Origin of the sequence: Mumia spirodelae (genome assembly GCF_050632745.1) — a bacterium.
In the GTDB taxonomy this organism is placed as follows: domain Bacteria; phylum Actinomycetota; class Actinomycetes; order Propionibacteriales; family Nocardioidaceae; genus Mumia.
The window spans coordinates 111,616-168,917 of the sequence record NZ_JBODSD010000004.1; the positions used below are offsets into that span (position 1 = coordinate 111,616).

At 71.9% G+C, this 57,302-nt stretch carries 48 protein-coding genes and 2 pseudogenes (2 of these 50 only partly in view); 17 read left to right on the forward strand and 33 right to left on the reverse strand.

Translation table 11 applies throughout. The annotated features are described in order from the left end of the window. Positions 1-98, forward strand: partial view of an ABC transporter substrate-binding protein gene (locus ACQSSQ_RS18485; RefSeq protein ID WP_431328594.1) — the end only. It extends 1,225 nt beyond the left edge of the window; the window shows 98 of its 1,323 coding nt (coding positions 1,226-1,323); its start codon lies off the left edge, out of view; it ends in the stop codon at positions 96-98. Between the two features lie 70 nt (positions 99-168). On the opposite strand, the gene hflX is transcribed toward ACQSSQ_RS18485, so the two are convergent. Together hflX and dapF are read right to left on the reverse strand one after the other, a co-directional pair. Next, the gene (gene hflX, locus ACQSSQ_RS18490; protein WP_431328595.1) at positions 169-1,596 is read right to left on the reverse strand and encodes a GTPase HflX; all 1,428 of its coding nucleotides are present in this window, start codon (positions 1,594-1,596) and stop codon (positions 169-171) included. A 31-nt stretch (positions 1,597-1,627) separates the two neighbouring features. Then, on the reverse strand, positions 1,628-2,500 hold the full coding sequence (gene dapF, locus ACQSSQ_RS18495; RefSeq protein ID WP_431328596.1) for a diaminopimelate epimerase: 873 nt from the start codon (positions 2,498-2,500) through the stop codon (positions 1,628-1,630). 191 nt (positions 2,501-2,691) lie between these two features. Here dapF and ACQSSQ_RS18500 point away from each other — a divergent pair, with 191 nt between their 5' ends. Both ACQSSQ_RS18500 and ACQSSQ_RS18505 read left to right on the forward strand, forming a co-directional pair. Then, positions 2,692-3,336: a TetR family transcriptional regulator gene (locus tag ACQSSQ_RS18500; protein WP_431328597.1), complete on the forward strand. Its 645-nt coding sequence runs from the start codon at positions 2,692-2,694 to the stop codon at positions 3,334-3,336. 5 nt (positions 3,337-3,341) lie between these two features. Continuing rightward, positions 3,342-3,803, forward strand: a complete 462-nt coding sequence (locus ACQSSQ_RS18505; protein WP_431328598.1) for an SRPBCC family protein — start codon at positions 3,342-3,344, stop codon at positions 3,801-3,803. On the opposite strand, the gene miaA is transcribed toward ACQSSQ_RS18505, so the two are convergent. Next, positions 3,786-4,724, reverse strand: a complete 939-nt coding sequence (miaA, locus tag ACQSSQ_RS18510; RefSeq protein ID WP_431328599.1) for a tRNA (adenosine(37)-N6)-dimethylallyltransferase MiaA — start codon at positions 4,722-4,724, stop codon at positions 3,786-3,788. The genes ACQSSQ_RS18505 and miaA overlap by 18 nt on opposite strands. Positions 4,725-4,788: 64 nt before the next feature. Here miaA and ACQSSQ_RS18515 point away from each other — a divergent pair, with 64 nt between their 5' ends. Further along, the gene (locus ACQSSQ_RS18515; RefSeq protein ID WP_431328600.1) at positions 4,789-5,067 is read left to right on the forward strand and encodes an antitoxin; all 279 of its coding nucleotides are present in this window, start codon (positions 4,789-4,791) and stop codon (positions 5,065-5,067) included. A gap of 3 nt (positions 5,068-5,070) precedes the next feature. Next, positions 5,071-6,144 (forward strand): class I SAM-dependent methyltransferase, encoded by a 1,074-nt coding sequence (locus tag ACQSSQ_RS18520; protein WP_431328601.1) that lies wholly within the window; start codon positions 5,071-5,073, stop codon positions 6,142-6,144. Here ACQSSQ_RS18520 and ACQSSQ_RS18525 read toward each other — a convergent pair. Continuing rightward, on the reverse strand, positions 6,117-7,619 hold the full coding sequence (locus tag ACQSSQ_RS18525; RefSeq protein WP_431328602.1) for a glycoside hydrolase family 5 protein: 1,503 nt from the start codon (positions 7,617-7,619) through the stop codon (positions 6,117-6,119). The genes ACQSSQ_RS18520 and ACQSSQ_RS18525 overlap by 28 nt on opposite strands. A 69-nt stretch (positions 7,620-7,688) precedes the next feature. Next, entirely contained in the window at positions 7,689-8,384 is a 696-nt protein-coding gene (locus ACQSSQ_RS18530) for a class III extradiol ring-cleavage dioxygenase family protein (protein WP_431328603.1), read from the reverse strand. Positions 8,385-8,433: 49 nt separating this feature from the next. Between ACQSSQ_RS18530 and ACQSSQ_RS18535 the strand changes: the two genes are divergently transcribed. Further along, on the forward strand, positions 8,434-8,898 hold the full coding sequence (locus ACQSSQ_RS18535; protein WP_431328604.1) for an NUDIX domain-containing protein: 465 nt from the start codon (positions 8,434-8,436) through the stop codon (positions 8,896-8,898). Here ACQSSQ_RS18535 and ACQSSQ_RS18540 read toward each other — a convergent pair. Then, positions 8,882-13,393, reverse strand: a complete 4,512-nt coding sequence (locus tag ACQSSQ_RS18540) for a hypothetical protein (RefSeq protein WP_431328605.1) — start codon at positions 13,391-13,393, stop codon at positions 8,882-8,884. The genes ACQSSQ_RS18535 and ACQSSQ_RS18540 overlap by 17 nt on opposite strands. A 119-nt stretch (positions 13,394-13,512) precedes the next feature. On the opposite strand from ACQSSQ_RS18540, the gene ACQSSQ_RS18545 reads away from it, so the two are divergent. Continuing rightward, complete coding sequence (locus ACQSSQ_RS18545) at positions 13,513-15,909, forward strand: LuxR C-terminal-related transcriptional regulator (RefSeq protein ID WP_431328606.1); 2,397 nt, start codon at positions 13,513-13,515, stop codon at positions 15,907-15,909. 6 nt (positions 15,910-15,915) lie between these two features. Here the strand turns inward: ACQSSQ_RS18545 and miaB are convergent, their stop codons facing one another. Beyond that, on the reverse strand, positions 15,916-17,409 hold the full coding sequence (gene miaB / locus ACQSSQ_RS18550) for a tRNA (N6-isopentenyl adenosine(37)-C2)-methylthiotransferase MiaB (RefSeq protein ID WP_431328607.1): 1,494 nt from the start codon (positions 17,407-17,409) through the stop codon (positions 15,916-15,918). Then, on the reverse strand, positions 17,406-18,110 hold the full coding sequence (locus ACQSSQ_RS18555; protein ID WP_431328608.1) for a haloacid dehalogenase type II: 705 nt from the start codon (positions 18,108-18,110) through the stop codon (positions 17,406-17,408). The genes miaB and ACQSSQ_RS18555 overlap by 4 nt, the downstream gene beginning before the upstream one ends. A gap of 151 nt (positions 18,111-18,261) precedes the next feature. Between ACQSSQ_RS18555 and ACQSSQ_RS18560 the strand changes: the two genes are divergently transcribed. From ACQSSQ_RS18560 to ACQSSQ_RS18575, 4 genes are all read left to right on the forward strand, one after another. Beyond that, the gene (locus ACQSSQ_RS18560; protein WP_431328902.1) at positions 18,262-18,990 is read left to right on the forward strand and encodes an amino acid ABC transporter ATP-binding protein; all 729 of its coding nucleotides are present in this window, start codon (positions 18,262-18,264) and stop codon (positions 18,988-18,990) included. 93 nt (positions 18,991-19,083) lie between these two features. After that, a complete protein-coding gene (locus ACQSSQ_RS18565; RefSeq protein WP_431328609.1) occupies positions 19,084-19,992 on the forward strand; it encodes a glutamate ABC transporter substrate-binding protein in 909 nt (302 codons plus the stop codon). Between the two features lie 79 nt (positions 19,993-20,071). Beyond that, positions 20,072-20,719: an amino acid ABC transporter permease gene (locus tag ACQSSQ_RS18570; protein ID WP_431328610.1), complete on the forward strand. Its 648-nt coding sequence runs from the start codon at positions 20,072-20,074 to the stop codon at positions 20,717-20,719. Continuing rightward, the gene (locus ACQSSQ_RS18575; protein ID WP_431328611.1) at positions 20,716-21,636 is read left to right on the forward strand and encodes an amino acid ABC transporter permease; all 921 of its coding nucleotides are present in this window, start codon (positions 20,716-20,718) and stop codon (positions 21,634-21,636) included. Before ACQSSQ_RS18570 ends, ACQSSQ_RS18575 begins: the two co-directional genes overlap by 4 nt. Positions 21,637-21,639: 3 nt before the next feature. On the opposite strand, the gene ACQSSQ_RS18580 is transcribed toward ACQSSQ_RS18575, so the two are convergent. The 3 genes from ACQSSQ_RS18580 to ACQSSQ_RS18590 are packed head-to-tail and all read right to left on the reverse strand — an operon-like array spanning position 21,640 to position 23,015. Beyond that, a complete protein-coding gene (locus ACQSSQ_RS18580) occupies positions 21,640-21,942 on the reverse strand; it encodes a hypothetical protein (protein ID WP_431328612.1) in 303 nt (100 codons plus the stop codon). Between the two features lie 25 nt (positions 21,943-21,967). Further along, complete coding sequence (locus ACQSSQ_RS18585; RefSeq protein WP_431328613.1) at positions 21,968-22,432, reverse strand: hotdog fold domain-containing protein; 465 nt, start codon at positions 22,430-22,432, stop codon at positions 21,968-21,970. 22 nt (positions 22,433-22,454) lie between these two features. After that, the gene (locus ACQSSQ_RS18590) at positions 22,455-23,015 is read right to left on the reverse strand and encodes a GNAT family N-acetyltransferase (RefSeq protein WP_431328614.1); all 561 of its coding nucleotides are present in this window, start codon (positions 23,013-23,015) and stop codon (positions 22,455-22,457) included. Positions 23,016-23,050: 35 nt separating this feature from the next. Here ACQSSQ_RS18590 and ACQSSQ_RS18595 point away from each other — a divergent pair, with 35 nt between their 5' ends. Next, positions 23,051-24,490: a CapA family protein gene (locus ACQSSQ_RS18595; RefSeq protein ID WP_431328615.1), complete on the forward strand. Its 1,440-nt coding sequence runs from the start codon at positions 23,051-23,053 to the stop codon at positions 24,488-24,490. A gap of 38 nt (positions 24,491-24,528) precedes the next feature. On the opposite strand, the gene ACQSSQ_RS18600 is transcribed toward ACQSSQ_RS18595, so the two are convergent. From ACQSSQ_RS18600 to ACQSSQ_RS18635, 8 genes are all read right to left on the reverse strand, one after another. Further along, positions 24,529-25,584: a M28 family metallopeptidase gene (locus ACQSSQ_RS18600; protein WP_431328616.1), complete on the reverse strand. Its 1,056-nt coding sequence runs from the start codon at positions 25,582-25,584 to the stop codon at positions 24,529-24,531. A 38-nt stretch (positions 25,585-25,622) separates the two neighbouring features. Further along, the gene (locus ACQSSQ_RS18605; protein WP_431328617.1) at positions 25,623-26,204 is read right to left on the reverse strand and encodes a regulatory protein RecX; all 582 of its coding nucleotides are present in this window, start codon (positions 26,202-26,204) and stop codon (positions 25,623-25,625) included. A 2-nt stretch (positions 26,205-26,206) separates the two neighbouring features. Next, on the reverse strand, positions 26,207-27,298 hold the full coding sequence (recA, locus tag ACQSSQ_RS18610) for a recombinase RecA (RefSeq protein WP_431328618.1): 1,092 nt from the start codon (positions 27,296-27,298) through the stop codon (positions 26,207-26,209). 151 nt (positions 27,299-27,449) lie between these two features. Continuing rightward, the gene (locus ACQSSQ_RS18615; RefSeq protein ID WP_431328619.1) at positions 27,450-29,708 is read right to left on the reverse strand and encodes a catalase; all 2,259 of its coding nucleotides are present in this window, start codon (positions 29,706-29,708) and stop codon (positions 27,450-27,452) included. A gap of 142 nt (positions 29,709-29,850) precedes the next feature. Next, a complete protein-coding gene (locus tag ACQSSQ_RS18620; protein ID WP_431328620.1) occupies positions 29,851-31,083 on the reverse strand; it encodes a fibronectin type III domain-containing protein in 1,233 nt (410 codons plus the stop codon). A 58-nt stretch (positions 31,084-31,141) separates the two neighbouring features. Further along, complete coding sequence (locus ACQSSQ_RS18625; RefSeq protein WP_431328621.1) at positions 31,142-31,954, reverse strand: S-methyl-5'-thioadenosine phosphorylase; 813 nt, start codon at positions 31,952-31,954, stop codon at positions 31,142-31,144. 50 nt (positions 31,955-32,004) lie between these two features. Further along, positions 32,005-32,199 carry a DUF3046 domain-containing protein gene (locus tag ACQSSQ_RS18630; RefSeq protein ID WP_431328622.1) on the reverse strand — a complete coding sequence of 65 codons (195 nt, stop codon included), beginning with the start codon at positions 32,197-32,199 and terminating at the stop codon, positions 32,005-32,007. Further along, positions 32,196-34,418 carry an MMPL family transporter gene (locus ACQSSQ_RS18635; protein WP_431328623.1) on the reverse strand — a complete coding sequence of 741 codons (2,223 nt, stop codon included), beginning with the start codon at positions 34,416-34,418 and terminating at the stop codon, positions 32,196-32,198. The genes ACQSSQ_RS18630 and ACQSSQ_RS18635 overlap by 4 nt, the downstream gene beginning before the upstream one ends. A gap of 142 nt (positions 34,419-34,560) precedes the next feature. Here ACQSSQ_RS18635 and ACQSSQ_RS18640 point away from each other — a divergent pair, with 142 nt between their 5' ends. Beyond that, complete coding sequence (locus tag ACQSSQ_RS18640) at positions 34,561-35,382, forward strand: TetR/AcrR family transcriptional regulator (protein ID WP_431328624.1); 822 nt, start codon at positions 34,561-34,563, stop codon at positions 35,380-35,382. A gap of 58 nt (positions 35,383-35,440) precedes the next feature. Beyond that, a complete protein-coding gene (locus tag ACQSSQ_RS18645; protein ID WP_431328625.1) occupies positions 35,441-36,217 on the forward strand; it encodes a hypothetical protein in 777 nt (258 codons plus the stop codon). 15 nt (positions 36,218-36,232) lie between these two features. Here the strand turns inward: ACQSSQ_RS18645 and ACQSSQ_RS18650 are convergent, their stop codons facing one another. The 7 genes and pseudogenes from ACQSSQ_RS18650 to ACQSSQ_RS23860 all read right to left on the reverse strand — a co-directional run. Beyond that, positions 36,233-37,051 (reverse strand): alpha/beta fold hydrolase, encoded by an 819-nt coding sequence (locus tag ACQSSQ_RS18650; RefSeq protein WP_431328626.1) that lies wholly within the window; start codon positions 37,049-37,051, stop codon positions 36,233-36,235. A 134-nt stretch (positions 37,052-37,185) separates the two neighbouring features. After that, the gene (locus tag ACQSSQ_RS18655) at positions 37,186-37,995 is read right to left on the reverse strand and encodes an ABC transporter permease (protein ID WP_431328627.1); all 810 of its coding nucleotides are present in this window, start codon (positions 37,993-37,995) and stop codon (positions 37,186-37,188) included. Further along, positions 37,995-38,846 (reverse strand): ABC transporter permease, encoded by an 852-nt coding sequence (locus ACQSSQ_RS18660; RefSeq protein WP_431328628.1) that lies wholly within the window; start codon positions 38,844-38,846, stop codon positions 37,995-37,997. Before ACQSSQ_RS18660 ends, ACQSSQ_RS18655 begins: the two co-directional genes overlap by 1 nt. Then, positions 38,843-39,769 (reverse strand): ABC transporter ATP-binding protein, encoded by a 927-nt coding sequence (locus ACQSSQ_RS18665; RefSeq protein ID WP_431328629.1) that lies wholly within the window; start codon positions 39,767-39,769, stop codon positions 38,843-38,845. Before ACQSSQ_RS18665 ends, ACQSSQ_RS18660 begins: the two co-directional genes overlap by 4 nt. A 216-nt stretch (positions 39,770-39,985) precedes the next feature. Continuing rightward, complete coding sequence (locus tag ACQSSQ_RS18670) at positions 39,986-41,977, reverse strand: alpha-L-rhamnosidase-related protein (protein WP_431328903.1); 1,992 nt, start codon at positions 41,975-41,977, stop codon at positions 39,986-39,988. Further along, positions 41,966-42,202 (reverse strand): annotated as a pseudogene (locus ACQSSQ_RS18675) (family 78 glycoside hydrolase catalytic domain); the annotation flags it as partial. The gene ACQSSQ_RS18670 and the pseudogene ACQSSQ_RS18675, both read right to left, overlap by 12 nt. Before the next feature lie 24 nt (positions 42,203-42,226). Then, positions 42,227-43,780 (reverse strand): annotated as a pseudogene (locus ACQSSQ_RS23860) (glycoside hydrolase family 78 protein); the annotation flags it as partial. 140 nt (positions 43,781-43,920) lie between these two features. Here ACQSSQ_RS23860 and ACQSSQ_RS18685 point away from each other — a divergent pair. Genes ACQSSQ_RS18685 through ACQSSQ_RS18695 form a run of 3 tightly spaced genes read left to right on the forward strand, consistent with a single transcriptional unit; the run spans position 43,921 to position 50,026 of the window. Then, positions 43,921-44,577: a hypothetical protein gene (locus ACQSSQ_RS18685; RefSeq protein ID WP_431328630.1), complete on the forward strand. Its 657-nt coding sequence runs from the start codon at positions 43,921-43,923 to the stop codon at positions 44,575-44,577. A gap of 43 nt (positions 44,578-44,620) precedes the next feature. Beyond that, a complete protein-coding gene (locus ACQSSQ_RS18690; protein ID WP_431328631.1) occupies positions 44,621-49,225 on the forward strand; it encodes an ATP-dependent helicase in 4,605 nt (1,534 codons plus the stop codon). Positions 49,226-49,228: 3 nt separating this feature from the next. Next, positions 49,229-50,026, forward strand: a complete 798-nt coding sequence (locus ACQSSQ_RS18695) for a DNA-formamidopyrimidine glycosylase family protein (RefSeq protein WP_431328632.1) — start codon at positions 49,229-49,231, stop codon at positions 50,024-50,026. Positions 50,027-50,036: 10 nt separating this feature from the next. Here ACQSSQ_RS18695 and ACQSSQ_RS18700 read toward each other — a convergent pair whose 3' ends face one another. From ACQSSQ_RS18700 to ACQSSQ_RS18730, 7 genes are all read right to left on the reverse strand, one after another. Beyond that, on the reverse strand, positions 50,037-50,657 hold the full coding sequence (locus tag ACQSSQ_RS18700) for a GNAT family N-acetyltransferase (protein ID WP_431328633.1): 621 nt from the start codon (positions 50,655-50,657) through the stop codon (positions 50,037-50,039). A 50-nt stretch (positions 50,658-50,707) separates the two neighbouring features. Then, positions 50,708-51,004, reverse strand: coding sequence for a helix-turn-helix domain-containing protein (locus ACQSSQ_RS18705; RefSeq protein WP_431328634.1), 297 nt, complete (start codon positions 51,002-51,004; stop codon positions 50,708-50,710). 121 nt (positions 51,005-51,125) lie between these two features. Further along, complete coding sequence (locus ACQSSQ_RS18710; protein ID WP_431328904.1) at positions 51,126-51,602, reverse strand: CinA family protein; 477 nt, start codon at positions 51,600-51,602, stop codon at positions 51,126-51,128. A gap of 13 nt (positions 51,603-51,615) precedes the next feature. Further along, complete coding sequence (gene pgsA, locus ACQSSQ_RS18715) at positions 51,616-52,254, reverse strand: CDP-diacylglycerol--glycerol-3-phosphate 3-phosphatidyltransferase (RefSeq protein WP_431328635.1); 639 nt, start codon at positions 52,252-52,254, stop codon at positions 51,616-51,618. Positions 52,255-52,334: 80 nt separating this feature from the next. After that, on the reverse strand, positions 52,335-54,011 hold the full coding sequence (locus tag ACQSSQ_RS18720) for a helix-turn-helix domain-containing protein (protein ID WP_431328636.1): 1,677 nt from the start codon (positions 54,009-54,011) through the stop codon (positions 52,335-52,337). A 1-nt stretch (position 54,012) separates the two neighbouring features. Next, entirely contained in the window at positions 54,013-56,544 is a 2,532-nt protein-coding gene (locus ACQSSQ_RS18725) for an FtsK/SpoIIIE family DNA translocase (protein ID WP_431328637.1), read from the reverse strand. Between the two features lie 193 nt (positions 56,545-56,737). Further along, a protein-coding gene (locus ACQSSQ_RS18730) for an arginine deiminase (protein ID WP_431328638.1) crosses the window boundary here: on the reverse strand, positions 56,738-57,302 show its 3' portion. It continues 692 nt past the right edge of the window; 565 of the gene's 1,257 nt are visible here — the last part of the coding sequence; its start codon lies off the right edge, out of view — the gene reads right to left on this strand; it ends in the stop codon at positions 56,738-56,740.

Below are 57,302 nucleotides of genomic sequence, written 5' to 3' on the forward strand. Positions count from 1 at the left end.
AGACGCCGGTCCTCCAGACCGACGTCGGCGACGCGGAGATCGAGGAGTACTCCGGCGAGGCCAACACGCCGCCGGAGTCCGGGATCCCCGGGGAGTAACGGCCCGAAAGACCGACTGTGCGCTGGGCACCGATCCTGGAGGGGACGAGGTGCTCAGCGCACAGTCATGTCAGGCGTACTGCGCGACCGCGCCGGCGAGGCCGTCGTGGACGCGTGCGACGACGTGGGTGCCGTCGGCGGTGTGCTCGAGGGCGTCGATCTCGCCGTGCAGGTGGATCTGGTTGAGCAGGTCGCCGCGCGAGTACGGCAGGACCACGTCGATCTTGACCGCGGGCTTCGGCAGGTCCGCCTCGACCGCCGACAGCAGCTCGTCGATGCCCTCGCCCGTACGGGCCGACACCACGACGGCGTGCGGCTCGCGGGTGAGCAGGCGCGACAGCACCAGCGGGTCGGCCGCGTCGGCCTTGTTGACGACGATGATCTCCGGGACGTCGAGCGCGCCGATGTCGGCGAAGACCTCGCGTACCGCGGTGATCTGTCCCTCCGGGTCGGGGTGCGACCCGTCGACGACGTGCAGCACCAGGTCCGCGTCGGACACCTCCTCCAGCGTCGAGCGGAACGCCTCGACCAGCTGGTGCGGGAGGTGACGGACGAAGCCGACGGTGTCGGAGAGCGTGTACTCGCGCCCGTCGGACGTCTCCGTACGGCGGGTGGTCGGGTCCAGCGTCGCGAACAGCGCGTCCTCGACGAGCACGCCCGCCCGCGTCAGGCGGTTGAGCAGGCTCGACTTGCCGGCGTTCGTGTAGCCGGCGATGACGACCGCGGGAACCTTGTTGCGCTGCCGGTTGGCGCGCTTGGTGTCCCGGGTCTTGCGCATCTCGCCGAGCTCGCGGCGGAGCTTGGCGATGCGGTCGTTGATGCGACGGCGGTCGGTCTCGATCTTGGTCTCACCAGGTCCACGGGACCCGATGCCGCCACCGTCGCCGCCGACACGGCCACCGGCCTGACGGGACAGGTTGCCGCCCCAGCCGCGGAGGCGCTGCTTCATGTACTGCAGCTGCGCCAGCTCGACCTGCGCGCGCCCCTCACGGGACTTCGCGTGCTGGGCGAAGATGTCGAGGATCAGGGCCGTCCGGTCGACGACCTTGACCTTGGTGCGGTCCTCCAGGTTGCGCAGCTGGCTCGGCGCGAGCTCGCCGTCGCAGATCACGGTGTCGGCGCCGGTGGCCTGGACGATCTCGGCGAGCTCCTCGACCTTGCCGCGGCCGATGTACGTCGCCGGGTCAGGACGCTGGCGCCGCTGGATCAGACCGTCGAGGACCTCGGAACCGGCCGTCTCGGCCAGCAGCTTGAGCTCGGTGAGGGAGTTCTCGGCGTCGGTGGCCGAGCCCTCGGTCCAGACGCCGACGAGCACGACGCGCTCCAGTCGGAGCTGCCGGTACTCGACCTCGCTGATGTCCTCGAGCTCGGTCGACAGGCCGGCGACGCGGCGGAGGGAGTTGCGCTCGGCGAGGTCGAGCTGGTCGCCGTCGTGGGTCTCGACGGGCTCGACCGGCCAGAGCTCGGTCTCGTACGTGGGTTCGTTCTGTGCAGTCATCTGATCCTTGCAACGTCGGCGGTGCCGTCGATCATCCCAGCCAGGTCAGGTCGCCGCGAGCAATTATCACGGCAGGGCCTGCGAGGACGGCGTGCCCGTCGGCCCTCCACGTGATGTGGAGCGTGCCTCCGGGGACGTCGACCCGGTAGGTCACGTCACCGTCCGCAGGGTCCGCGCCGTCGGCCGCCGCCGACGCGAGCGCCACCGCGACCGCGCCCGTCCCGCAGGACCGGGTCTCCCCCGCTCCACGCTCGTGGACCCGCATGCCGACGTGGCGCGGACCGCGACGCTCGACGAACTCGATGTTGACACCGTGCGGGTACACCGCGGCGTCGTACGCCGGCTCGGTCAGCAGGCTTCCCGCGTCCGCGAGGTCGTCCACGAACGCCACCGCGTGGGGGTTGCCGACGTCGACGTGCCGCGCGACCCAGGTACGTCCCTCGGCCTCGACCTTGGACTCGCCGAGGAGCGCCGGGACGCCCATGTCCGCAGCGATGGTCTCGACAGGCTCGACCCCCGAGGGGCCGCCGTACGACAGCAGCTTCACGCCGTCGCGAGTGCCGACAGGCACCGGTGCCGACGGGTCCACGAGCCCCTCGTCGGCCAGATAGCGGGCGAACACCCGGATGCCGTTGCCGCACATCTCGGCCACCGACCCGTCGGCGTTGCGGTAGTCCATGAACCACTCGGCCGCGGCCGGGTCCACACCCGCGTAGCCGTGCTCCGCCATCGCAGCGGTCCGGATCACGCGGAGAACGCCGTCCGCCCCGATCCCCCGCCGCCGGTCGCAGAGCGCGGCCACGAACGCAGGGTCGAGGTCTCCGTGGACCGTCCCGTCCGGATCGGGCAGGAGGACGAAGTCGTTCTCGGTGCCGTGGCCCTTGAGCCACGTGAAGGTCGTCACCCGTCGAGTCTAGTCGGGGATCCACAGGCGTCCCCGACACCGCCGCCGCCCTCGGGACGGGCGAGGTCGGCGTGCCGGCACTCGCGTTTGCCACGGGCGAGGACCGGTGCCGTCGGGTGAAGGTCAGCGCGATCCGGTGGCCACCGTCGCTCACGGCGAGATCGGTCGCCCCGTCGCGGTAAGGTGCGCGGGTGCACGAGTCTGACGACGCACTGTCGCGCCACGAGCAGAAGGAGCGCACCCGCCAGGCTCTCCTGGACGCGGCACTCGAGCTGACCGACGAGCACGGGTTCGCCGGGGTCAGTCTGCGGCAGGTCACCCGCAGGGCGGGCGTCGTCCCGACCGCGTTCTACCGCCACTTCGCCAGCATGGAGGAGCTCGGCCTCGCGCTCGTCGACCAGTCCTTCGCCACTCTGCGGGGGATGATGCGCCAGGCGCGGCAGGACCCGGAGACGTACGCCGACGTGATCACCGCGTCGGCCGCGATCATCGTGTCCCAGGTCCGCGCGCACCGGTCGCACTTCGCCTTCGTCGCCCGCGAGCGCTTCGGTGGGGTGCCGGCCGTACGCCGCCGCATCCGCGCCGACCTGCGGGCGTACGTCGACGAGCTCGCCGGCGACCTGCAGAGCTTCCCGCACCTCGACACCTGGAACCACGAGGACGTCCGGACCGCGTCGCAGCTCTTCGTCAACATCATGGTCTCGACCGCGGAGCAGGTCATCGAGGCGCCCGACTCGCCCGAGGTGCTGGACCAGATCGAGACCGAGGCGCGCCGGCAGATGCGGCTGATTGTCCTCGGCTACGCGGGCTGGCGCTCGGAGCAGGCAGCCCGGTAGCGACCGTGCGCCCGCGTCCCGTCGTCCGTACCCCCGAGCCGGGGGTGGTCTCCGGCGCAGTGACGATCGCCGTACCGGCCGCGAAGGTGTGGGACTACGTCACCGACTGGGAGCTCCAGCGGGAGTGGATCCCCGCCACGACCGTGCGGGTCGAGGGCGACGAGATCATCGCGCGGACGGGCCTGGGCCCGCTCGGGTTCGACGACACGATGCACGTCGTACGCTCCGAGCCGCCGCGCTTCTGCGAGGTCGCCCACACCGGTCGGGTCGTGTCCGGGACCGGGCGGTTCATCTGCGAGCCGCGGCCGGACGGCGGCACCGACTTCCTGTGGGAGGAGCGCGTCCGGGTCCCCGGCGGAGCGCTGAAGGGCGTGCTGTGGCGGGTCGCCGCGCCCGCGGTCCGGGCAGGGTACGCGATCGCGCTCAGCCGCCTCCGACACGCCCTCGAGTCACGCGCGACCGGCTGACGCCACCTCCACGGCCCGCTCCACGAGGTCCTCCGCGTCGTACGGGAGCCAGACGATCCGCGGGTCCTTCCGGAACCACGAGTCCTGCCGCCGTGCGAACTTCCGGGTCCCCCGCACCGTCGCGTCGCGCGCCTCGTCCTCGGACATCGTCCCGTCGAGGAACGCCAGGACCTGCGCGTACCCCAGCGCGCGGCTCGCCGTCCTGCTCTCGGCCAGGCCCCGCTCCACCAGCGCACGCACCTCGTCGACGAGGCCCGCCTCCCACATGCGGTCGACGCGGCGGGTGATCCGGTCGTCGAGCACGTCCCGGGGAACGTCGACGCCGATCATGCGGACGTCGTCGTAGAACGCGGTGTGGGCCGGGAGCGACGCCGCGAACGGTCGACCGGTGATCTCGACGACCTCGAGCGCGCGGACGATCCGCCGCCCGTTGGAGACCAGGATCGACTGCGCCGCATCCGGGTCGACCTCCGCGAGCCGGCGGTGCAGCGCCTCGGGCCCCTGCGTCCGCAGCTCCTCCTCGAGCCGTGCACGTACCTCGGGATCGGTGCCGGGGAACTCGAACGCGTCGACCACCGCACGGACGTACAGCGCCGATCCGCCGACCAGCACGGGGACCGCGCCCCGGCCCTGGATGTCGTCGATCGCCGCCCGCGCCCAGGTCTGGAACTCGGCGACGGTCGCCGGCTCGGTCACGTCGAGCACGTCCAGGAGGTGGTGCGGCACGCCGCCGCGCTCGTCGACGGGGAGCTTCGCCGTCCCGACGTCCATCCCGCGGTAGACCTGGTAGGCGTCGACGTTCACGATCTCGCCACCGCGACCGGTCTCGCCGAGCCGCTGCGCGAGGACGACGGCGAGGTCCGACTTGCCGGCTGCCGTGGGGCCGACGACGGCGACGACGGGAGAGCTCACGGCGCCCATTCTGACGTAGATTCGTAAGCACTCAGCACCGCACACCCCACACCGACGGCAGGAAGAGGTTGGCATGAGCAAGTCCGACTCCAGCGGGTTCAACGAGGCCTTCGAGAAGTTCAAGGACTCCAGCGAGGACCTGGCCCGCGAGATGAAGGAGCGCGCGAGCACCCTCGTCACCGAGAACGGCGACAAGATCGACGACGCCCTCGACAAGGTACGAGACAAGGCGAAGGAGCTGAGCAAGGGCAAGTACGACGACAAGATCGACAAGGCCGCCGAAGCGGCGAAGCACCAGATCCACAAGCTCGACAAGGGCACCGGCCCGGGCGAGCCTCCCGCCGCGGGATAGATCGTGAGCACCGACGCGTTCGCGGATCGCATCTTCGCGTCGGTCCTCGGCACGATGGACTGCCTCACCATCGCGCTGGGCGACCGTCTCGGTCTCTACGACGTGCTCGCCGAGCACGGTCCGCTGGTCGCGTCGGAGCTCGCCCGACGGGCGGGGATCGACGAGCGGTACGCCCGCGAGTGGCTCGAGCAGCAGGCGGTCGCGGGCCTCGTCGAGATCGCCCGGCCGTCCACCGACGCCGCCGTGCGTGAGTACGCGCTGAGCGAGGCCCAGCGTGAGGTGCTGTGCGACCGGTCCCTCGAGTCGTACCTCACTCCCCTCACGCAGGTCCTCGCCGCCGCGGGTGCTCAGCTGCCCGCGCTCGAGGAGGCGTACCGCACCGGCGGCGGCGTCGGCTGGGCCGCGTACGGCCCGCACATGCGTCTCGGCCAGGCCGACGCCAACCGCGCCCTGTTCCTCACCTCGCTCCCCCGGTCGTGGCTGCCCGCGATCCCCGCCCTCCACGAGCGCCTCACTGAGGGCACGCGCGTCGCCGACATCGGGTGCGGCGACGGCTGGTCGTCCATCGGCATCGCGTCGGGCTACCCGCGGACGACGGTGGAGGGCTTCGACCTCGACGCCGGCTCCGTCGCGGCCGCGCAGGAGAACGCGTCGGCGCAGGGCGTCGCCGACCGGGTGACGTTCCGCCACGCGGATGCCGGGACGGTGGAGGATGCCCGGGGGTACGGGCTCGTCACCGCGTTCGAGTGCGTGCACGACATGCCGGACCCGGTCTCGGTGCTCGCCACCATGCGGGCGATGGCCGACCCGGACGGCTGGGTGCTCGTGGTGGACGAGCGCGTCCCGGACGAGTTCACCGGGCCGGGTGATCCGGTCGAGCAGCTGATGTACGGCTACTCGGTCCTGGTGTGCCTGCCCGACGGCATGTCGCACCGGCCGACGCGCGCGACCGGGACGGTGATGCGCCCGGACGTGCTGCGTGGGTACGCCCGGGAGGCGGGCTTCGCCGACATCGAGGTGCTGCCGATCGAGAACGACGTCTTCCGGGTCTACCGGCTCTGCACCGTCACCTCGTAGGACACGCCGGCACGCCTCTCGAGCCCGAGGAGCGTGACCGTCCGTGCGCCCGTGCGGCTGGCCCGCGACACGTGGGCGACGACCGGCGCGAGGCGACCTCGCGCGTCGCGCACCGACACGGTCACGCGGTCGCCGAAGCCGGAGGGCACCACGAGCTGAGACCGCTGCACCCCACGCTCCGGACGGAAGCGCAGCACGTAGCGGCCCTGCTCGTACGACTCGCTGACCGGGGTCCCGTCGAGCAGCAGCGCGTACGGCGACCACGCCCCGGCCCTGCCGGGATCGAGCCGCCCCTCGTCGTCGAAGACGCAGTAGCCACCGCCGTTCGCGGAGCGGCAGCCGTACCAGATCATCCAGCCGCTGGCGAAGCGTGCGAACGAGTCCGCCTGGCGGGTGGTGAGCGCGACGTTGCCCGGGTACGACGGGCCGGCGCCGATCGGGCCCCACTCGCCGACGAGGACCGGCATCCGGTTCTCGCGCGGGTAGGCGGTAATCGCCGCCTCGTACGCTTCGACGAAGCCGCTGTCGGGATCCCAGTCGTCGCCGTCCTCGACGGAGGTGGAGTAGGCGTGCGGGGCGTAGCCGATCCGGTCCGCGCCCCGACGCGGGTCGTCGAAGGCCGGCAGCGCCGTCGGCACACCCTCGCCGACGATGACCGTCGGCTCGACCCACAGCCAGGAGCGGGAGTCGACGGTCCGGATGCCGGCGATGAGGCGCTCGTACATCGCGGCCAGGTCCCCCGCCTCGAACGCCAGCGCCTTGCCCGCCATCACCTCGGGGTCCTCGAGGTCCTCGAAGGAGATCTGGCCCATCGGCTCGTTGAACAGGTCGTAGCCGAGCAGCGCCGGGTGACCCGAGAGCTTCTTCGCGAGGTAGGTCCACGTCCTGGTCTGGGCCTGGACGAGATCGGCGTCGTTGAAGAGGTGGTGGAACGCCGCCTGCACCGCCGGGTGGAAGTAGTTGTAGAACCAGTTGCCGGGGATCGGCTCGAACGGGATCCCGTCGTCGCGGGTCGCCCACGCCGGGATGCCGTCGAAGCCGAACGCCGGGCCGAACACGTCCTGGTGCCAGTCGACCATCACCAGCAGACCGTGCTCGTGCGACCAGTCGAGGACGTTGCGGATCGCCTGCAGGTACTGCGCGTCGTAGCGCCCCTGCGCCGGCTCGAGCTTGCGCCACTGGATCGGCAGGCGGAGCACCGTGAAGCCGGCGTCGGCCATCATCGCGACGTCGGCCTCGGTGATGTCGTCGAACTTGCCGAGGTTGGTCCCGCGCAGCTGCATCGCACGCCCGTGCCGATCGGCGAGCAGCGTGTTGCCCCGGGCATCGACGACGGTGCGCTCAGGGAACGCGACGGCCGTGCGCAACGCACCCCTCGCGTCGTCCGGCGCCGCGGCCACCGGTGACCCGGAGACGAGGCCGAGCACGACGGCGAGGGAGGCGGAGAGCGCCACGAGGCGGGTGCGCAGGGTCATCGGTCCTCCACATGGGCAGGCGTCCAAGTTCGACGCGAGCCTCGCAGAAACGCGGCGATGTGTCCAGCGTCACATCCGCCAGGTCGCCACCCAGTACGCGACGCCGTAGGGCGCGCCGTCGTAGCGCAGGCGCGCCCGCAGGCCCTCGGCGCCGCGCGTGCGCACGGTCGCCGCGAGGGCCCGGAACGCCGGCACGCCGCTCGCCCACAGCTCCTCGGCGAGATCGGGCTGCAGCGACGCCAGCGCGTCGACGTCGGCACCCGCCAGGGCCGTACCGATCACCGCGTCGAACGCGAGGGCGCGGACATCGACGTAGCCGGGGGCCGACTCGTCCCGCTTCGCGGTGCCGTCGGCCAGCACGAGCAGCGCCGTACGGCCCTGGTCCTCGAGGTCGACCGCGGTGCCGGTGGTCTCGTGGAAGGTCCGCGGCAACCTCACGCCCGCAACGTCGAGGAGCCACGCCCCCAGCGGCAGCGCCGACCCCGCCCGGGGCGTCGAACTGCCGGTGGTCGAGTAGGGCGGAGCGCTAGCGGAGCCCGTATCGAGACCCCCGTACCCGAACGCCGAGAAGTCCGCCTCCACCGCGCCGTACGCCACGTCCTTCGGCCCCGGTGCCACGACGACGACCCGGTCGGCGTCCGTCGCCACCTCGCGCACCGCCTCGACCGCCGCCGTGCGCAGCGCCTCCAGCTCCCTCGCAGCACCCGACGCGATCTCCGGGACGAGCAACGGTGTCTGCGGGACCACGGCGACGGAGACGAGCACGCTCCCGAGGCTAACGCCCCCGTCCGACCGCTCGCCTAGAGTGCTCCGCATGCGACACACCCTGGTGCCTGCCTCGTACGTGATGCTGCTCCGCGGCCCGCTCGGTGAGGAGGAGGTGCTGCTGCACCTGCGCCAGAACACCGGCTTCCGTGACGGGCACTGGGCGATGATCGCGGGCCACGTGGACGCGGACGAGTCGGCGCGGACCGCCGCCGCCCGCGAGGCGTACGAGGAGGCGGGCATCACGATCGCGGAGGACGCGCTCCAGCCGCTCACGACGCTGCACCGCTGGGTCCGCGGCGGGCCGGCGCTCGAGCAGCGGGTCGACTTCTTCTGGCTCGCCCGCACGTGGGACGGCGAGCCCCGGATCGTCGAGCCGGAGAAGTCGGCCGACCAGCGGTGGTTCCGCCTGCGCGACCTCCCGCAGCCGGGGGTGCTGCACGAGGAGGTCGTGATCGAGGCCTACCTCCGCGGCGACGTGCCGCCGATCATGACGCTCACCTCTTCACTGTGACCGACCTCGTGGTGACGGTCTTCGGCAGGTAGCTCGTGCGGGCGTACGTCACCTTCACGCTGATCTTCTTCCGCCGGTCGGCTCTCGTCACCCGGTACGTCGCCTTGGTGGCTCCCTTGATCACCTTCCCGTTGCGCAACCACTGGTAGGTGGTCCGCGTCGGCGCCGGAGAGATCGTGGCCGCCTTCACCTTCAGCTTCTTGCCCACCTTGGCAGTTCCGGTGACACGCGGTGCCCTCCTGATCGTGAACGAGCCGAGCGGAACCTTCAGACCCTGGGTGATGAACGTCTTCGTGACGTACCCGCTGCGGCGGTAGATCACCCCCACGCTGAGCGTGCGACCGAAGTCCGCGACGACCGGTTGATAGGTGGACCTCGTGGCGCCCGTGATCGGCTTGCCGTCACGGAACCACTGGTAGCTCGTGGAGGACGGCAGCGGAGTGACGGTGCCCGGCCTGGCCGTGAACGGCCCCCCTGCCTTCGAGGGTCGGAGCATCGTCGGGGGCGCCGTGATCTGGAAGCCCGGCACGCGGACCCGAGCCGTGACCTCGGGGCTGTAGATCAGTCGCCCCTGGCCGTCACGGCTGCCGTTGTGGGCCCGGACGTGCACGACGTAGTCACCGATACCGAGACGCTTGGTGCGGACCGAGGACCCGCCTACGACGGTGTCGAGCAGCGTGCTGTCGGTCTTGTCGTAGACCCTCACCTCGTGAGTGAGCGTCCCGAACCCGTCGGGGTCGACGACGTCGACCTGCAGCGAGCCGTCGGAATTCACCCGCGGCGTACGCAAGGTGAGCTGAGCCCGTGCCGGGGTGGCGCGAGCACTGAACTTGGCCCACTCGGGGTTGCCGGTGGCGGCGTTGATCAGGTTGGCCTTGTTGAGGACGAACCCGTCGACGGTGACGTTCCACTGGTAGTTGTGGCCGTGGATCAGCTCTGACGCCGGGATCGCCACGCACGACGGCCGGCTCGCCGCCGCGGCCTTGGAGGCCTGCGGCGTCGCCCAGCTGAAGCCGGCGGGCATCGTGTAGGTCCGCCGCCGTCCGTTGTACGGCCCGGAAGTGATGTCCTCGACCTGGACCGCGTACTGCTTCACGGTCCCTTCGTCCTGCGACCACTTCAGCTGGATCTGATCCGCGTCGTCGCTGTCGCAGATCGCGGCCGTGCCCTGGCTCTCCTCGCTCTCCCATCCTGACGTGTCCCCGCCGGGGACCTGCGGGACGACGGCGCCGCTCTTCGGCGACACCGCGGTCACGTCGGACAGGTCGGTGATTCCGCCGGTGGCGCCGGGCGAGTAGCTGTCGGTGAGGTAGCCCATCAGCCAGACGTCGTTGCCGACCGCAGACGCGCCGAGCGGCGCTTTGCAGGCGAACATCTGGAACTGGTAGCCCTCGTTGCTGATCCACGCCCCGACTTCGGATGCCTTGTAGGGGATGTTGGTGTTGATGGCGTTGAAGGTGGTCCCCTGTGACATGGAGGTCGACGTTCCCCGGCCGGTGCTCCAGCCGAGGTCGAAGCCGGCCTTGGCCTCGAACTCGACGGTGGCGATGGCTTCGTCGCCGAACTTGAGCGCGCCTCCGGCGGTCACGCCGAACCCGAACGAGCTGGAGGTGCTCAGGGCCGAGCTCGAGCCGACCGACTGGCTCAGTCCGAGTCTCACGGCGAGGTCGTTGCCGACGCTGATGGGTTGACGGGGGCTGACCAGGACGCTCGGCCCGGTCGGCGGCGCGGGTGGGTCGGCGAGGAACGGGTTCTCCCGCCGGACCACGTCGAGCGCCATGAAGCGGTCGTCGGGTTGTCCGATGTCGTAGTAGCCGCCCTTGCAGGGCCCTCCGTTCTGCTGGAGGATGCCCGCGGGCTTCGTCGTCAGGTCGCCTGCGAAATAGGTGCTCGGGTCGCCGATGGTGTAGCCGTTGACCATCCGGTCGAGGGACTTGCGGAAGATGCCGCGCTCGCCGTAGAGCTCGGGGTACTCCTCGGCGAGGTCGCCGAGCTTCCGGTTCTGCTGGACCGCGACCTCGTTCGGTCCGAGCACCTCGTACGGAAGGGACGCGCCGAGTGCGAGGCCGGTCGGATCCTTGATGACCGTGCCGGGGAACCGATAGACGTCGTAGGCGCGCAGCACGACCGTGGTGTCGTCGAAGGCGCCGCCGAAGCCGACCGCACGGCCGACGCTCACCGACTTCCCCAGCTCCCGCTCGGCCTCGTACTCACCGTGAGTCTCCTGCTCGATGCTGAGCGTGACTCCGCCGCCGCCTCCGGACACCGAGAAGCTCTGGTGCCAGCCCTGGCTGAAGGAGGCGCTCGTCGTCTTCTCCATCTCCTGCTCGTACTCCTGCGCCATCTCGGGGGTGAAGAGCTCGTCCTGGCCCAGACCGGCGACGTGCGGCGGAGCCTGCATCACCGCGATCGGGAAGCCGGTGGGCGTGGTGTCGTGCTGCCAGTTGGCGGTGTCGAGGGTCACCTCGACCTCGTTGGACGCCGGCTGCGGGATCTGGGACAGGAAGACCGGCTGGCTCGTGTCAGCCACGTAGTCGTTGAAGGAGGCGACGTCGACGTCCTGGCCCGTGTTCAGGCGATTGAGGTCCGAGGCGTAGTAGACCGACACCGGCGCGAGCGTGCTGAGGTTGTCGACGGTGTACCCCTCGGGCACGGTGGGTGAGGTGCCGGTCGCGCGCTTCGTCCGGTCGGCCGGGACCACTGTCGCTGGAGCGGTCATCACGACCAGCTGCCTGCGCGCGCCCGTCATCGCGTAGCCGGCGATCGAGTAGCTCATCCAGTTCGTCGGTGGCGCGATCTGGGTGTTGCCCGCGAGGTCCTTCGCGCCAGGGGCGTAGCCGGTGGAGACGTCGCAGTCGTCGACCGCCTGCGTCCCGCCCAGCTTCTGGCTGAGCAGCTCGGCGCACGGGAACTGGAGCTGGATCGTGGGGTGGAACGCGACACCCCTGTTGACCGGTGCGTAATAGGCCGACTTCATGCCCCAGTCGGGTACGGGGACACCGGGTCCGGGGTCGCTGGTGTCCGGCTCGACGTTGACGAGATCCTGGTTCAGGTCCTCGGTCATCGTGCCGGAGGCCCGAGCCGTCCAGTTGGCGCCGCTCCCCTGCTGCGCCGATCCGCTGGTCGGGAAGGTGTAGTTCGCGACACTCACGCCGGTATCGCTGCTGGACTTGAAGGCGCACGCCAGGTGGGTCACGCCCGAGACGACCCGCAGGTCGAAGCTGCCTGGCGTGATGCCGAAGAGCACGCCGGGTGAGGTGCAGCCGGTTTCGGCGCGGACCTCGCCCGTGGTGTTCCAGACCCCGTTGCCGTCGGCGTCGTCGTCGTAGTCGCCAGCGGTGTAGACCCTCACGGGGCCGGGCGCGACCGACGTGTCCGCGACCGCGACCGAGATGCGACCCAACGACAGCAGGTCTACGCCCGTCCTGGCGATGCCGGGCTTGCAGCCGAGCGAGCCGGCTCCCAGAGCGTACGTCCCCGTGGGGTTGTCCGAGGCGTCCACGCTGTCGGTGGTCGTCACACAGCTCCAGTCGAAGTCGAGCAGCGCCGTGCCGGACGTCGGCGGCCCCGACACCTTCAACGTCGCATTCAACGACGACAGCGCGGGGAACTGCCTCACGCCGGTGAATCCGTTCGTGGCCTCCGCGCTTCCGACGGTGAACGGGATGAGGTCGCCGTCCGCGGCGAGGACCATCATCTGGGTGTTGGGCTTCGAGCTGTCGGCCCAGTCCTTCACCTCGTACTCCGGCGCGGCGCCCGCGCCACGTACGGAGATCGGGCTGCGCGCCGGGTTGCTGTAGGTGCGAGGAACGGCGGCGACCGCTGCCTTGCCGAGGTTCAAGGCGCCCGTCACCCGCTGCAGCGACCCCCACCTGCCCACGAACTTCACGACCGTGCCGGTGTTCGTGACCAACGCGATCGTGGGCACCGTCCCAGGACTCCACCCTGCCGGGCTGTCCGCCGTGACGACCCCGCCGACGTAGGTCACTCCACTGGCAGGACCCAGCGAGAAGTGGAGCAGCGGGGTCTGCCCGACGCTCTTCACGTCGACCGAGCCGTCGGAGTAGCGCGCGACCATCCACGAGGCTGTACGGCCACGCGCCGGGTCGGCTGCCACGACGGTCGAGTCGAGCAGCGTGCGCGTCGCCGACACGGTTCCGTTCCTCCACGTGGTGGTGAAGGGCGCCATCCGTGAGGACGTCTGCAGGCCCGACGTCGCTGCGAGGTCCTCGTGGCCATAGCCGTAGGCGACCGTCCCGAGCGCGGAGTTGGCGACGCGCCAGTGGTTGCCGCCAGCGGTCAGAAGGAATGCGGGCTGCGTGGGAACCGAGACCTTGACCTGGGTCCCAGCGATCGTGGGGTCTACGTCGGCAGGCGCCTCGACACCGGGCGGAAGCGGCGCGGCGGTCGCGGTCTGTGTTGCCACCATCGGCACCGTCAGCAGGGGGCCGACGAGGACCAGCGCGATCAACCCGGTGAAGCGTCGACGTGACATGACTGGACCTCGAATTCCCCCGACAGACTGTTCGCTGCGGCCACGCTAGGTCGGCTCACAGCGGGCGAGCATCGGGCAAATGCCCTATGCGGGGAAGTCAGCGATGGTTGGATTCGGGTGTGAAGTCGCACCGGGCGCACAACCCGCATGCGGCGACCAGCTTCGGTCGCGACGATGACGTCGACGCTGTCGTCGGACTCGTGCGTGCGGGCCACCAGCTCGTCACGCTGACCGGGCGCGCGGGCGTCGGCAAGACGCATCTCGCGTACCGCGTCGCCGACACCCTCGCCGAGGAGCCACGCGGGACCGTCGCCGTCGTCCACCTGGCCGAGGTGGTCGCGCCGGAGCGCGTGCTTCCCGAGATCGCGGTCGCCCTCGATGTGGTGGTCCTTCCCGGGACGGACCTCACCGAGGCGATCGGGGCGCGCATCGGCGACCAGGGTGGTCTCCTCGTCCTCGACAACCTCGAGCACGTGCTTCCCGCTGCGGCCGACATCGCGCGTCTGCTCGACCGTGTCCCGAGGCTGTCCGTACTGGCCACCAGCCAGACGTCGACCCGGTTGGATGCCGAGACGGTGCTGGTCGTGCGACCCCTGCCCGTCGACGCCTGCGTCGACCTGTACGCCGCACGTGCCGCCGCGATCGACAGCAGGTTCACGCTGGACGACCGCGAGGCGGTCGCGACGTTGTGCGAGGCCCTCGAAGGTCTGCCGCTCGCGATCGAGCTGGCTGCGGCCCGTAGTGCCGCGCTCCCCGCCCCGGAGCTGCTGCGCCTCTTCGAGGACCGGGCGCTCGGCGTCCTCGCGAGCCGCCGGGTCGACGTCGTCGAACGCCACCGCGGCCTGCACAGCGCGATCGCGTGGACCTACGACCGCCTGACCCCGTCGCAGCAGCGGCTGCTGCGACGGATCTCCGTGGCGCCGACGACGGTGACGCTCGAGGACGTCGAGGTGCTCGCCGGCTCCGAGGCCGAGACTGCGATCGACGAGCTGTCCACGCTCGTCGACTTCCACCTCGCCGATCTGGTCCGCGGCACCGCTCCCGCCCGGTACACCCTTCCGTCGTCGATCCGTGCCTTCGCCCTCTCCGAGCTGCGCGCACGTGACGAGCACGACGAGGCCGTCGCCGCGTACGTCGCCTGGCTCGGTCGTTGGGCACGCGACAAGGTCGAGGAGGCCACCACGCTCGACGAGGCGGCGACACGCAAGGAGATCGGCGCGGCCACCGAGAACCTCGTCCAGGGTGCCCGGACCGCGCTCGCGCTCGGCACGGTCGCCGACGCTGTCGACATCACCCTCGCGGCCGCGCTGCGGTGGGCGCACGCGGGCTACCACAGCTCCCACCAGCGGCTGCTGGACGATGTGCTGCGCGAGGCCGCCGATCTCCGGACGGGGGCCCGGTCACGACTGACCGCGCTCCACGCCCTCATGCTCTTCCACACCGGCGATCAGGCGATGGCTCCCCGGATCACGGCGCTCCTCGACGAGGCAGAGGAGACGGGCCGCGCGGTGGAGGACGATGACGCGGTCCTGGAGTCGCACAGCTCCCGAGCGCTGACCAGTCCGCTCACCGGTGACCTGCCAGGCGTCATGCGGGCGGTGTCCGAAGGACTCCCGCTGGCGATGCGGACCGGCAACGACCGTTGGATCGCCCGCTTCGAGCTGCTCGCCGCAGCCGGCAACCGGCTCGCCGGCGACGACGAGCCGGCGATCGCTCTCGCGACCAGCGCCTACGCCCGCGCGAAGCGCACGAGCTACGGTGCCGCGCTCGTCGCGGGCGGCGCGATCCTCCGCCCGATGGCACTGAGCCACCCCGAGCTCGCGGTGGGCCTGCGCTCGACAGCCGACGACCTCGCGCTCGCACGGAAGATCGAGCTGCCCTGGTACGAGCTGGCGCTGCCTCCGATCGTCGCCCTCGAGGCGCTCGAGGAGGGAGAGGTCGATGCCGCCCGGGAGTCCCTGGTCGAGGCACTCACCCTCGTTCGTGGCTCACGCACGCCCACACTCGTCGGCTATGCGCTGGTGGCAGCCTCCGAGCTGGCCGCCGCCACCGGGAAGGCCGAGCTTGCGCTCACGCTCGATGCGGCCGTCGAGCCGTTCCGGAGCGTCGTCGTCGCGAACTCCTCGCGGGAGCGCGCTGCACGGCACGCCGCGACCATGGACCGCTGCCGCGCCGAGCTTGGAGCCGAGGCAGGCGGCGCGACGGCCGCCGGCTCCCGCCTCACGCTGGACGAGGCCGTCCAGGTCGCCCTCTCCGAGCTCGGCGCACCTGGACCGAGCCGAGCTGTTGCCACCCGACGACTCGGCGTCGCTGCTCCGCTCACCGATCGCCAGATGGAGGTGCTGAAGCTCCTCGCGACCGGGCTCTCCAACAAGGAGATCTCGGCGCAGCTGTTCATCGCCGAGAAGACGACCATGCACCACTGCGCGGCGATCTACCAGGCGCTCGGCGTACGCGGGCGCACCGAGGCCGTGGTCTGGGCAGCCCAGCACGGGATGATCAGCGCCCCGTCGTGACCCCGGTCAGCAGGCGCAGGCCGGCCCGTCGATGGCGGGCAGCGAGGCCGGGGCGCCGACCCTCGGCATCCCGAGCCCGACCCCGGCCGGCGCGGGCGCGGCGTTGCGCGCCTCCCAGGCGTCGCCTGCGCGGGTGCGTCGCACGGCCAGCGGAGCCCCGTCGGCCATGAGGTGGTGCGGTGCCGCCTGGGTGATGACGGTCTCGACGACGTCGCCCGGACGCACCTCGACTCCCTCCGGACGCGCGAAGTGCACGAGCCGGTTGTCGCGCGCCCGCCCGGTGAGCCGGTGGGTGGCCTCGTCCTTCTTGCCGCCGCGACCCGCGCTGGTGTCGGCGACCATGAGCTCCACCGTGGTCCCGACGAGGGCCTTGTTCTCGTCCCACGCGATCTCGTTGACGAGCGCGACCAGCCGGTCGTACCGCTCCTGGACGACCGCCTTGGGCAGCTGGTCGTCCATGGTGGCGGCCGGAGTGCCGGGGCGCGGGGAGTACTGGAACGTGTACGCCGAGGTGAACCGCGCCTGGCGTACGACGTCCATGGTCTCGAGGAAGTCCTCCTCGGTCTCGCCGGGGAAGCCGACGATGATGTCGGTGGTGATCGCGGCGTCCGGCATCGCGGCGCGGACGCGCTCGATGATGCCGAGGTAGCGGTCCTTGCGGTACGACCGGCGCATCGCCTTGAGCACCCGGTCGGACCCGGACTGGAGCGGCATGTGCAGCTGCGGCATCACGTTGGGCGTCTCCGCCATCGCGGCGATGACGTCGTCCGAGAACGCGGCCGGGTGCGGCGAGGTGAACCGGACCCGCTCCAGCCCCTCGATCTCGCCGCAGGCGCGCAGCAGCTTGCCGAACGCCAGCTTGTCGCCGAACTCCACGCCGTACGAGTTCACGTTCTGACCGAGCAGCGTGACCTCGACGACGCCCTCGGCGACCAGCGCCTCGATCTCGGCGAGGATCTCGCCCGGACGGCGGTCCTTCTCCTTGCCGCGCAGGCTCGGGACGATGCAGAACGTGCAGGTGTTGTTGCAGCCCACGCTGATCGACACCCACGCCGCGAACGCCGACTCGCGCTTGGTCGGCAGCGTCGACGGGAAGACCTCGAGCGACTCGAGGATCTCGACCTGGCTCTCCTCCTGGACCCGCGCGCGGTCGAGCAGCGCGGGCAGGGAGCCGATGTTGTGGGTGCCGAAGACGACGTCGACGTACGGGGCGCGCTTCGTGATCGTGTCGCGGTCCTTCTGGGCGAGGCAGCCGCCGACGGCGATCTGCATGCCTGGGTTCTCGCGCTTGAGGCTGGCGACGTGGCCGAGCGTGCCGTACAGGCGGTTGTCGGCGTTCTCGCGGACGGCGCACGTGTTGAACACGATCACGTCGGCGGGCTTCACCGGGTCGGACGGTGCGGCGACGTAGCCGGCGTCCTCGAGCAGGCCGGAGAGGCGCTCGGAGTCGTGCACGTTCATCTGGCACCCGTAGGTGCGCACCTCGTAGGTCTTGGTCATAGCCCTCCCAGGGTACGGGCCAGGGCGCCGACGAGGCCGTCGAGCCCGTCGAACCGGGCGTCGAAGACGTCAGCGGGTGTCGGCGGGTCTCCGACCGGTCGACGGACGTACGCCGTACGCATGCCGCAGGCCTGCGCCCCGCGGAGGTCCCACGCGTGCGCGGCGACCATCAGCACCCGGTCCGGCGGGCATCCGGCGGCGTCGAGGGCGAGCCGGTAGACCTCGGGCGCCGGCTTGTAGGCGCCGGCCGACTCGCTGGACAGCGCGAGGTGCCAGCGCAGCCCGGCGTGGGCGTCGAGGCGCAGCAGCGCGGCGCGGCTGGCGTTGGAGAGCCCGACGACCGGGAGGAGCCGCCCCAGCCGTTCGAGGCCGGCGACGGAGTCCTCCCACGTCGGCAGCCGCTGCCCGGCCGTGGCCAGCTGGCTGACGACCTCCGGGTCGGAGATGCCCGCGCGGGCGGCGACCTCCTCGGCCGCCTCGGCGTCGAGGGCCTCGCTGCTGACATAGGCACGGTGACCGTCCGCGATGCGCCGCTGCTCCCCCTCGACGCGCCGCTGCCAGGTGGCGAGCAGCTCCTCGACCTCCGGTGCCTTGGCATCGGGCACCGCCTCGCGGATCCCGGCGCGGAGTCCGCTCGGCTCGTCGACCAGCGTCCCGAGGACGTCGAACACGATCACGTCGATGTCGCGGAGGCCTGTCATGCGGTCACGTTCTCACAACAACCGGCACGCCCTTGTCGCGCCGAGTTGGCCCCTGCGCGCGCCGCGCCTTACGTTGTCTCACATGTCGGATGACTCGTACGACTCGCCCTACGCTGCGTCGCCCGCCGGCTCCACTGCGACCGACACCGCCATGGTTGCCATGGACGACGTCCAGAAGTGGTTCGGCGACCTGCACGTCCTCAAGGACATCACCCTCCACGTGAAACCCGGCGAGGTCGTCGTCGTCATCGGCCCCTCCGGATCGGGCAAGTCGACGCTCTGCCGTGCGATCAACCGCCTGGAGCCGATCAACGAGGGCACGATCGCCATCGACGGGAGCCTGCTCCCCGAGGAGGGCCGCAAGCTCGCGCAGCTCCGCGCGGACGTCGGGATGGTGTTCCAGTCGTTCAACCTCTTCGCCCACAAGACCGTCCTCGAGAACGTCATGCTCGGACCGGTCAAGGTGCGCAAGAAGTCGAAGGGGGACGCCGAGAAGCGCGCGATGGAGCTGCTCAAGCGCGTCGGCGTCGACTCGCAGGCCAACAAGTTCCCTGCTCAGCTGTCCGGCGGGCAGCAGCAGCGCGTCGCGATCGCCCGCGCGCTCGCGATGGACCCGAAGGTCATGCTCTTCGACGAGCCGACCTCGGCGCTCGACCCCGAGATGATCAAGGAAGTGCTCGACACGATGGTCGCGCTGGCGAAGGCCGGCATGACCATGATCGTCGTGACGCACGAGATGGGCTTCGCCCGTACGGCCGCCGACCGCGTCGTCTTCATGGCCGACGGCCAGATCCTCGAGGAGTCCACTCCTCAGGAGTTCTTCGACAACCCGCAGACCGATCGTGCGAAGGACTTCCTCGCGAAGATCCTCAAGCACTGACCGCTCACGTACGACCCCCTCACCGCACCGAGTCAGTACCGACCGACAACCGGAGCCGCAGCAGCGGCGCTCGTGAAGACAAAGGGAGAAGTCATGAAGATCCGAAGGACCAAGATCGCTGTCGTCGCCGCCGCGGCAGCCCTCGCGCTCGCCGGGTGCGGAAGTGCTGGTGAGGACGACAGCGACAACGGCGACGGCGGGGACGGGGGCGGGTTCAGCCCCGAGGTCGTCTCGGATGCCTCGTTCGACGCCGGCTCCCGTCCGCAGGAGATCGCCGACGCGGGCACCGTCAAGATCGGCGTGAAGTTCGACCAGCCGGGCATCGGCTTCAAGTCGGCCACCTCGGACACGCCGGAGGGCTTCGACCCCAACATGGGCAAGATCCTCGCCGCGAAGCTCGGCATCCCGGCCGACAAGATCGAGTGGGTCGAGACGATCTCCGACAACCGCGAGCCGTTCCTCGAGAACAGCACCGTCGACTTCGTGATCGCCTCGTACTCGATCACCGACGAGCGTCGTCAGGTCGTCGGCCAGGCCGGGCCGTACTACGTGACCGGCCAGCAGCTGCTGGTCGCCGCGGACGACGACTCGATCAACGGGCCCGACGACCTCAGCGGCAAGAAGGTCTGCTCGGTGACCGGCTCGACGTCGATCAAGACGGTCGAGGAGCAGTACGGCGCCACGCCGGCCGGCTTCGACACCTACTCGGAGTGCGTCGAGCAGCTCAAGTCCGGCTCCGTCGACGCGGTGACGACCGACGGCGCGATCCTCGCCGGCTACGCGGCCGAGGACCCCGACGCCCTCAAGGTCGTCGGTGAGCCGTTCTCCGAGGAGCGCTACGGCATCGGCTACAACAAGGACGCCGCCGGCATGTGCGAGTTCATCAACACGACGCTGGAGGGCGCGTTCGAGGACGGCGAGTGGGAGGCTGCCTTCGACGACTCGCTCGGCAAGGGCGGCATCGACCTGCCGGACACGCCGACCCTCGATCCCTGCCCGTGATCCCGGCGGTGACGGGGCCGGTCCACGCCGGCCCCGTCACCAGGCCTGTCCAACCCTCGACCTCGTGAGGAGGTGACACGTGGACGCTCTGACCGAGAACTGGGACATCATTCTCGAAGGGTTCGTGAAGACCCTGCAGCTGCTGGTCGGCGCTGGCGCGCTGGCGCTCGTCATCGGCACGATCATCGCGATGTTCCGGGTCAGCCCCGTCCCCGTGCTGCGCGGCACCGGCAAGGTGTACGTCGCGATCTTCCGCAACAGCCCGCTCCTCGTGCTGCTGCTCATCACCTACTACGGGCTTCCGCAGCTCGGGATCAACCCGAGCTTCTACTGGAAGATCGTCCTCGCGATGGGCCTCTACACCGGCGCCTTCGTGGCGGAGTCCCTGCGGTCCGGCATCAACGGCATCCCGCTCGGGCAGGCCGAGGCGTCGCGCTCGCTGGGATTCACCTTCGGCCAGTCGATGACGCAGGTCGTGCTCCCGCAGGCGTTCCGCAACGTGGTCCCGCCGCTGGCGAGCGTCTTCATCGCGCTCACCAAGAACACGTCGCTCGCGATGTCGTTCGGCGTCGCCGAGGCGGCGTTCCGCATGAAGGGCCTTCTGAACGACTACGCAGCGGACCGGTGGACGATCTTCATCGGGATCTCCCTCGGCTACATCATCATCGTCGAGGTCATCTCGCTCAGCGCGGCCCTGCTGGAGCGCCGCTGGAAGGTGGAGCGATGAGCCAGAGCACCGTCCTGTACGACACGCCCGGTCCTCGGGCCAGTCGCCTCTACCGAACCATCGGGGTCATCGCGGTCATCGCGCTGCTCCTTCTCGGACTGCTGATCGTCAACGTGCTCTACCAGAACGACCAGCTCGAGTACGAGATCTGGGAGCCGTTCGTCACGCCGGCATTCATGGAGCTCCTCTGGCAGGGGCTGCTCAACACGCTGAAGGCAGCCGTCTTCGCGATCGTCGGCGCGCTCGTCTTCGGCGTGGTCTTCGGGATCGGCAAACTGTCGGAGCACCGCATCATCCGCTGGCCCTGCTGGCTCGTCGTCGAGTTCTTCCGCGCCGTGCCCCTGCTGATCCTCATCATCTTCATCTGGTCGCTCTACTCGCTGCAGCTCGACAAGTCGTTCCAGGCGCTGGTCGCCGGCCTGGTGCTCTACAACGGTTCCGTGCTGGCCGAGGTGTTCCGGGCCGGCATCAACGCGGTCCCGAAGGGACAGGCGGAGGCGGCGTACGCGCTCGGCATGCGCAAGTACCAGGTCATGAGCTCGGTCCTCATGCCGCAGGCGGTCAAGATCATGCTGCCGTCGATCATCAGCCAGTGCATCGTCGCCCTGAAGGACACGTCGCTCGGCTTCGTCATCCTGGCTCCGGGCCTGACCACGGTCGGCCGCGAGATCTGGCGCCAGTTCGGCAACTACCTCGCGACGGCGCTCGTCCTGCTGGTGATCTACCTGGTCATCAACCTGCTGCTCGACTGGCTCGGGCGCTGGGTGGAGCGCAAGTACTCCGGCGGCCGCAAGCTCGACGTCGGCGCGGTCGGTGCCCTCGGCGAGCAGGAGCGGAACGCCCAGGCGGAGGTCGAAGCGGCGCGGCAGACCGCGACGAAGGGCGGCGCCGGCACCGGTGCCGGAGGCTTCCAGTAAGCCTCAGCGCACGTACACGCTGCCGTCGAAGTTGAGCATCCCCGCAGACTCCAGCCCGATCGTGGTCTCGCTGTTCTCGTCGTCGTCGACGTGGGTCTCCACGTCGACGGCGGCGACCTCGGCGATCAGGATCGCGTGGACCTGGGCCGTCCGGATGCCGTGACCCGAGCGGTCGGTCAGCACGCCGTCCTCCAAGAACAGGAAGCCGTCGCGCAGCCCGAGGATCCGCGCGTACGGGTGCAGCTCACGCGTGCCGTCCGTGCGCCGGACGGACAGCGTGCTGAAGGCGTTGGTCTCGCTGGTCACGCGGACAGTGTCGCACCCGCCTCCGCTAGCGTCCTGGCTTCGGCGTCACCCACAGGTGGATGACCCCGTCGACGACGCGCGTGCCGTCAGCGCGCGTCGCGTGCACCCGCACGTCGACCTCCGGTGCCTTCGCCCAGTCGGCCTCGGTCGTCTCGGCGACGCAGACGAGGTCGCTGGTCGACTTCGCGAGGTAGGCGACGTCCATGCCCTTCGGCAGCCAGCGGTAGCCGTCCGGCACGGTCGCCTCGGCGAGGAGGCCCATCGCCGCCTCCAGACCGTTGCACACCGCGATCGCGTGCACGGTGCCGATGTGGTTCTGGACGCCCCACCGCTTGGGAAGCACGAGCTCGGCGTGGTGCGGACGCATCGCCGTCACCCGCGGGCGCACGGTCCTGAAGTACGGCGCCTTGAGGCTGAAGGCCAGACCGAAGAGACGGTCGCCGAGAGGGAGGGACGAGATGCGCTCGTAGAGGGCCAGCGTCGAGTTCATGAGCGGCACAGTAGCAGGTTTGTTACCGACGAGTAACCATCTGCTCCGCCTGACCTCTCGAGAGACGGCAGACGATCTCTGCGTACTCCTCGCCCGGCATCTGGATCCACTGCCGCTGCTCGAAACCGAGCTTGTCGAGCACGCGGAGCGACGCCACGTTTCGGGCGTCCGGGCACGCCACGAACCACGGGGCGTCCGGGTAGTCCGGCAGCAGGACGTCACCGACGTACGCCGTCAGCATGCGCGTGCCGATCCCCGCCCCGATCAGGCCCGGCTCCCCGATGAGGTAGTCGAAGCCGACCGCGCCCGGCAGCTGCACACGGACGGCGAGGTCGTCCTCGGCATCGATCGGGTAGTCCTGCACGTAGCCGACCGGCTCGCCCTCGACCTGGACCACGGACATCCGGGTCGGGTGGTCGCCGCCCAAGCGCTCGGCGTACCGGTCCCGCGCGTCGTCGACGTCCTTCGGCGGGTCGCGGAACCACGCGAGCACGTGCGGCTCGTTCCGCCAACGGACCACCCGGTCGAGGTCGGCTTCTCGCATCCGGCGGAAGGTGATGTCGGGCGACGCGACGTCGGACATGGGCCCGAGGGTACGGCGCCACGTAGCCTCGGGGAATGGGACGCACCGCGCTCCTTCTCTCCGCCCTCCTGCTCGCGGGCGCCTGCACCGCGCCGACGGAGCGGGCGGAGCCGGCCGAGACCAGCCCGCCCCCGGACGGACCGACGTCACCGGTCGACCCGCCCGCGTCGGGAGGTCCTGGCGAGACCCCGCAGCCCGACCCGGCCGACACCACCCGGATCCTCGTCACCCACCACCACTCCCCCGTCCGTGTGCTCTCCACGCCGGGCGCCGTGCGCCTCCTGAGCTCGGGAGCGCCTCCCGGCCTGCAGCTGGTCACGGACCGCTCGGACGTCCCCACCGCCGAGCACGTCGCCGACCCGGCGGCCATCGTCGCGCGCGTCCGGCAGGACCCCTTGCTGATCGGTTACGTGCCGGTCTCGGTGGTGGACGAGACGGTCCATGCCGTGCGCGTCGGCAGTGTGGACCCGCTGCGCGACCTCGCCGCCTATCCGTTGCGCAGCGACGGGCCGCTTCCTGATCCGGAGGTCGTCACGCTCGCGATCACCGGCGACATCATGCTCGGGCGTCGGGTCGGCGACCACCTGCGCGACACCGGCGGTTCGACGTCGGTGTTCCGCCCGTTCGCCGAACGGCTCGCGGCCGCCGACATCACGGTGGGGAACCTCGAGTCGACGCTGTCGCAGCGCGGGTCGCCGACGCAGGGCGGTGACTCCTTCGGAGCCGACCCTGCCGTCCGCGAAGGGCTGCGGACCGCGGGCTTCGACGTGATCGGGCTCGCGAACAACCACCTCGGCGACTTCGGCGACCGGGCCATGCTCGACACGTTCGCGCTGCTGCGGGCCGCGGGGCTGCCCTACGTCGGAGCGGGTCGCGATCGCGCCGAGGCGGAGCGCCCGCTGGTCGTCGAGCGGGGCGGGACGTCGGTGGGGTTCCTGGCCGTGGACTCGATCGGCGAGACGCCCGCCGCGACTGCGTCGGCGCCGGGCACGAGCCGCCTCGACATGCCGCCGCGGACCGGCCCGATGGACGAGGATCGCCTTGCGCGGCTCGCGCGCCAGGTGCGCGCGCTCGCCGCTCGTGTCGACACGGTCGTCGTGATGACCCACTGGGGCACGCAGTACACCAACGCGCCGGAGCCGTCCCAGCGCCGCGTCGCCCGGGTGCTCGCGCGGGCGGGGGCGGACGTCGTCGTCGGCGGGCACCCGCACTGGCTGCAGGGACTCGAGCAGGTCGGTGAAACCCTCGTCGTGCACTCGTTGGGCAACTTCATCTTCGACATGGACTTCCAGCGAAGGACGCAGGAAGGCGCGGTGCTCGAGCTCGTGCTGTGGGACGGCGAGGTCAGGAGCGCCGAGCTCGTCCCGTACGTCATCGGCGAGGACTTCGCGCCGCGTCCCGTCCGCGGTGGGACCGCCCAGCGGGTGCTCGCGACGGCATGGGAGACGAGCCGCGGCCCGTACGCCCTCCCGTGACCTCCCGTGACCTCCGGCGACCGTGGAGGCGTCGCGGGTCAGCGCATCCAGCGCCAGGTGATGGTGGCCACCCAGCGGAGCTGTCGGTCGTCGACGACGCGGGGGCGGTCGCCCTCGGAGTGGTAGCCGGCGTACGGGATGCTCCCGAGCCGCGCTGCCGGGACGTCCGCCTTCTCGTACGACCAGTGGTCGCTCGCGCGGTCCTCGCAGGTGGTGGTGGGGATGCCTCCGGCCGCGGCCGCGAGGGAGCGGACGACGCGGCCGTTGCTCGTCCCGCCGTCGCAGACCGGCACCGCCGACCCGCGGACGCCGACGCGGTCGAGCGACACCATGGCACGCAGCGCCTCGCGCTCAGCGGCGGTCATCGCGGAAACCCGGTGCTGCGAGCCGAAGTGGTGCAGGTCGTCGCCGGGACCGCGTGGCTCCTCCGCCCCGAACGCGACGAACCGCACGGGGAGCCTTGTCCCGTACGCCGCCGCGAGCCGCCCGAGCTCGCGGACCACCGCCACCCCTGAGGCGTTGTCCTCGGCGCCGGGCGAGACGGCCACGGTGTCCAGGTGGGCGCCGACCACGAGGTGCGGGCGCGTCGGGTCGAACCCCGGAGGGTCCGCGATCACGTTCTGGGAGCGTCCTGCCTCGACCGGCACGCCCCACGAGTCGCCTGCGGGGACGGGGAAGGCTTCGCGCGTGACGCGGTAGCCGAGCTGCTCCATCTCGCCGCTGAACCAGTCGGCCGCTTCGCGGAAGGACGCCGAGGTCGCGAGCCGCGGGCCGATCGTCCCCGCGAGGTGGCGGATAGCCTGCCGCATCGCGGCGACATCCGCCGCCGGCGACTCGGGTTTCGGAGGCACGCCCGGCGACGGCGCCGCCGTCCCCGGCTCGCCCGGCGAAGCGCCCGTGTCCTCCGGAGCCACGCCACCCGACGAGGCGTCCGGTGAGGTCGTCCCGTCCGCGGCTGCCCCCGTCGACGCCGACGGGCTTACCGAGGAGGTCGCCGGCGCGGGCTCGGCCGACGTCGGCCCGGCATCGGGCCCGCTCCCGCCGCAGGCACTGACCGCCAGCAGGAGCGCGACACCGGCGAGGGCACTGCGCACTCCCCCATGCTGGCACGCCGCGCGCGCCACGGTGGCCGTCAGGCGTCGTCCTCCCAGCCGCCGGCCTCCATCGGGTCGTCCGCCGCCCCGACCTCCTCACGGACGATCCGGTAGGCGAGACCGGGCCCGTATCCCTTGCGCCCGAGCGCACCGACGAGCCTCCGGACCTTGACCTGCTCCTCGACATTGCGCATCGCCCGCAGCTTCTTGCGGACGACGGCGCGTGCCGCCTCCTCCTCCGAGGCCGGGTCGATGGTGTCGATCGTGTCGCGCACGATCTCGTCGTCGATGCCCTTGCGGCGCAGCTCCAGAGCGAGGGCACGGCCCGCAAGACCGCGCGTCTGCTGACGCGAGCGCACCCAGAGCTGCGCGAACTCCTCGTCGTCGACGAGCCCGACCTCCTCGAACCGGTCGAGCATCTGCGCGGCGATCTCGTCCGGCACGTTGCGCCGGGCGAGCTGCGCCGCGAGCTCGGCCCGTGAGCGGGGCTGCTCCGCGAGCCGGTCGAGGAGGATCTTGCGGGCGACGGACTCGTGGTCCGGCTCGGGACCCAGGTCGCGTTCGGCGTCGGGCTCGGGATCCCGGCGGCGCCAGGACCCCGAGCGCTGCGTGCGCGCCATGCTCAGAAGTCGACCGCGGCCTTGTCAGCCTTGCCCGCGCCGGCGCCTGCGGCGACCGCGTCGGCAGGCTCGTCCACCGCGGCGCCGATGCCGAGGTGCTCCATGATCTTCTTCTCGAGCTCGTTGGCGAGGTCGGGGTTGTCGCGCAGGAAGTTGCGCGCGTTCTCCTTGCCCTGGCCGAGCTGGTCGCCCTCGTACGTGTACCAAGCGCCGGCCTTGCGGACGAAGCCCGCGTCGACGCCGACGTCGAGGAGGCTGCCCTCGCGGCTGATGCCCTGGCCGTACATGATGTCGAACTCGGCCTGCTTGAACGGCGGGGCCATCTTGTTCTTGACGACCTTGCACCGAGTGCGGTTGCCGACCATGTCGGTGCCGTCCTTGAGCGTCTCGATGCGCCGCACGTCGAGCCGGACCGAGGCGTAGAACTTGAGCGCCTTGCCGCCCGTCGTGGTCTCGGGCGAGCCGAACATGACGCCGATCTTCTCGCGGAGCTGGTTGATGAAGATCGCGGTCGTGCCGGCGCCGTTGAGCGCGCCGGTGAGCTTGCGCAGCGCCTGGCTCATGAGACGCGCCTGCAGACCGACGTGGCTGTCACCCATCTCGCCCTCGATCTCCGCACGGGGAACGAGCGCCGCGACGGAGTCGATGACGATGATGTCGAGCGCGCCGGAGCGGATCAGCATGTCGGCGATCTCGAGGGCCTGCTCTCCGGAGTCCGGCTGGGACACGAGGAGGGCGTCGGTGTCGACGCCGAGAGCCTTGGCGTAGTCGGGATCGAGCGCGTGCTCGGCGTCGATGAACGCCGCGATGCCGCCGGCGCGCTGGGCGTTGGCCACGGCGTGCAGGGCGACCGTCGTCTTGCCGGAGGACTCCGGGCCGTAGATCTCGACGATGCGGCCACGCGGGAGCCCGCCGATGCCGAGGGCGATGTCCAGAGAGGTCGCCCCGGTGGGGATGACCTCGATCGGGATCTTGCCGCGCTCGCCCAGGCGCATCACCGATCCCTTGCCGTGCGAACGCTCGATCTGCGCCATCGCCGCATCGAGTGCCTTGTCGCGGTCCTTCGGTGCTCCCTTGCCCGGGTCAGCAGCCATCAGCGTGGTCCCTTCACATGTCTCGTGTCCGCCGGTCATCCACGACGTTAGGGGCCGGCACCGACACTTCGTGCACGTCGCACGCGTGCTGTGGAGTCCGGGCCCGTCCGTCGACCTGGGGACGACACTAGTCCGAACACGACGGCGTACCTCAGACCACGGTGGTCGCGAACCGGTCCCACACCCGGTGCAGCGCCATCTCCTCCTGCACCTGGGCGAGCACCTCGGCACCAGTCTCGCCGCGCACGATGCCCAGGCCGGTGCCGTACCCGGCGGCGTCGAGCGCGGCGTTCCCCTCGCCCCAGGCCCCGATCACCTTGGCGTGCCGGAAGCACTCCTCGATCAGCAGCACCACGCGCGGGTCGAGCTCGGCCGTGCCGGCCGCACCTGCCTTCGCGTCGCGCAGCGGCAGCGCGTCGGGCGCCGGGACCGGGCACCCGGCGATCAGGACTGCGTCGAACTCGACCGACCGTGCGGTCGCGAAGGTGCGCTGCACCGTGATGCCGTCACCGACCGTCCCGCCGTGCGGCGCGATCACGAGCGGCACCATCCCGGCGCCCTGCACCGCCGTACGGACCTCCTCGACCGACGACAGGTCACCGTCGGGATCGACCACGATGCCCACCGTGCGCCCCTCGGCCGGCCATGCCTGACCGACCTGGGACAGCGCCGGGCTCGGCTCCGGCTCGGCGAGCGGGATCGTCGCCGACGGCGCCGGGAGTCCGAGGCCGGTCGCGACCTCCTGGCAGAGCTCCGGGTCGATGTTGGCCAGGCACTGGAGCTGGCGTTCCTTGATCGCCTGCTCGTAGCACTTGCCCAGCTCGAAGGTGTAGGCGCGGATGATGTGCTCCTGCTCCACCACCGACATGCTCTTCCAGAACAGCCTGACCTGGCTGAAGTGGTCGTCGTACGACGCGGGCTGCGCACGCACCTTCGTTCCCTCCGCCACGCGGACCGCGAGGTGCTCGAAGGCGCCCTCGACGTCGGCACCGGCGTGGAACGGGCACCCGCCGTCGAGCGAGTTCGGACGGTACGGGGCCACGCCCGCATGCACCGCGTGCTGGTGGAAGCCGTCACGGAGCATGTCGTTGACCTCGGTGTGCGGCCGGTTCACCGGCAGCTGGTTGAAGTTCGGGCCACCGAGCCGGGTCAGCTGCGTGTCGACGTAGGAGAACAGGCGCGCCTGGACCAGCGGGTCGTCGGTCGCGTCGATCCCCGGCACGAGGTGGCCGACGTGGAAGGCGACCTGCTCGGTCTCGGCGAAGAAGTTCGTCGGGTTGGCGGTGAGGACCATCAGGCCGACCGGCTGGACCGGGGCGAGCTCCTCCGGCACGATCTTGGTCGGGTCGAGGAGGTCGATGCCGTCGAACATCTGCTCCGGGTTGTCCGGGAGGACCTGCAGACCCAGCTCCCACGCGGGATAGGCACCCGCCTCGATCGCGTCGTACAGGTCGCGCCGGTGGAAGTCGGGGTCCATCCCGCTGATCATCTGAGCCTCCTCCCACGTGAGGGAGTGGACGCCGAGCTGCGGCTTCCAGTGGAACTTCACCAGCGAGGTCTCGCCCGCCGCGTTCTCGACGCGGAACGTGTGGACGCCGAAGCCCTCCATCATCCGGTACGACCGTGGGATCCCGCGGTCGGACATGTTCCACATGGTGTGGTGCTGCGCCTCGGTGTGCAGCGAGACGAAGTCCCAGAACGTGTCGTGCGCGCTCTGCGCCTGGGGGATCTCCCGGTCGGGGTGCGGCTTGCCGGCGTGGATGATGTCGGGGAACTTGATGCCGTCCTGGATGAAGAACACCGGCATGTTGTTGCCGACGAGGTCGAAGTTGCCCTCGTCGGTGTAGAACTTCGTCGCGAACCCCCGGGTGTCCCGCACGGTGTCGGCCGAGCCTCGCGAGCCCAGCACGGTCGAGAACCGTACGAAGGTGGGCGTCTCGGCGCCCTCGCGCAGGAACGCCGCCCGGCAGATCGGGTCGGCGGTGCCGTAGCCCACGAACACGCCGTGGGCCCCGGCGCCGCGAGCATGCACCACGCGCTCGGGGATGCGCTCGTGGTCGAAGTGGGTGATCTTCTCGCGCAGGTGGTGGTCCTGGAGCAGGGTCGGGCCCCGCTCCCCCGCCTTCAGCGAGTGGTCGGTGTCGCGGAGCCGCACCCCGCTCGACGTCGTCAGGTACGTCTCCTTCTGCGCCCGGGCGGTCACCGGCGCCCCGGTCTCCACGCCGGTGGCGGTACGGGTGGCGGGCGCGCTCTGGTCGCGCTTTGGCGGGAGCGGCTCCCGTGGCTCGGTCGGCTCCGCGAGGCTCGGGGGCTCCGAGCCCGGCGCACCGGGGATCGAGGGCTCGTCCGCGCCGGCGACGCCGCGCGCGATCCGGTCGAAGGTTTCCTTGGCCAGCTGCTTGAGGTCCATGTCGCTCCTTCGGTCGTCAGAGGCTCATGCCATGTCGCACGCGCGGTCAGGTACCCGCATGCCGCACGAGCACGCGGCCTCCCGCCGACAATCTGGACCTCGAACGCCGGACGGCGAAGACACGCCGGGCGAACCGCGGACCTCAGCGGCGCGCCTTGACCCTGACCGCCTTGCTCGGGGTCCCGGCCCCTGCCTTCGACAGGGCGACCACCCGGCAGGCGTACGCACGACCGGGCTTGAGCCTGGTGACGACGACGCGGCGCTTGGCGGGCCCGATCTTGGCCCGGCGCACGTGCGATCCCCGGGTCGCCCTGCAGGTGACGCGGTAGCCGCGCACCGCGGCGCCCCGCGCGGTCGCCTTCCGGAAGCGGACCACGGCCTTGCGCGACGTCGTACGCGTGGCCCGCACCTTCGTCGGGCGTGTCGGCGTGATCGTGCCGCGCCGCACGTACAGGCGCCGGTGCGAGAACGTCATGCCGTCGATCACGATCCGCACGCTGCCCCCGGCGTGCGCGACCGTGGTGGTCGCGCCGGCGGCGCCGGTGACCGTCACGCCGGCCGGCGTCAGCGTGGCCGGGTCCGGGACGCCGTACGCGGTTCGTAGGAACGCGTGCGGGATGCTCAGCTCGGTGCGTCCGCGCACCACGGTGACGCCGTCCTCCCGGTAGTGACGGTTGGCCAGGTCGATGCGCATCATGTCGGCGCCGGTGCTCGGGTCGACGACCACGGCCGGCGGCATGCTCGCGGCGGCGGCGTTGGTGAAGAAGTCCATCCCGTACGCGGCCGCCCGCTGCACCGGGTCGGTCCACTGGGCGTAGTCCGAGACGTCGAGCGACCACGCTGCGTCCCACTCGTGGTTGTCGACCGGATCGGGGTCGGCGGCCCACTCCGGGCATCGCCACGGCCAGACGGAGACGTCGCACTGGCCCGAGATCGTCACCGGCCGCAGCGACACCGTGACGCGGTGGCCCGTGCCGGTGGTGCTCCGGGTCACCGTCGCGTCGCGGGCGTACCCCGCGACGGACCGCGGGACGATCCCGCCCGTCTCGAGGGTCAGCGTCCACCGGTCGGTGAGCGCGGACGCTCCCAGGTCGAAGCTCCCCGCACGCAGCGCGTGGAGCATGAGCACCTGGGCACCCTCGATCTCGGCGCGCTTCGCGGAGATCTGCCACGTCGGGTCGCCCGCCGGCACGACGACGCCGTTGCGCGTGACGGTCCCGAGGCACGGAAGGCCGGCACCGGGAGAGCCGCATCGGGGGATGTCGGTGGTGGGCACGGGGTCTGCGGGCGCCGGGCCGGCCGGCACCACCGTCAGGAGCGCCGCCACCACGGTCACCACCACCGCGACCGCGATCCGCTTCGAAGACGTCGTCATGGGCGGCGAGCGTAGCGGCGCGGACGGGCCGCTCGGGCGCTCTTTGCGCAGGATCTCCCTACGGCAGCGCGAACGGCAGCTCGAGCCCGTCCAGGGAGCTCGAGCACGCGCAGCCACGGTCGGTGCCGAGACCGCCGACCACGCCGCGCAACGCCTCGCGCAGCGAGCCGAGATGCTCCCCGAAGACCCGCAGCACCTCGGCGTGGCTGACCTCCTCGCCCGCCTCGACGCCCGCATCGAGGTCCGTGACGAGCGCGATGGTGGCGTAGCAGAGCGCCAGCTCGCGCGCGAGGACCGCCTCGGGGTGCCCGGTCATGCCGATGACCGACCAGCCCTCCCGCGAGTACCACCGGGACTCGGCCCGCGTGGAGAACCGCGGCCCGTCGATGACGACCAGCGCCCCACCGTCGACCGCGCCGCCCGGTGCACCGTCGATCAGGGCCTTGCGCAGCCGCGGGCAGTACGGGTCGGCGAAGGCGACGTGCACCGCGCCCTCGTCGTAGTACGTCTGCTTCCGCGTCGTCGTCCGGTCGACGAGCTGGTCCGGCACCACCAGCGTCCCCGGACCCAGCTCCGGCTGGAGACCTCCGACCGCGCACGGCGCGAGCACTTGCCGGACGCCGATGCTGCGCAGCGCCCAGAGGTTCGCGCGGTACGGGACCCGGTGCGCCGGGAAGCGGTGCCCCTGGCCGTGCCGAGGGAGGAACGCCACCGCGCGTGGCCCCCCATCGGTCGGGACGGTCCCGACGGAGATCGGCGCCGACGGGGGTCCGTACGGCGTCTCGACGTCGACCTCGCGGACGTCGTCGAGGAACGTGTAGAAGCCGGTCCCGCCGATGACGGCGACCTCCGGAGCGATCGGGGCGTCCATGCGGCCGAGTCTGCCAGCGCCCCGGTCCGTCGGCAGCCCTCAGTGGGTGGTCAGCGCTCCGACGCCGGCAGCTCGAGCGCCGCGCAGACCGCCCGCCACACCGTCTTGGGAGCGACCCCGGCGTCGAGCGCCTCGGTGACGGTCCGCCCGCCGAGCTCGGCCAGCACCTGCTGGTCCGCCCACACCGGCGCGTAGCCGCCACCGAGGTGCTTCTCCATCCGCTCCCAGAGCTCGCTGTGCCTCACCCGGCCAGTATGCGGTCCCGCCCCTCGCCCCCTCCGCGGGCATCCGCCGCGACCGGCTCCGTGCCGCCCTCGCGCACGCCGTACCGCTCCCACCACCGGCGCATCGGGCCGGGCGCCCACCAGTTCCAGCGGCCGAGGAGCTTCATGGTCGCCGGCACCATCACGAGCCGGACGAGCGTGGCGTCGAGGAGCAGCGCGACCAGCATGCCGACGCCGATCATCTTGATGAAGACGATCCCCGACGTCGCGAAGGCGCCGATCACCACAGCCAGCAGGAGGGCCGCGCTGGTGATGATGCGTCCCGTCTTCTGGACCCCGGTCGCCACCGCCAGCTCGTTGTCACCGGTGGCGTCCCACTGCTCACGGATCCGCGACAGCAGGAACACCTCGTAGTCCATCGACAGCCCGAAGAGGATCGCGAACATCAGGATCGGCTGCGTCCCGTCGAGGTAGCCCGTCGAGCTGAAGCCCAGCAGCCCCTCCAGATGCCCGTCGGCGAAGATCCAGGTCACGACCCCGAAGGCCGCCGTGATCGACACGATGTTGACGAGCACCGCCTTGATCGGCAGGACCACCGACCCGAACGCCACGAACAGAAGGACGAGCATCGCGACCACGATCAGCCCGATCATCAGCGGGATCCGGTCGGCGATGCCGTCGAGCATGTCGACAGTCTGGGCAGCGGTGCCGCCGACGTACGCGTCGGCCGGCGCGTCGACCTCGCGGAGGTCGCGAACCACGTCCTGCGAGGCCTCGCTCTGGCTCGTCCCCGCCCAGGAGACGTCGATCAAGGTCCCCGGCTCGGCGGCACCCCCGGCGGCCGCCGAGCCAGAGCCGTTCGCGCTGCTCGCGACGGGCTGCACCTGCGTCACGCCGTCGACGGCGCGGAGCTCGCTCACGTACGAGGCGACCTCGGCCGGGTCCTCCGACGCGAGGAACACCTCCGCGTGGGACGTCGCTCCCCCGAAGTCGGAGTCGAGCTTCTCCGTGGCCACCCGCGACGGGGCGTCCGCCGGGAGGACCCGGTGGTCGACCCCGCCCCAGGAGACGCTGAGGAACGGGCTCGCGAGCGCCAGCAGCAGCCCGGTCACCAGCACCAGGCTGACGACGGGACGGGCCATGACCGCGTGCGCGAAGCGCGCCCAACCGCGGGAGGGGCGACGCGCACGGCGTCGCCACGGCATGGCGCCGGCCTCGATCCGCCGGCCGAGCACGGCGAGCGTCGCCGGCAGCAGCGTGAGAGCCGCGACCATGGCGACGAGGACGGCGGCGACCCCGCCGTACGCCATCGAGCGCAGGAACGTCTGCGGGAACACCAGCAGCGCCGACAGCGCGACCGCGACGGTGAGGCCGGAGAACAGGACCGTACGGCCAGCGGTCCGCATGGTGGCACCGACCGCGTCGGCGACGCCCTCGCGATCGCTCTCGCGCACCGCGAGCTCGTCGCGGAACCGGCTGACGACGAAGAGCGCGTAGTCGATCGCGAGCCCGAGACCGAGCAGCGTGATGATGTTGATCGCGAACACCGACACCTCGGTGATCCCGGTCAGCAGCCGGACCACGGCGAAGGCTCCGAGCACCGCGACCATGCCGACGCCCACCGGCATCAGCGCGGCCACGACCGAGCCGAAGACGACGAGGCTCAGCAGCAGGACCAGCGGCATCGAGAGCATCTCGGCACGCGCGATGTCCTCGGTGACGTTGGTGTTGACGTCGTCGAAGACGGCCCACTGCCCGGCGACGTCGAGATCGAGCGTGCCGTCCTCGACGGCATCGGTGTCGAGCGCCGGCCGGACCTCGTCGTACGCGTCCATCAGCGCGTCCTGGTCCTCGCCCTCGAGGGTGATGACGACGCTGGTCGCGTGCCGGTCCTCGGAGACCAGCGCGTCGGTCCCGGGCGGACCGTACGCGGCGACGCTGGCGACCGCGTCCTGCGGCAGCCCGGCGACCACGTCGGCGATCGCGCTCCTGAACGGCGCCTGGTCCACCGTCATGTCCGGGCTCTCGTAGACGGCGACGACGTCCGCGCCGTGCCGTCCGACGTTGTCCTCGATCAGCTGGGTGGCCTGGTACGACTCGCTGCCGGAGTCGTCGAACCCCCCGTTGCTCAGGGATCCGAAGACCCCGGTCCCGTACGCGCCCGCGGCCACGACCACGAGCAGTCCCAGCCCGAGCACCCATCGCGCCCGCCGTGCGACGAAGCGTCCCCACCGTTCCATCGTTCTTCCCCCAGTCGCCTCGTGAATGCTGTTCACAACTGTTAACACTGTTCACCGCTAACGATGTTCACTATGCTGAAGGGTGTTAACCGATGTCAAGGGGTCCGGGACATCCGACTGCGGGCCTGACAAGGTAGGGACCATGACGACGCAGGGCGAGCAGGCCACCGAGAAGCCGACGCGCCGCGACCAGCAGCGGCAGGCCACGCTCGACGAGATCGTGCGCACCGCTCGCACCCAGCTGGTCGAGACGCACGAGATCTCGCTGCGCGCCGTCGCTCAGGGGATGGGCATGACGGCACCGGCGCTGTACCGCTACGTCAGCAGCCTGGAGGACCTGACGCTCCGCGTCGCGGCGCGCGTGTACGACGACCTCCTCGACAGGCTCGAGGCGACCGCTGCGCCGTACGCCGGGGACCCGGCAGCGCAGCTCGTCGCCGGCGCGGCCGCGTTCCGGCAGTGGTCGCTGGCTCACCCGGAGGAGTTCGGGCTGACGTTCGCCAACCCGATCACGAGCATGGTGAAGTCCGCCGACCTCGAAGCCGACCTGGTCGGTGCGGAGCCGTCGGCACCGCAGCCCGCTCCCGCGCTGCTCGGCGCCGACTGCGCCGCCGCGGCCCACCGTTTCGGCGGGTTCTTCGGGGGGCTGGTCCTCGAGGTGTGGCAGCGCGAGGGCTTCCCGGAGCCGGGGACCGTCCCTCCCCCGGCGGACGCGGACCTCGGAGACTCGCTGATGGAGAAGACCGGGGCGGAGGTGCCCGAGGCGGCGTCGTGGGCGTTCATGCGGTCGTGGGCCCGGCTCTACGGGACGACGGCGCTCGAGGTGTTCGGCCACATCGACGCCCAGGTCGTCGCGAGCGGCGCGCTCTTCCGCGACACGATGACCGACTGCGGCGAGCTGCTCGGCCTGCAGTCGCGCCGGGAGGACCTCCAGCACGTCGTCACGGAGGTCCTCGCAGGCTGACCTCGGCGCCATGTCACTCTTGTCTCGCCCGACACCACGACCGCGAGAGCGAGAGCGCATGAGCACCGGTCGGTCCCAGACTCCGGAGGAACGGTTCGCCGTCCTGAGCCGCAAGGCCGTCGTCCTCACCGGCTACGCGCTGGGGGCGCTCGCCGTCGTCGCGTTCGTCGCCGACCGGACGGCGGTCGGCGTGACCCTGGTCGTCGTCATCTTCGTCATGGTCGTCGTCCGCGCCCTGTGGACCCTGCGGCGAGGGCTGCGCGTCGTCGCGGCGCGCAAGAAGGCGACGGTTGCGGTGGCCCCCGTGGCGACGCCGCGGGCCCCGTCCCCGGTGGACCGTGTCGTCGGCGACCTCCTCGCGATCAACGACGACGAGCTCCCGTACCGCCTCGACGCGACCCGGACGCCGGACGGCGTGCAGGTCGACGTCCGCTGGAAGTCCGAGGAGCTGCGCTGGCAGACCCTGTTCGTCAGGGGCAGCGTCGCGTACACCTGGCGGATGGAGGTGACCCTCGATCCCGAAAGGGCGCAGTACCGGTTCACCGAGCGCTCCGGCACCGCGAAGACGCGCTCCGCGGTCGGCCCCGGTGGTGTCACCCTCGACGGAGGCTGGACCTGGAAGCGCGGCAAGACCGCAGCTCAGCGCGCGATGTCGGTCTCGGAGGGCGCGGACGGCCAGGTCCAGGTCCGCGGCGGGCACGAGGTCCGCACCTCCTGGGAGGGCGTCACGCACATCCAGCCGGCGGACGCGAAGGTCCCCGTGTTCACCGTGCTCCGCAACCACGGCTGGCGGCCCCGGCTCGACTGGTTCGGCGCGCGCCTCTTCGAGAGGTAGGACTCCGGCGGCGGCTCAGGGCCGGCTCGCGACGAAGTCGGTGACCGCGGCCACGAACGCGTCCGGGTGCGTGACCTGCGGGACGTGGCCGGCCCCGGCGTACACGAGGTGGCGGGCCTGCGGCAGCAGTCGCGCAAGGTAGGGAGCCACCGGCGCGAAGATCGGCGGACTCTGCTCCCCGGACGTGACGAGCACCGGTCCGCCGTAGGCCGCGAGCGCCGCCTCGTCGACCGTCCGCGCGTCCGGCGCCAGCTCCTCGTCGAGATAGGTCGGCGCGTTCTCGGTCATCGTCGCGCGCACCTGCTCCGGCAGCCGGGCCCACCCTCCGGGTCCGAACGCGACATCCTCGACGAACCGCTCCGCAGCGCCCGCGTGGTCTCCCGCCTGTACGGCGTCCAGCACCGCCCCGATCGGCCCGCCCGCGTCCTCGGGCAAGCACGCCCGCAGCGGCGGCTCGTGCACGACGACACCACGGAGCAGGTCGGGTCGTTCGGCGGCCAGCCGGAGGGTGATCACCCCTCCGACGGAGCTGCCGACGACCCAGGCAGGAGCGGCGTCGCACGCCTCGACCAGCGCTGCGAGGTCGGCCACGTCCTCGGCGAAGGTGCCCTGTCCCGGTGCTCTCTCGCTCTCGCTGTGGCCTCGGCGGTCGTAGCCGATCACCCGGTGGCTCCGCGACAGCCCCGGGACGACCGCGTCCCAGCTCCGGCGCGAGCTCCAGGACCCGTGCACGAGGACGAGAGGCGCCCCCGCGCCCGTCTCCTCGTAGGCGATCCGGACCCCGTTGACGTGCGCGTGGTGCACCGTCCCCCACGCGAGCTGCTCGGTGCTCATGGCCTCCCCCTCTCCCTCGGGCGTGACGCCAGTCTCGTCCGGTCGTCGGCACCACCGCATCGGGCGATCTGCGCAGACCCGCCCCGGGACCGTGGGCAGTTCTCCCGATCGATCCCAGGGCACCGGCCGGTCGCTCAGCGCAGGATCAGCAGCCCGACCCTGCGCGCGGCCACGTGCAGGCCCAGCGCCCCCATCACGGCGAAGTAGGCGACCGGGAGGAGCAGCTCCGGCCCGACGTCGCCGGTGGTGAGCGAGCGGACGAGGTCGACCGCCTGGTACAGCGGCGTCACCTGGACGACGACCTGGAGGCTCTCCGGGTAGACCGACAGGGGGTAGAACGTCGCGGAGAACAAGAACATCGGCATGATCGCGACCTGGATGAACTCGAAGTCCTGCCACGAGCGCATCCACGTCGTGAGCGCGAGCCCGGCCGCGGCGAAGCCGAACGCGACCAGCAGCGCCGCGGGGAGCGCGAGCAGCGTCCACCACGAGGAGGTCAGGCCCAGGGCGACCATGATCACCACGAACGCCGCGCCGTACGCCGCACCGCGGGTCGTCGCCCACAGCACCTCCCCCACGGCCGCGTCCACCGGCCGCAGCGGCGTCGCGAGCACGGCGTCGTACAGCTTCTCGTACTTGAGCCGGAAGAAGAAGCCGTACGTCGCGTCGAAGAGCGCACCGTTCATCGCCTGCGTGGCCAGCATCGCCGGGGCGAGGAACGCGGTGTAGCTGATCGTCCGCCCGTCGTCGAGCGTGATCTCGCCGACCAGCGCCGCAACGCCGACACCGATCGACAGCAGGTAGAACAACGGCTCCAGGAAGCCCGACGCGAACGCCGCCGGCGCCCGACGGTAGACGCGGACGTGGCGCTCGAGCAGCCGGTACGGTCCGGGCGCCCCTCCTCCCCCGGGTGCCGATCCCCGCAGCACCGTCGACGAGGCCATCAGATCCTCCCCAGCCGACGGGCGAACTGCCGTTGCGCCAGGACCCACCCGACGACGGTGACCAGCAGGAGGTACGCCACGTGGATCCACGCGGCGGACGTGACGTCGCCCGTCGTCGCCATCCGGCAGAGCTCGACGCCGTGCCACACCGGGAGCACCATCGCGACGACCTCGACCGCGTCAGGCAGCTGGTCCACCGGGAAGTAGGCGCCCGAGAACAACGTCATCGGGATGACTCCGAGCCGGAAGACGAGGCCGAGCGCCGTGTCCTCCTTCGCCCACGCCGCGTACGCCATGATCGGCGTCGTGTGCGCGGCACCGACGAGCACCGCGGCGCCGACGAGCGCGAACCCGCCGACGACACTGCCGACCGTGCCGAACAGCGCCACCACCACGGTGAGGAGCACGACCGCGATCAGCACGCGCGCGGCCACGTATGTCGCGGCGCCGTTGACGATGTCCCGCACCCGCAGCGACGTCGCCCGCATCGCGTAGTAGATCTTGGTCCAGGTGAAGCCGGCGTAGACCGGGAACGTGCTCTCCCCCGCCGCCGCCATCACCGCCGTGATCGCGACCATCCCGGGGGCGATGAACGCGAGGTACGACAGGCCGCCCAGCGCTGCGGTGCCCTCGCCGGTCGAGCCCCCGTCGTCCACGAAGCCCCCGAGCCCCAGGCCGAGCGAGGCGAGCGTGAGCGCCGGAAGGACCGAGTACGAGAACGCCGAGCCGCGCCAGGTCCGGCGGAGGACGGTCGTGTAGTACGGGACCTGGCGGGCGATCGCCTGCCAGACCGACGGCGCGCCCGGCGGCGTACGGACGCCCGACGGTGACTGCGTGCCGGTGCTGCTCATGCGTCCAGCGACCGTCCGGTGAGCCGGAGGAACACGTCCTCCAGCGAGGAGCGGCGCACCAGCGTGCTGCGGGGCTCGAGGCCGCGCTCCATCGCCTCCTCGACGACCTTCTCGCCGTCGGCGACGTAGAGCAGCACCCGGTCGGGCAGCACCTCCACGCGCTCGGCGAGGTCGGCGACGCGCTCGGCCGCGGACTCGTTCTCCCCCACGCCCATCCGCAGCTCGACCACCTCCCGGGTCGAGTAGCGGGCGATCAGCGACAGCGGCGAGCCCTCGGCCGCGATCAGGCCGCCATCCATCACCACGAGCCGGTCGCAGAGCTGCTCGGCCTCGTCCATGTAGTGGGTCGTGAGGACGATCGTGACGCCGGTCTGCTTGAGGCGGTGGAGCTGGTCCCAGACGACGTGCCGCGCCTGCGGGTCGAGCCCGGTGGTCGGCTCGTCGAGCAGCAGCAGCTCGGGTTCATTCACGAGCGACCGCGCGATGGTCAGCCGCCGCTTCATCCCGCCCGACAGATCCTCGACCATCGCGCCGGCCTTCTCGGTGAGCCGGACGAACTCCAGCAGCTCGTCGGCCTTGCGGGCCGCGTCGCGACGGCTGATCCCGAAGTAGCGGGCGTAGACGACGAGGTTGTCGCGGACCGTGAGGTCGCCGTCGAGCGAGTCCTCCTGCGGGCACACACCGATCCGCGCCCGGATGGCCGAGCCGTCCGTCGCCGGGTCGAGTCCCAGGATCCGCAACGACCCGCTCGTCACCGGCGACACCGCCGCCACCATCCGCATCGTCGACGACTTGCCCGCACCGTTGGGGCCGAGGAACCCGAAGGCCTCGCCCTTGGCGACGGTCACGTCGATCCCTCGTACGGCCTCGAAGTCCCCGTACGCCTTGCGCAGTCCGCGCGCCTCGATCATCGCCTCGGTCACGGTTCGACCCTAGAAAAATCGCGCGCGAATTGCTTGTCCTTATCGGCGCATCTCGCTGGTCGAGCAGGGCGAGCCCGTAGGCGAGCCCGTATCGAGACCCGCCCCCCTCCCGCTGGTCGAGTAGGGCGAGCCCCTGGGCGAGCCCGTATCGAGACCACCGCGGGTCTCGATACGGGCTCCGCTAGCGCTCCGCCCTACTCGACCACCGAACGTCGCTCAGCCGATCGTGCCTCCGCGCAGGTCGTCCAGCACCGCGTCCGCGGCCCCGTCCGTCCACAGGCCGACCCGTCCGCCGCGGCCCTCGAAGAACGACCGGTCGGCCCCCTCCAGCGCAACCGACGCGACCTTCTCGCCGCTGCGCCACACCGTGACGCCGTCGGGATCGACCCGCGCCCGCAGGACGTCGCCGTCGGCGTACGCGACCTTCGTGACCCCGTAGTCGGTCCAGCCGACGCTCGGCGACCGCAGCACCGACACCCGCACGCCCTCGGCCGGACCGTCGTACACGACCGAGATCGCCGCCGCACCGGGCACGGATCCGCCCTGAGCCTTGAGAAGCAGCCCCTGGCTTCCTTCCGGGTCGACCTCCACGAGCCGTACGGACGCCTCCTGCGTCGTCCCGAACAGCTCCTCCCGGACCAGGGACCCACCGAGCCGTACGTCGAGCGCCTGGTCGGTGACGGCGTAGAACCGCGGCGCCTTCGGCCCGAGCCAGCCGTCGCCCACACCGCCGTCGGGTCGGTCGAAGTCGTCGAGCAGCGCGCCCCTGTAGCCGTCGGGGCAGACCGCGGTCAGGCGCTCGTCCAGCATCGCCGCCGCGCCCGGCTCGAGACTCAGCACGTGGCACCCTGCGGCCACGTCGTCGACGCGCAGATAGCCCCGCTCGTACGACGCCGGGGTGGCGCGGCCGTCGACGTAGACGGTGTCGTCGCCCTCCTCCGCACCCGGTACGAACACGCGGGCGACCGTGTTGCCGGGCACGTGCACGCCGACGTCGGCGCGTCCGTCGACCGTGTGGTGCGCGGCCCCGATGCCGCCCTTGAGCGTCGGGAGGGTCACGTGCGCCCAGTCGACCGCCTCCGGCTGCGGGCGGACGTCGAACGTCGCGTAACCCGGCGTCGTGGGCTCGATGCCGAACATCCCCTGCGGCACGTTGTACGCCGGGGAGGCGGCCCACGGGTGGGACCACGTCATGTTGCTCTTCAGCGAGACGTCCCACGCCTCGGCGGTCGCGCCCGCGCCCTTGGCGATCATGTTCATCCAGCTGCGCAGCCCGGTGCTGGTGAGCACGGCGTGGGCCGCCCCGGCGCGATCGCCCTCGTACAGCGACTCCAGGACGAACGCCGCGCAGTAGACCGAGCACGCCATGCCGCGCGACTCGATGTAGTCGGCGGTCCGCTCGGCCCGCCCCTCGTTGGCGAGCCCGAACGCGGTCGCGAACACGCTGGCGTGGAACGCGTAGTGGTCGATGGGCGTGCCGTCGGCGTTCAGCCCGTCACGGTAGGCGCCCTTCTCCTCGTCGAACAGCCGCGCGTTCGCCACCTCCCGCAGCCGGTCCGCGGTCGCGGTGAAGCGCTGCGCGTCGGCGTCCTTGCCCAGCGTCTTCGCGATCTCGGCCATGTCGCGGTACGCCTGGTGGCTGATGGCGTTGATGACCGTGTTGTACGGGCGGAAGACGTAGCCGTCGCGCTCCGAGGTCGGCCAGTCCACGATGTCGCAGTCGAGCCCGCAGCCGCTGCTCCCGTTGGAGCCGGCGTTCTTGCGGACCAGTCCGGTGCTGGCCTCGATCCACTCGTCGGGCAGCTTCTCCACCAGCGCGTCGTAGTTGCGCGCGATGCCGGCCGTGTCGCCGGTCTGCAGGTAGCTGTCGTGGAAGGCCAGGATCGTGTAGATCGGCCACTCGGTGGGCCACGTCCGCTGGGTCAGCAGGTAGTCCAGCGAGTAGTTGCCGAGCGTCGGGTCGGAGGAGACGAAGAAGTTCGCCATCATCTGCAGGTACGAGTCGGCCTCGTACGCCCCTCGCTCACGGCTCCACGAGTCGACGTACAGGTTGTGGTTCGTGGCCTCGATCGTGTGACGCGACAGCTCCCAGACCTGGTTCAGCGCGTCGTCGGAGGAGTCGAAGACCGCCCCGTCGGCGTCGTACGGGTAGATCTGCGCGAGCGCCGGGAAGTCGGCCTTGCCGAGACCCGACGGCGCGCCGATCACCTCGACGTACCGGAAGACGCGCATGCCCCACGTCTCCAGGTTCTGGCGTCCGCCGGCGAGCGTCCACTTGTCCTGGTACGCGTTGCCGGTGCGCATCGCGTACCGGACCGTCTGGGGCGCCGAGAGCTCCTCGCCGAAGCGGAGGTCGAGCACCTGTCCGGCGGTACCGTCGAGGTCGAGGCTGAGTCCCCCGATCCACGTCTTCCCGTAGTCGATGAAGTAGGTTCCCGGCGACTTCTCGACGACCTCGACGGGCTCGCGGAGCTGCTGCTCGACCTTCGCGGTCGGCGTCGCCCGCAGGTCGGCGAACGCGGCCTTGACCTTCGCGGGCTTCCACGCCGCGTCGTCGAACCCCGCGCGCTCGAACCCGGACGGGTACGCCGCCGCCTGCAGGTTCTCCTTGGGCGCGGTGAAGTAGCCGGTGCCGATGCTGCCGGCGGCGGGGAACACCGCGGAGCCGTCGAACGTGCGCCAGTCGGGACCCGTGCCGTACGTCTGGCGGCTGCCGTCGGCGTACTCGACGACGAGGTGCGCCAAGAACCGCTTGTCCGACGTGGTGTAGGCGAGGGCACCGATCGCGTTGGGCTTGCCGCGCTCCACCAGTCGCGTCACGTCGAACCCGTCGTACCGGGTCTCCTGGTGGATCGACTGGGTCGGGCCGAGGCCCACGAACTCCCCGTTGACCCAGGCCTTGTAGACGTACTGCCGCGTGGGCACCGGCGACGCCCCGGTCGCGAACAGCCTCGCGCGGGCGATCTGCTTGTCGGCGAGCGTCACCTCGCCCCGCAGGAACGCCCAGTCGGTGCCGCCCTGGCCGTACAGGCAGTTGGCGTTGACGCCGACCGACAGGCGCCCGTCGGCGACCGACGCGCAGGCGAAGTCGGCCGAGGGCTTGTCGAACGCGCTCTGGTAGAGCACCGTCCCGTCCGCAGCGGTCACCTTCATGTCGTCCCAGCTGCTGCGCTCGCTGCCGCCCGTCCGGAAGCCGATCGTGCCTGCGGCGAAGGTGGCGTCGGTGGTGGTGTCGACGAGGGCGCCGTCGAGGTAGGTCTTCACCGTGTCACCGACGGCCTCGATCCGCAGCCGGTAGTCGGTGTCGCGGGCGAGCGCCTTCGGGAGCGGCACGGTCTTGAGCACGGTGAACGCGCCGTTGACCCGCTTGTGCGGGGCGAGCTGGTTCACGCCGTCGCCGCGCAGCTGCCACATGTAGTAGTTGTTCGCGTCCTTGCCGCGGAACACCAGGGTCGCGTTCTGACTCGTGATGCGGAAGGTCGACTCGACCGTGTAGTCGGTCCACTGGGTCGTCTGGGTCTGGTCGGCGAGCCAGATCGGCACGGAGTCGCCCCACGGCGCGTCGGGAGCGGTGCCGAAGGAGGCCGGCTGTGACCAGGCGGAGGGCACTCCGGCCGCGTCCCAGGTCCGGACGCGCCAGCGGTAGCTGGTCGCGGCGTCGAGGCGCGGTCCGGCGTACGCGACGTTGGTGCTGGCGGTCGACGCGACCTTGCCGGAGTCCCAGACGGGAGCATCGTCCAGGTCGGCGCCGAGCGGGGCGACCTGGACCCGGTAGGCGGACTGCGCCGTCGACGGCACGTGCCACCCGAGCAGCGACGCGTCGCGGTCCTCGACGTCCGCGGGGGCCTCGCGCTGACCCACGGTGAGCCCGGTCGGAGACGCAGGGCCGGCGGTCGTCGCTGCCGGTACGGCGGTGGGCGCCGAGGTCGCCAGCGCGACCGGGGCGGCGGCGACCGGCAGCGTGAGCGCGGCGGCGGTGAGCAGGAGGGAGAGGGCTCGGGTCGGGCGCACGCAGACTCCTCGGGCCGGTGAAACGTTTCAAGGTGGCGCCCTGACCGTAGTGACGTGACCGGCGTCACGTCAATGCGTGACGCGGTCGAGGGCGTGGCCGATACCGGACAGCGACAGCGGCATGCCCTAGCCTGTCGGCGGTGTCCTTCCGCCTGATCCAACGCGCGTCGCTCCCCTGGCTCGACGTCGCCGACCCGTCGCCCGTGGAGGCGGACCGCGCCGCGGCACAGCTTCGCGCCGACTACGAGCGCTGGTCACGCTGGGCACTGGGGCTGGGTGCCTTCACCGCGGCGACGACCGGGTCGTTCACCGCCCTCGGGGTCGCCCTCACCGCCGACGAGATCGACGCCCCGATGCACCCGATCGACGTGGTCGGGGTCGCGGTCGCCGCCGCGCTGGGGCTGGCGGGGACGGCCGTGCTGGTCCTGCTGTGGCGCAGCGGGCGGCGGCTCACCCGGGACGCGGCGGCCTGGATGCGCGTCCCCTACGTCGTCAGCGGCCGTACGAGGACCGCCCGTGGCTGGCTGGGGGCTCGGACCGTCAACGTCGAGCCGCGCATCCTCGTCCGCATCACGAGCAGCACCCTGGCCCTGCTGCTCGCCGTCGCGGGTCTCTCGGTCGCCGTCCGGGACCTGGCCACCGAGAGCAGCGCCCTCACGTTCCCCGCCACCGTCGTCGGCCTCCTCGCCCTGCTGAGCGGGCTGGGACAGGTCGGCGGCGTGCTGCGGCTCGTGTCCGGCCGGGGCGAGGCAGATCCGCTCTGGCACCGCATCCGCACGTCGGTCCGGCGCGGCTGACTGTCCGTCCGCAACTGTCAGTGCCGCGCGTCATGATGGACGGGTGCCCGATGTGCTCGACCGCTTCTCCCCCGCCACCGCGGCGTGGTTCCGAGGTGCCTTCCCGGCCCCGACGACCGCGCAGGTGGGTGCGTGGGACGCGATCGCCGACGGCCGCAACGCCCTCGTGGTCGCCCCCACCGGGTCCGGCAAGACGCTCTCGGCGTTCCTGTGGGCGCTCGACCGCCTGGTGACGGGCCCAGAGCCCGAGGACCCCAAGCGGCGCACCCGCGTCCTCTACGTGTCACCGCTCAAGGCGCTCGCGGTCGACGTCGAGCGCAACCTCCGCGCCCCGCTGGTCGGCATCACGCAGACCGCGAAGCGGATGGCCGCGACCGGCGACTCCGCCGCGCCTCGCGACGTCACCGTCGGCGTCCGCTCCGGCGACACCACGCCGTCGGAGCGCCGGGCCCTCGCGACCCGGCCGCCCGACGTCCTCATCACCACGCCCGAGTCGTTGTTCCTGGTGCTGACCTCCGCCGCCCGCGAGACGCTGCGCGACATCGAGGCGGTCATTCTCGACGAGGTGCACGCGGTCGCAGGCACCAAGCGCGGGGCACACCTCGCCCTCACGCTCGAACGCCTCGACGCCCTCCTCGAGCGGCCGGCTCAGCGCATCGGCCTGTCCGCGACGGTGCGCCCGCACACCGAGGTGGCGCGGTTCCTCGCCGGGTCGGCGCCGGTGCGGGTGGTCGCCCCGGAGTCGGAGAAGCGCTGGGACCTCGCCGTCGTCGTCCCGGTCGAGGACATGACCTCGCTCCCCGTCCGCACCACCGACGGCTCCGAGGACGAGACGGAGCCCGACGCCCGCGACCAGGCGTCGATCTGGCCGCACGTCGAGGAGCGCGTCGTCGACCTGGTCGAGGAGGCACGGTCCTCGATCGTCTTCGCCAACTCGCGCCGGCTGGCCGAGCGCCTGACGGCCCGGCTCAACGAGATCCACGCGGGCCGCCTCGGCGTCGACGTCCCCGACACCGGCTCTCCCGCTGCGGCGGCGCCCGGCCAGTCCGGGACGGCCGCCGGGGTCTCGCCGATCCTCGCCAAGGCGCACCACGGGTCCGTCAGCAAGGAGCAGCGCGCGCTCATCGAGGACGACCTCAAGTCCGGCCGGCTCCCCTGCGTGGTGGCGACGTCGAGCCTCGAGCTGGGCATCGACATGGGCGCCGTCGACCTGGTCGTCCAGGTCGAGTCACCGCCGTCGGTGGCCAGCGGGCTCCAGCGCGTCGGGCGTGCCGGCCACCAGGTCGGCGAGGTCTCGCGAGGCGTCGTCTTCCCCAAGCACCGCACCGACCTCCTCGAGGCGACGGTGACGATCGAGCGGATGGTCAGCGGCGCGATCGAGGAGCTGAAGGTCCCCACGAACCCGCTCGACGTGCTCGCTCAGCAGGTCGTCGCGGCCTGCGCGCTGGAGGGCTGGGACGTCGACGCGCTCTACGAGACCGTCCGCCGCGCCGCGCCGTACGCGACGCTCCCCCGCTCGGCGTACGAGGCGACGCTCGACCTCCTCGCCGGCCGCTACCCGTCCGACGAGTTCGCGGAGCTGCGGCCCCGGATCGTGTGGGACCGCGTCGCCGGCACGATCTCCGGACGGCCCGGCGCCCAGCGGCTCGCGGTCACCTCCGGCGGGACGATCCCCGACCGGGGGCTGTTCGGCGTCTACCTCGTCGGCGCCGAGTCCACCGCCCGCGGCAGCGCGCGCGTCGGGGAGCTCGACGAGGAGATGGTGTACGAGTCGCGCGTCGGCGACGTGTTCGCGCTCGGCGCCACCAGCTGGCGGATCGAGGACATCACGCACGACCGGGTGCTGGTCTCCCCGGCGTACGGCCAGCCGGGCCGCCTGCCCTTCTGGCGAGGCGACAACCCGGGGCGTCCGATCGAGCTGGGCCGAGCGCTCGGCGCCTTCACGCGCGCGATGGCCACGGGCGACCGCGACGAGGCGCGGGCGCGCTGCGAGGCGGCGGGCCTCGACGCGTACGCGATCGACAACCTCTTCGCCCTCGTCGACGAGCAGCGTGCCGCGACCGGGCGCGTTCCCGACGACACGCTCCTCGTGGTCGAGCGGTTCCGCGACGAGCTCGGTGACTGGCGCCTCGTGCTGCACTCGCCGCTGGGGCTCGCGGTGCACGCGCCGTGGGCCCTGGCCGTCGGGGCACGGGTGCGTGAGCGCTACGGCCTCGACTCGGCGAGCATGGCCAGCGACGACGGCATCGTCGTACGCCTGCCGGAGACCGACGCAGAGCCTCCGGGCGGAGAGCTCTTCGCGTTCACCGCCGAGGAGATCGAGGACCTTGTCACGGAGGAGGTCGGCGGATCCGCCCTGTTCGCGGCGCGGTTCCGCGAGTGCGCCGCACGAGCGCTCCTGCTCCCCCGCCGCGATCCCGGCCGGCGCAGCCCGCTGTGGCAGCAGCGGCAGCGGGCCGCGCAGCTGCTCGAGGTCGCCCGCCGCTACCCGACGTTCCCGATCGTCCTGGAGACGGTCCGCGAGGTCCTCCAGGACGTGTACGACGTGCCGTCGCTGGTGCAGATGATGCGCGACCTCGAGAGCCGCCGGCTGCGCGTCGTCGACGTCGAGACGCAGGAGCCGTCACCGTTCGCGAAGTCGCTGCTCTTCGGCTACGTGGCGGCCTTCCTCTACGAGGGCGACAGCCCGCTCGCGGAGCGGCGCGCGGCCGCGCTCTCGCTCGACTCGTCGCTGCTGTCGGAGCTGCTGGGTCGCGCCGAGCTGCGCGACCTCCTCGACGCCGGCGTGATCGCCCAGACCGAGGCGGAGCTCCAACGGCTGGCGCCCGACCGACGCGCGCGCGGTGCCGAGGGCGTCGCCGACCTCCTACGCCTGCTCGGCCCGCTCACGTCGGAGGAGGTCGCCGAGCGGTGCACCGAGCCCGCCGAGTCCGCGGCCTGGCTCGTGGAGCTGGCCGAGGCCCGCCGGATCCTGCGGGTCAGCTTCGCCGACCGCCAGTGGTGGGTCGCGGTCGAGGACGCCGGGCGCCTCCGCGACGCCCTCGGCGTCCCCGTCCCGATGGGCGTCCCCGACGCGTTCCTGGCACCCGTCGACGACCCGCTCGGCGACCTCGTGGCGCGGTACGCCCGCACGCACGCGCCCTTCGTCGCCGGCGACGTGGCCGAGCGTCTCGGGCTGGGCGTCGCCGTGGTCTCCGAGACGCTGCGCCGCCTCGCGGGGCACGGACGCGTCACCGAGGGCGAGTTCACGCCTGGTTCGGGTGGCTCGGAGTGGTGCGACGCCGAGGTGCTCCGACGGCTGCGCCGGCGGTCGCTCGCTGCCCTGCGCAAGGAGGTCGAGCCGGTCTCGCAGGAGACGCTCGGCCGCTTCCTCGCCGCCTGGCAGCACGTCGGCGGCCGGCTGCGCGGCGTCGACGGTCTCGTCACGGTCGTCGAGCAGCTCGCCGGTGCGTCCGTCCCGGCGTCAGCGCTCGAGCCGCTGGTCCTGCGCTCCCGCGTGCTCGACTACTCCCCCGCGATGCTCGACGAGCTCACCGCGGCCGGCGAGATCCTGTGGTCCGGCGTCGGTTCGCTCCCGGGCAACGACGGCTGGGTCTCGCTCCACCTCGCCGACACCGCTCCGCTCACGCTGTCGGCGCCGGCGGAGATCGAGCTGACGGCCCTGCAGGAGGCGGTCCTCGGCGTGATGCAGTCCGGTGGCGCCTACTTCTTCCGCCAGCTGGCCGACGCCGTCCGCGCAGCGACAAGCGGCTCGGGGGACGACGCGCCCGCGGTCCTGGACAGCGACCTCGCAGACGCGATCTGGGATCTCGTCTGGGCCGGCTACCTCACCAACGACACCCTGGCCCCGCTGCGGACCCTCGTCGGCGCCGGCCGTGCCGCGCACCGTACGGCCCGCAGTGCGCCGCGTCTGCGCGGACGCCGCGCGCCGTCCTTCGCCCGACCGACGATGCCGTCCCGGACCGGGCCGCCGACCGTCGGAGGCCGTTGGGCGCTCGTGCCCCGTCCTGAGGACAACCCGACCGTCCGAGCGCACGCCACGGCGGAGCAGCTCCTGGAGCGGCACGGGCTCGTCACGCGGGGCACGGCAGTCGCCGAGGGGGTCACGGGCGGGTTCGCCGCCGTCTACAAGGTTCTCAGCGGGTTCGAGGAAGCCGGACGCGCACGTCGCGGCTACTTCGTCGACGGCCTGGGGGCGGCGCAGTTCGCGACGGCCGGCGCGGTCGACCGGCTCCGCTCGTACTCCAGCGAGCCGGGCAAGGACCCCGAGCGCCGCGCGGTCACGCTCGCCGCGACCGACCCCGCCAACCCGTACGGCGCAGCGCTGGGCTGGCCCGAGACCGACGGCGGCCACCGTCCCGGGCGCAAGGCCGGCGCGCTCGTCGTCCTCGTCGACGGGGCCCTCTCCCTGTACGTCGAGCGGGGCGGCCGCACGCTGCTGACCTTCGACGACCTCGACGACCCCGAGGGCGCGGCTCGTCTGCAGCCGGCGATCGACGCCCTGGCGACGGCGGTGCGCGACGGCGCGCTCGGTCGGCTCACGGTCGAGAAGGCCGACGGCGAGGCAGTCCTCGGCACCGCGCTGGGCGAGGCGCTGGCTCAGGCGGGCTTCCACGCCACCCCACGCGGTCTGCGCATCCGGGGCTGAGCCGTGCCCGAGGGTGACGCGGTCTGGCGGACCGCACGACGCCTCGACGAGGCGCTGCACGGCCAGGTCCTCGTCCGTACCGACTTCCGCGTGCCCGACTACGCGACCGTCGACCTCTCCGGAGAGACGGTCCACGAGGTCGTCAGCCGCGGCAAGCACCTGTTCGCGCACGTCGGCGACGACCTCAGCATCCACACGCACCTCAAGATGGAGGGTGCCTGGCAGGTCTACCCCCGAGGTGCGCGCTGGCGCCGTCCGGCGCACGAGGCGCGGGTGGTGCTGGAGACCGCGACGGTCCAGGCCGTCGGGTTCGCGCTCGGCATCACGGAGGTGCTCAGCCGCGTCGAGGAGGACGCGGTCGTCGCGCGCCTCGGGCCGGACCTGCTCGATCCCGGGTTCGACCAGGCCGAGGCCCTCCGCCGCCTCCGGTCAGACCCCGAGCGGACCCTCGCGGACGCCCTGCTCGACCAGGGCAACCTGGCGGGGATCGGCAACGTCTACCGCAACGAGGTGATGTTCGTGCACGGGCTGCACCCCGACGCGAGGGTGTCCGACGACCCCGACCTCGGGCGTACGGTCCGCACCGCCCAGCGGATGCTGCTCGTCAACCGCGACTTCGCCGAGATCGTCACCACCGGCGTACGCCGCCGCGGCGAGCGCACGTGGGTGTACGGCCGCGGCGGGGAGCCGTGCCGACGGTGCGGCACGCGCGTCGCGCGGAGGGCGCCGGTCGTGACGCAGTCGGGAGGGTCCGAGGAGCGTGTCACCTACTGGTGTCCGCACTGCCAGCCGGCGCGCTGAGACACCGAGGTCAGCCGAGCGCGATGAGCGAGTCCAGGTCCGTCTGCGGGAGCGGCCGGTCGGCGTAGACGACCCGTGCGCGGCTGCGCGTGTCCAGCGGCGCCGCGGGGTCAGGGGTCGGCGCCTCGGCCGAGGCGCCCTCCCACAGGCGCACGAGGCCCAGCCGGTCGAGCACGGCGATCGAGCCCGGGTTGTTGGTCAGCGCCCGCGCGGTGACGGGGATGTCGAGGCCACGGGCGCGCGCCGCCTCGTGGGCCGCCGACGCCGCCTCCGTCGCGAAGCCCCGCCCCCAGCTGGCCGGCGCGAAGCGGTATCCGAGGTTGAGCGCCCACACGACGCCGTCCCGCCACAACGCCGTGGTCGAGACGGTGCCGAGAACGGCGCCCGCGGCGAGGTCGTCGTGGCGCTCCTGGGAGCGGACGACCCAGTCTCCGAGCCCGACCGCCGCCCAGCTGGCGTCGGAGCGCTCCTTCATCGCGACGACACGGTCACGGGAGTCGAACCGCCCCTCCGGGAGGTGGCGCCACGTGTCCGGATCCCCGTAGATCGCGTACACCGCGTCGACGTCGTCGGCGTCGAAGCGGTCGAGGAGCAGGCGCGCGGAACGGAGGTGTTCGAGGTCGTCAGGCACGGGACGAGCGTACGAGGATGCGCTGACAGGACTGGATGTCCGGGCTGAGGTCAGTGCACGCCGACCGAGTCGGACTCCGGCGACAGCGCGATCGCCGCGTCGAGGGTCGACTGCTCCTGGATCTCGAGGAGCGCGCTCACGTCGCGGAGGACCTGCGACATCGGCACGTCCAGGGCGTCACAGAGGGCGGCGAGCAGCTCAGAGCTGGGCTCCTTCTGCCCACGCTCGACCTCGGAGATGTAGCCCAAGGAGACGCGGGCGGCGGCGGAGACGTCGCGCAGCGTCAGGCCCTTGGCCATCCGGCGAGCCCGCAGGACCTCTCCGATCAGACGCCGAAGAACCGTCATCTCACACCTCCGCTCTCAGACTCCGTACAACTCCTCGTCGAGCCGTGTTCTTCCCACCACTCTAGGCGCACCCGGTGTCGGACGGGGAACGGACCGCCGAGTGAGCACGTCGAGCGTCGGGTCAACCGACGTGCAGCCGCGCCGCCAGCTCCTCCAGGACGGCCTCGACGGTGCCACTGCGGATCGCCGCCCGGTCGCCGTCGAGGGCCAGACGGCGAGCGGCCGCCCCGTCCGGCCCCGCCACCGCGACGTACACGGTCCCCGCGGGCTTCCCGTCGCTCGGTCCCGGGCCGGCGACGCCGGTCGTCGCCAGGCCGTACGTCGCTCCGAGCCGCCGCCGGACCCCGTCCGCCATCGCCTCGGCGACCTCCGGATCCACCGGTCCCCGGGCTGCGAGCAGCAGCTCGTCGACGCCGAGCAGCGACGCCTTGAGCTCGGTCGCGTACGCGACGACCGCGCCGCGCAGCACGTCCGACGCTCCCGGGACGTCCACGAGACGGGCGCAGACCGCTCCCCCGGTGAGCGACTCCGCGACGGCGACGGTCGCGCCGGCGTCGCGCAGGGCGTCCACGAGGGCCGTCGGGTCCACGCGCGCCATCACGCTGGCGACGTCAGCGGGACCCGCCGGGCACCTGCTCGGCGGCAGGTCCCTCGGCCTTCGCCTCGCGGACCATCCGGACGGCCTGCGCGACGTAGTCGAACCCGGTGACGACGGTGACCAGGACGGCGGCGCCCATCGTGAGGTAGGCGAGCCACATCACCCAGTCGGGCAGCAGCGCCTCGATCGGGAAGATGTACATCCCGAGCGCCACCGCCTGCAGCACGGTCTTGAGCTTGCCTCCGCGCGAGGCGGGCATCACGCCGTAGCGGATCACCCCGAAGCGCATCACGGTGATGCCCCACTCCCGCACCAGGACGAGGATGGTCACCCACCACGGGAGTGCGCCGATGATCGAGAGCCCGACGAACGCCATCCCCGTGAGCGCCTTGTCGGCGATCGGGTCGGCGATCTTGCCGAAGTCGGTGATGAGACCGCGGCTGCGGGCCAGGTTGCCGTCGATGCGGTCCGTGGCCATCGCGACGACGAACACCGCCCAGGCCGCCAGCCGGAGGCCGGTGTCGTCGCCGCCGTCGACCAGCAGCAGCCAGCCGAACAACGGCACGAACGCGATCCGCAGGACGGTCAGCGCGTTGGCGATGTTGTAGTTGCTCGGCGCCTGCGCCGGGGCGGGCGTCGGCGTGTCAGTCATCGTCTCTCCTCGGGCCGCTCAGGGGATCAGGGTCAGTCGGTGCCCCTGGCCGCGGACCACTGACCAGCCTATCGTCACCCTCAAGATTCGCCGAGCGTGGCGCTCGCCTTGCCCGAACCGTCGTCCAGACGCTGCGCCTTGCCCCCGTTGACAGCGACGGTGGCGGCGTCGGCGCGGCCCACGGAGACCTTGGCCGGGCCGACCACGCTCACCCGTCGGAACTCGCCCTTCGCGAGCTCACCGGACCACACGGTCTTGCCCCGGGCGTCGGTCACGGTGACCTTCGTCGGCTTGCGCTCCTTGCCGCGGATGACGAGGTGGTTCGTCGTCGGAGCGCCCAGTCCGGCCAGCGCCGAGGGATCGGCCGGTGCGGGTGCCGCATCCGTGGGGACCGTCGCCGGCGGCGCGTCCCCTTCGCCGCCGACGACGAGCTGTCCGATCCCCCAGATGATGGCGAGCACCAGCACCACGACGGTGAGCGCCACCCAGCTGCGGCCCCCGCGGGCCACGCGGATCGTCTGTGCGCCGGTCGAACGCTCCGCCTCGAACACCGCCCGTGCCGGGATCGGCGCCTGGGCGTACGAGGCGTCGTACGTCGCGACCAGCGGCGCTGGATCGGTGCCGAGGACGCGCGCGATCGCGCGCAGGTGGCCGCGAGCGTAGAAGTCGCCTCCGCAGACGCTGGTGTCGTCGTCCTCCAGCGCCTCGATGACGTGCGGACGGATCTGGGTCCGGGCGGCGAGGTCGTCGACGCTCACGCCGACACGCTCGCGGGCCTCGCGGAGCATCGCACCGAGCGAACGGTCGTCCGCGGCGGGGTCCGGACCGGGCTCGGCGACCGGCTCTGGGGCCGCGACCTGCTCCAGCGCCGCCTCGACGGCTGGAGCCGGCTCCGCGGCGCGTCCGTCCTCCACGGGGCGGTCGATCACGAGCTCGGGGCGGCCGCGGCTGGCCCGCAGCGCCGTCACGACCCGGAACCCCGGCGCGAGCGCCGAGGTCCCGGCGCTCTGGACGAGTCCGAGGTCGATCCGCGCCGGTGCGGACGGGACGGGCGTCCCGACCGGCGGAGCGGACGGCGTGCCCTCGCCCGGAGACGCGCTCCCCCCGTTGGTCGGTGCGGCCGGAGCCGGTGTGTCGAGCGCCTCGGCCGCCGCGTCGGTCTGCGACGACGGGCCAGGCTCTGGCGAGGGCGACCGGTCCGGCTCGGCCGACGGAGCGGGCGGCGACGCCTCGCTCGCGGGGCCGGCCGCGGTCGCCGGCCGTACGAGGAGGTTCTCGTCACCCGACAGCGCCGTCAGGGCTCCCGCGACGTCGTCCTGGCTCGCCCGGACCGCGAGGCCGAGCGGCACGACGTACGCCGTCCCGTCCCGCGCGACGACCTCCAGGGCGCCGTCGCGCAGCACCCCGCTCGGCTCGTCGAGCACGACGTGGTCGACCTCCACCCACGGAAGCCCCCGCCACTCCCGGCCGTGCCGGAACCGCACGCCGAGCGCATCCGCGACCAGCAGGGGGCTGCGGGCGTCCCACCACGCGCGTCCCGCGAGCACGGCGATGGCCGCGAGGACGAGCACCACCAGCGCGAGCACCGGCGAGCCGCCGACGGCCCGCACGGCGTACAGGCACGCGAGCGCGCCCGAGCCGACGGTGACGAGCGCGAGGGCGCCCGCGCTGCGGCGTACCTCGAGGACCTCCTCGCGCACTCCCGCACCGCCGACCGTCCCCGCGGCGGCACGCTCCTCGTCCAGGCGATCCGTCATGTCACTCCCCTCGCAGCGTCTCCAGGACCTCGTCCAGGTCGTCGGGCTTGATCAGCACGTCGCGTGCCTTCGAGCCCTCGCTCGGTCCCACGACACCGCGGGACTCGAGGATGTCCATCAGGCGTCCGGCCTTCGCGAACCCGACGCGCAGCTTGCGCTGGAGCATCGAGGTCGAGCCGAACTGCGTGTTGACCACGAGCTCGACCGCCTGCAGCACCAGCTCCAGGTCGTCGCCGATGTCGTCGTCGATCTCGCGCTTGCTGGCCTGCGGGGCGGTGACGTCCTCGCGATAGACCGGCTGCAGCTGCTCCTTGCAGTGCCGGACGACGTCGTGGATCTCCTTCTCGGTGATCCAGGCGCCCTGCATGCGCAGCGGCTTGTTGGCCCCCATCGGGAGGAACAGTCCGTCACCGCCGCCGACCAGCTTCTCGGCGCCGGGCTGGTCGAGGATGACGCGGCTGTCGGCGAGCGACGAGGTCGCGAACGCCAGCCGGCTCGGCACGTTGGCCTTGATCAGACCGGTGACGACGTCGACCGACGGTCGCTGGGTCGCAAGAACGAGGTGGATCCCGGCCGCACGGGCGAGCTGGGTGATGCGGACGATCGAGTCCTCGACGTCGCGCGGGGCCACCATCATGAGGTCGGCGAGCTCGTCGACGACCACGAGGAGGTACGGGTACGGGGCGAGCTGGCGCTCGCTCCCCGGAGGCACCTTCACCGTGCCGGCCTGGACGGCCTTGTTGAAGTCGTCGATGTGCCGGAACCCGAAGTTGGCCAGGTCGTCGTAGCGCATGTCCATCTCGCGGACGACCCACTGCAGCGCCTCGGCGGCCTTCTTGGGGTTGGTGATGATCTGCGTGATGAGGTGCGGGATCCCCTCGTACGCGGTGAGCTCGACCCGCTTGGGGTCGACCAGGATCATCCGGACCTCGTCCGGCGTCGAGCGCATGAGGACCGACGAGATCATCGAGTTGATGAAGCTCGACTTGCCCGAGCCGGTGGCGCCGGCGACGAGCAGGTGCGGCATCTTGGCCATGTTGGCGACGACGAACCCGCCCTCGACGTCCTTGCCGAGCCCGACGACCATCGGGTGGTGGTCGCTGCGCGCCTTGTTGGAGCGCAGGACGTCACCGAGGGAGACGGTCTCCTTGTCGGTGTTGGGGATCTCGACGCCGATCGCGGACTTGCCGGGGATCGGCGAGAGGATCCGGACCTCGTTGGAGGCGACCGCGTACGAGATGTTCTTCTGCAGGGCGGTGATCTTCTCGACCTTGACGCCCTGCCCGAGCTCGATCTCGTACCGGGTGACGGTCGGCCCGCGGGTGTAGCCGGTGACCTCGGCGTCGACGCCGAACTCCTCGAGCACGTTGGTGAGCCGGGCGACGACGGCGTCGGACGCTGCCGTGCGGGCCTTGTGGGGCGTGCCCTCGCGCAGCATCTCGTTGGCGGGGAGCGTGTAGACGATGTCGCCGGACAGCGCGAGCTGCTCGGCACGGGCCGGCAGCGGGGTCATCGGCGGCAGCTCGACGGGCTCGTCGTCCTTCGCCGCAGGGGCGGTGTCGACCGCGACGGTGTCGTCGTCGGGGCCGGCCGCCTTCTTGATCTTGCCCTTGGGCGCCGGGGCCGACGCGGTCTCCTCCTCGTCCGGGCCACGGACGAGAGGGTTGTCGTACGGGACGTCGCTGCCGGTGCCGCCGCGCGCCGGGCGCTTTCGCCCGACCGGCTGGGTCGCGTCCTCGTCCTCGTCGTCCGGGAGGTGCTTCGTGCCGAGCACGAGGTCGCGGAGCGCACGCAGTCGCTCGGGGATCCGGTAGATCGGGGTGCCGGTGATGACGAGCAGCCCGAAGAACGCGAGGAGGGCCAGCAGCGGGACCGTGACGTACGGGGTCCGCAGCAGGTCGTCGAGCAGCTTCGAGACGCCGTAGCCGATCGCGCCTCCAGCGTCGCGGATGCCTTCGCCGTCACCCTCGGACGGGGCGGGGATGCCGTTGGCGATCGAGACGATGCCGAGCACGCCACCGGCCAGCGACGCCCACCCGATCACCTGGCGGCCGAGCGGACCGTTGGCCTCGGGGTTGCGCATGGTGCGCCCGCCGGCGACGAACAGGGCGAGCGGCACGGTCCAGGCGAGCAGGCCCACGCTGTTGGAGACGGCCTCGGCGACGGCCTCGGTGACGGGGCTCTGCACCTGGAACCAGACGGCACCGACGACGACCACGCCCAGACCGATCAACGCGAGGCCGAGCCCGTCGCGGCGGTGCTCGGGCTCGAGGTCGCGGGCGGCCTGCCCGATGCTGCGCACGATCGCGCCGACCATGCGGGCCAGGCCCATCCAGAGCGCACCGATGCCGCGGCCGATCGCGGTCAGGGCACGCACGAACGGGCCAGGGCCGGTCCTCGGCGGCGGAGCGGGCGGCTGACGCTTGGTCGAGCCGCGGCCGCGCTGCTGCTGCGGACGTCGGTCCTGGCCGCCGGACGACCGCGAGTTCTTCTTGGACGACCCTCGCGGTGGGGAAGACGTACGGCTCGCCATGGTCGCGAGCCTAAGGGCGCGGCGCGCCGGTTCCCGGTATCCCACGCCGGGCCGGCGCCTTCCGGCTCCGCGCCCGCCACGCCCCGCCAACCCCGGCGCGTTGGTGCGTGGGTGGTCACCGCGCCGGCCGCGGTGACCACGGAGGCACCAACGCGCCGGGGTGGGTACGGCGCGGGGCGGGACGGCGTACGGGTCAGAAGTCGACGGGGTCCCGCACGATCGGGCAGGTCATGCAGTGCCCTCCCCCGCGGCCGCGGCCCAGCTCGGCGCCGACGATCGTGATCACCTCGACGCCCGCCTTGCGCAGCAGCGCGTTGGTCTCCGTGTTGCGGTCGTACGTGAACACCACGCCCGGCTCGAGCGCGACGGCGTTGTTGCCCGAGTCCCACTGCTGGCGCTCCGAGGCGTACACGTCTCCCCCGGTCTCGATCACGTTCAGCCCCGAGAGGCCGAGCGACTGCGCGACGACGTCGACGAACCGCCCCTCCCCCTCGTCGACGACCTCGACGCCGGGCGCCTGGTCGCTGGGGTAGAGCGAGAACGTGTGGACCGCGTCCACGATCCGGGGGTAGAGCGTGACCACGTCGCGGTCGGCGAAGGTGAAGACGGTGTCGAGGTGCATCGCCGCCCGCAGCTTCGGCATGCCCGCGACGACGACCCGCTCGGCCGTGCCCTGCGCGAACAACGCAGCCGCGACCTGCGTGATCGCCTGCCGCGAGGTGCGCTCGCTCATCCCCATGAGGACGACGCCGTTGCCG

What these genes read in the sequence shown, in the direction of transcription:
- hflX (WP_431328595.1), bottom strand. Translation starts at nt 1,596, where the DNA reads ATGACTGCACAGAACGAACCCACGTACGAGACCGAGCTCTGGCCGGTC.
- miaA (WP_431328599.1), bottom strand. Translation starts at nt 4,724, where the DNA reads ATGGGCGCCGTGAGCTCTCCCGTCGTCGCCGTCGTCGGCCCCACGGCA.
- ACQSSQ_RS18515 (WP_431328600.1), top strand. Translation starts at nt 4,789, where the DNA reads ATGAGCAAGTCCGACTCCAGCGGGTTCAACGAGGCCTTCGAGAAGTTC.
- ACQSSQ_RS18525 (WP_431328602.1), bottom strand. Translation starts at nt 7,619, where the DNA reads ATGACCCTGCGCACCCGCCTCGTGGCGCTCTCCGCCTCCCTCGCCGTC.
- ACQSSQ_RS18535 (WP_431328604.1), top strand. Translation starts at nt 8,434, where the DNA reads ATGCGACACACCCTGGTGCCTGCCTCGTACGTGATGCTGCTCCGCGGC.
- ACQSSQ_RS18540 (WP_431328605.1), bottom strand. Translation starts at nt 13,393, where the DNA reads ATGTCACGTCGACGCTTCACCGGGTTGATCGCGCTGGTCCTCGTCGGC.
- miaB (WP_431328607.1), bottom strand. Translation starts at nt 17,409, where the DNA reads ATGACCAAGACCTACGAGGTGCGCACCTACGGGTGCCAGATGAACGTG.
- ACQSSQ_RS18555 (WP_431328608.1), bottom strand. Translation starts at nt 18,110, where the DNA reads ATGACAGGCCTCCGCGACATCGACGTGATCGTGTTCGACGTCCTCGGG.
- ACQSSQ_RS18560 (WP_431328902.1), top strand. Translation starts at nt 18,262, where the DNA reads ATGGTTGCCATGGACGACGTCCAGAAGTGGTTCGGCGACCTGCACGTC.
- ACQSSQ_RS18565 (WP_431328609.1), top strand. Translation starts at nt 19,084, where the DNA reads ATGAAGATCCGAAGGACCAAGATCGCTGTCGTCGCCGCCGCGGCAGCC.
- ACQSSQ_RS18575 (WP_431328611.1), top strand. Translation starts at nt 20,716, where the DNA reads ATGAGCCAGAGCACCGTCCTGTACGACACGCCCGGTCCTCGGGCCAGT.
- ACQSSQ_RS18585 (WP_431328613.1), bottom strand. Translation starts at nt 22,432, where the DNA reads ATGAACTCGACGCTGGCCCTCTACGAGCGCATCTCGTCCCTCCCTCTC.
- ACQSSQ_RS18590 (WP_431328614.1), bottom strand. Translation starts at nt 23,015, where the DNA reads ATGTCCGACGTCGCGTCGCCCGACATCACCTTCCGCCGGATGCGAGAA.
- ACQSSQ_RS18595 (WP_431328615.1), top strand. Translation starts at nt 23,051, where the DNA reads ATGGGACGCACCGCGCTCCTTCTCTCCGCCCTCCTGCTCGCGGGCGCC.
- ACQSSQ_RS18605 (WP_431328617.1), bottom strand. Translation starts at nt 26,204, where the DNA reads ATGGCGCGCACGCAGCGCTCGGGGTCCTGGCGCCGCCGGGATCCCGAG.
- recA (WP_431328618.1), bottom strand. Translation starts at nt 27,298, where the DNA reads ATGGCTGCTGACCCGGGCAAGGGAGCACCGAAGGACCGCGACAAGGCA.
- ACQSSQ_RS18615 (WP_431328619.1), bottom strand. Translation starts at nt 29,708, where the DNA reads ATGGACCTCAAGCAGCTGGCCAAGGAAACCTTCGACCGGATCGCGCGC.
- ACQSSQ_RS18620 (WP_431328620.1), bottom strand. Translation starts at nt 31,083, where the DNA reads ATGACGACGTCTTCGAAGCGGATCGCGGTCGCGGTGGTGGTGACCGTG.
- ACQSSQ_RS18625 (WP_431328621.1), bottom strand. Translation starts at nt 31,954, where the DNA reads ATGGACGCCCCGATCGCTCCGGAGGTCGCCGTCATCGGCGGGACCGGC.
- ACQSSQ_RS18635 (WP_431328623.1), bottom strand. Translation starts at nt 34,418, where the DNA reads ATGGAACGGTGGGGACGCTTCGTCGCACGGCGGGCGCGATGGGTGCTC.
- ACQSSQ_RS18640 (WP_431328624.1), top strand. Translation starts at nt 34,561, where the DNA reads ATGACGACGCAGGGCGAGCAGGCCACCGAGAAGCCGACGCGCCGCGAC.
- ACQSSQ_RS18645 (WP_431328625.1), top strand. Translation starts at nt 35,441, where the DNA reads ATGAGCACCGGTCGGTCCCAGACTCCGGAGGAACGGTTCGCCGTCCTG.
- ACQSSQ_RS18650 (WP_431328626.1), bottom strand. Translation starts at nt 37,051, where the DNA reads ATGAGCACCGAGCAGCTCGCGTGGGGGACGGTGCACCACGCGCACGTC.
- ACQSSQ_RS18655 (WP_431328627.1), bottom strand. Translation starts at nt 37,995, where the DNA reads ATGGCCTCGTCGACGGTGCTGCGGGGATCGGCACCCGGGGGAGGAGGG.
- ACQSSQ_RS18660 (WP_431328628.1), bottom strand. Translation starts at nt 38,846, where the DNA reads ATGAGCAGCACCGGCACGCAGTCACCGTCGGGCGTCCGTACGCCGCCG.
- ACQSSQ_RS18705 (WP_431328634.1), bottom strand. Translation starts at nt 51,004, where the DNA reads ATGACGGTTCTTCGGCGTCTGATCGGAGAGGTCCTGCGGGCTCGCCGG.
- ACQSSQ_RS18710 (WP_431328904.1), bottom strand. Translation starts at nt 51,602, where the DNA reads ATGGCGCGCGTGGACCCGACGGCCCTCGTGGACGCCCTGCGCGACGCC.
- pgsA (WP_431328635.1), bottom strand. Translation starts at nt 52,254, where the DNA reads ATGACTGACACGCCGACGCCCGCCCCGGCGCAGGCGCCGAGCAACTAC.
- ACQSSQ_RS18720 (WP_431328636.1), bottom strand. Translation starts at nt 54,011, where the DNA reads ATGACGGATCGCCTGGACGAGGAGCGTGCCGCCGCGGGGACGGTCGGC.
- ACQSSQ_RS18725 (WP_431328637.1), bottom strand. Translation starts at nt 56,544, where the DNA reads ATGGCGAGCCGTACGTCTTCCCCACCGCGAGGGTCGTCCAAGAAGAAC.